General features: G+C 59.8%; 40 protein-coding genes and 1 pseudogene. 26 read left to right on the top strand and 15 right to left on the bottom strand.

Annotation, left to right across the window (positions count from 1 at the left end; translation table 11 throughout):
* Positions 1 to 4,026, bottom strand: a pseudogene (locus tag HCK86_RS22810) (autotransporter outer membrane beta-barrel domain-containing protein); the annotation flags it as partial.
* Between the two features lie 378 nt (positions 4,027 to 4,404).
* A complete protein-coding gene (locus HCK86_RS22805; RefSeq protein WP_176086798.1) occupies positions 4,405 to 5,160 on the bottom strand; it encodes a GntR family transcriptional regulator in 756 nt (251 codons plus the stop codon).
* A 160-nt stretch (positions 5,161 to 5,320) separates the two neighbouring features.
* Between HCK86_RS22805 and HCK86_RS22800 the strand changes: the two genes are divergently transcribed.
* From HCK86_RS22800 to HCK86_RS22770, 7 genes are read left to right on the top strand one after another with little or no spacing between them, the layout of a single operon-like run.
* Positions 5,321 to 6,706, top strand: coding sequence for a 6-phospho-beta-glucosidase (locus tag HCK86_RS22800; RefSeq protein ID WP_176086797.1), 1,386 nt, complete (start codon positions 5,321 to 5,323; stop codon positions 6,704 to 6,706).
* On the top strand, positions 6,706 to 7,641 hold the full coding sequence (locus HCK86_RS22795) for a PfkB family carbohydrate kinase (protein WP_176086796.1): 936 nt from the start codon (positions 6,706 to 6,708) through the stop codon (positions 7,639 to 7,641). Before HCK86_RS22800 ends, HCK86_RS22795 begins: the two co-directional genes overlap by 1 nt.
* A gap of 34 nt (positions 7,642 to 7,675) precedes the next feature.
* A complete protein-coding gene (locus HCK86_RS22790) occupies positions 7,676 to 8,818 on the top strand; it encodes an extracellular solute-binding protein (RefSeq protein WP_176086799.1) in 1,143 nt (380 codons plus the stop codon).
* Positions 8,819 to 8,836: 18 nt separating this feature from the next.
* Positions 8,837 to 9,691, top strand: coding sequence for an ABC transporter permease subunit (locus HCK86_RS22785; RefSeq protein WP_348641117.1), 855 nt, complete (start codon positions 8,837 to 8,839; stop codon positions 9,689 to 9,691).
* Entirely contained in the window at positions 9,688 to 10,497 is an 810-nt protein-coding gene (locus HCK86_RS22780) for an ABC transporter permease subunit (RefSeq protein ID WP_176086795.1), read from the top strand. The genes HCK86_RS22785 and HCK86_RS22780 overlap by 4 nt, the downstream gene beginning before the upstream one ends.
* 36 nt (positions 10,498 to 10,533) lie before the next feature.
* On the top strand, positions 10,534 to 11,589 hold the full coding sequence (locus HCK86_RS22775) for an ABC transporter ATP-binding protein (RefSeq protein ID WP_176086794.1): 1,056 nt from the start codon (positions 10,534 to 10,536) through the stop codon (positions 11,587 to 11,589).
* A complete protein-coding gene (locus HCK86_RS22770) occupies positions 11,586 to 12,416 on the top strand; it encodes a glycerophosphodiester phosphodiesterase family protein (protein WP_176086793.1) in 831 nt (276 codons plus the stop codon). The genes HCK86_RS22775 and HCK86_RS22770 overlap by 4 nt, the downstream gene beginning before the upstream one ends.
* Here HCK86_RS22770 and HCK86_RS22765 read toward each other — a convergent pair.
* Positions 12,397 to 13,194, bottom strand: coding sequence for an inositol monophosphatase family protein (locus HCK86_RS22765; RefSeq protein WP_176086792.1), 798 nt, complete (start codon positions 13,192 to 13,194; stop codon positions 12,397 to 12,399). The genes HCK86_RS22770 and HCK86_RS22765 overlap by 20 nt on opposite strands.
* A gap of 193 nt (positions 13,195 to 13,387) precedes the next feature.
* Here HCK86_RS22765 and HCK86_RS22760 point away from each other — a divergent pair, with 193 nt between their 5' ends.
* The gene (locus HCK86_RS22760) at positions 13,388 to 15,016 is read left to right on the top strand and encodes a Na/Pi cotransporter family protein (protein WP_176086791.1); all 1,629 of its coding nucleotides are present in this window, start codon (positions 13,388 to 13,390) and stop codon (positions 15,014 to 15,016) included.
* 442 nt (positions 15,017 to 15,458) lie between these two features.
* Here the strand turns inward: HCK86_RS22760 and HCK86_RS22755 are convergent, their stop codons facing one another.
* From HCK86_RS22755 to HCK86_RS22745, 3 genes are all read right to left on the bottom strand, one after another.
* Positions 15,459 to 15,812, bottom strand: a complete 354-nt coding sequence (locus HCK86_RS22755; protein ID WP_176086790.1) for an L-rhamnose mutarotase — start codon at positions 15,810 to 15,812, stop codon at positions 15,459 to 15,461.
* 168 nt (positions 15,813 to 15,980) lie between these two features.
* The gene (locus HCK86_RS22750; RefSeq protein WP_176086789.1) at positions 15,981 to 17,276 is read right to left on the bottom strand and encodes an MFS transporter; all 1,296 of its coding nucleotides are present in this window, start codon (positions 17,274 to 17,276) and stop codon (positions 15,981 to 15,983) included.
* 346 nt (positions 17,277 to 17,622) lie between these two features.
* Complete coding sequence (locus HCK86_RS22745; protein ID WP_210260017.1) at positions 17,623 to 18,357, bottom strand: FadR/GntR family transcriptional regulator; 735 nt, start codon at positions 18,355 to 18,357, stop codon at positions 17,623 to 17,625.
* A gap of 366 nt (positions 18,358 to 18,723) precedes the next feature.
* On the opposite strand from HCK86_RS22745, the gene HCK86_RS22740 reads away from it, so the two are divergent.
* The 13 genes from HCK86_RS22740 to HCK86_RS22680 all read left to right on the top strand — a co-directional run bounded on the left by HCK86_RS22740 (position 18,724) and on the right by HCK86_RS22680 (position 31,109).
* Positions 18,724 to 19,869: a mandelate racemase/muconate lactonizing enzyme family protein gene (locus HCK86_RS22740; RefSeq protein WP_176086787.1), complete on the top strand. Its 1,146-nt coding sequence runs from the start codon at positions 18,724 to 18,726 to the stop codon at positions 19,867 to 19,869.
* Positions 19,870 to 20,002: 133 nt separating this feature from the next.
* Positions 20,003 to 20,953, top strand: a complete 951-nt coding sequence (locus tag HCK86_RS22735; protein ID WP_176086786.1) for an aldo/keto reductase — start codon at positions 20,003 to 20,005, stop codon at positions 20,951 to 20,953.
* 12 nt (positions 20,954 to 20,965) lie between these two features.
* Positions 20,966 to 21,841, top strand: coding sequence for an amidohydrolase family protein (locus HCK86_RS22730; protein WP_176086785.1), 876 nt, complete (start codon positions 20,966 to 20,968; stop codon positions 21,839 to 21,841).
* Between the two features lie 21 nt (positions 21,842 to 21,862).
* Positions 21,863 to 23,011 (top strand): lactaldehyde reductase, encoded by a 1,149-nt coding sequence (gene fucO, locus HCK86_RS22725; protein WP_176086784.1) that lies wholly within the window; start codon positions 21,863 to 21,865, stop codon positions 23,009 to 23,011.
* 77 nt (positions 23,012 to 23,088) lie between these two features.
* Positions 23,089 to 24,021: a dihydrodipicolinate synthase family protein gene (locus HCK86_RS22720; protein WP_176086783.1), complete on the top strand. Its 933-nt coding sequence runs from the start codon at positions 23,089 to 23,091 to the stop codon at positions 24,019 to 24,021.
* A 231-nt stretch (positions 24,022 to 24,252) separates the two neighbouring features.
* Complete coding sequence (gene deoC / locus HCK86_RS22715) at positions 24,253 to 24,954, top strand: deoxyribose-phosphate aldolase (protein WP_176086782.1); 702 nt, start codon at positions 24,253 to 24,255, stop codon at positions 24,952 to 24,954.
* A gap of 81 nt (positions 24,955 to 25,035) precedes the next feature.
* A complete protein-coding gene (locus HCK86_RS22710; protein WP_176086781.1) occupies positions 25,036 to 25,953 on the top strand; it encodes a ribokinase in 918 nt (305 codons plus the stop codon).
* 110 nt (positions 25,954 to 26,063) lie between these two features.
* Positions 26,064 to 26,924 (top strand): AraC family transcriptional regulator, encoded by an 861-nt coding sequence (locus tag HCK86_RS22705; RefSeq protein ID WP_176086780.1) that lies wholly within the window; start codon positions 26,064 to 26,066, stop codon positions 26,922 to 26,924.
* 340 nt (positions 26,925 to 27,264) lie between these two features.
* Positions 27,265 to 27,765 carry an RbsD/FucU domain-containing protein gene (locus HCK86_RS22700; RefSeq protein ID WP_176086779.1) on the top strand — a complete coding sequence of 167 codons (501 nt, stop codon included), beginning with the start codon at positions 27,265 to 27,267 and terminating at the stop codon, positions 27,763 to 27,765.
* Positions 27,766 to 27,770: 5 nt separating this feature from the next.
* On the top strand, positions 27,771 to 28,892 hold the full coding sequence (locus HCK86_RS22695) for a Gfo/Idh/MocA family oxidoreductase (RefSeq protein ID WP_176086778.1): 1,122 nt from the start codon (positions 27,771 to 27,773) through the stop codon (positions 28,890 to 28,892).
* 42 nt (positions 28,893 to 28,934) lie between these two features.
* Positions 28,935 to 29,837, top strand: coding sequence for a sugar phosphate isomerase/epimerase (locus HCK86_RS22690; protein ID WP_176086777.1), 903 nt, complete (start codon positions 28,935 to 28,937; stop codon positions 29,835 to 29,837).
* Between the two features lie 100 nt (positions 29,838 to 29,937).
* Entirely contained in the window at positions 29,938 to 30,216 is a 279-nt protein-coding gene (locus HCK86_RS22685) for a hypothetical protein (protein ID WP_176086776.1), read from the top strand.
* A 119-nt stretch (positions 30,217 to 30,335) separates the two neighbouring features.
* On the top strand, positions 30,336 to 31,109 hold the full coding sequence (locus HCK86_RS22680) for a LuxR family transcriptional regulator (protein WP_176086775.1): 774 nt from the start codon (positions 30,336 to 30,338) through the stop codon (positions 31,107 to 31,109).
* A 104-nt stretch (positions 31,110 to 31,213) separates the two neighbouring features.
* On the opposite strand, the gene HCK86_RS22675 is transcribed toward HCK86_RS22680, so the two are convergent.
* Complete coding sequence (locus tag HCK86_RS22675) at positions 31,214 to 31,900, bottom strand: lysozyme inhibitor LprI family protein (RefSeq protein WP_176086774.1); 687 nt, start codon at positions 31,898 to 31,900, stop codon at positions 31,214 to 31,216.
* A 251-nt stretch (positions 31,901 to 32,151) separates the two neighbouring features.
* Here HCK86_RS22675 and HCK86_RS22670 point away from each other — a divergent pair, with 251 nt between their 5' ends.
* From HCK86_RS22670 to HCK86_RS22660, 3 genes are all read left to right on the top strand, one after another.
* Positions 32,152 to 33,270, top strand: a complete 1,119-nt coding sequence (locus HCK86_RS22670) for a hypothetical protein (RefSeq protein WP_176086773.1) — start codon at positions 32,152 to 32,154, stop codon at positions 33,268 to 33,270.
* Positions 33,243 to 34,226, top strand: coding sequence for a hypothetical protein (locus HCK86_RS22665; RefSeq protein WP_176086772.1), 984 nt, complete (start codon positions 33,243 to 33,245; stop codon positions 34,224 to 34,226). The genes HCK86_RS22670 and HCK86_RS22665 overlap by 28 nt, the downstream gene beginning before the upstream one ends.
* 147 nt (positions 34,227 to 34,373) lie before the next feature.
* On the top strand, positions 34,374 to 35,231 hold the full coding sequence (locus HCK86_RS22660) for a hypothetical protein (RefSeq protein ID WP_176086771.1): 858 nt from the start codon (positions 34,374 to 34,376) through the stop codon (positions 35,229 to 35,231).
* Positions 35,232 to 35,372: 141 nt separating this feature from the next.
* On the opposite strand, the gene ugpC is transcribed toward HCK86_RS22660, so the two are convergent.
* The 8 genes from ugpC to HCK86_RS22620 all read right to left on the bottom strand — a co-directional run bounded on the left by ugpC (position 35,373) and on the right by HCK86_RS22620 (position 44,306).
* Positions 35,373 to 36,533: a sn-glycerol-3-phosphate ABC transporter ATP-binding protein UgpC gene (gene ugpC / locus HCK86_RS22655; RefSeq protein WP_176086770.1), complete on the bottom strand. Its 1,161-nt coding sequence runs from the start codon at positions 36,531 to 36,533 to the stop codon at positions 35,373 to 35,375.
* Positions 36,534 to 36,556: 23 nt separating this feature from the next.
* On the bottom strand, positions 36,557 to 37,279 hold the full coding sequence (locus tag HCK86_RS22650) for a helix-turn-helix domain-containing protein (RefSeq protein ID WP_176086769.1): 723 nt from the start codon (positions 37,277 to 37,279) through the stop codon (positions 36,557 to 36,559).
* Entirely contained in the window at positions 37,276 to 38,112 is an 837-nt protein-coding gene (locus tag HCK86_RS22645; RefSeq protein WP_176086768.1) for a carbohydrate ABC transporter permease, read from the bottom strand. Before HCK86_RS22645 ends, HCK86_RS22650 begins: the two co-directional genes overlap by 4 nt.
* A gap of 3 nt (positions 38,113 to 38,115) precedes the next feature.
* A complete protein-coding gene (locus HCK86_RS22640) occupies positions 38,116 to 39,048 on the bottom strand; it encodes a sugar ABC transporter permease (protein WP_176086767.1) in 933 nt (310 codons plus the stop codon).
* 10 nt (positions 39,049 to 39,058) lie between these two features.
* A complete protein-coding gene (locus HCK86_RS22635; RefSeq protein WP_176086766.1) occupies positions 39,059 to 40,324 on the bottom strand; it encodes an extracellular solute-binding protein in 1,266 nt (421 codons plus the stop codon).
* 22 nt (positions 40,325 to 40,346) lie between these two features.
* Entirely contained in the window at positions 40,347 to 42,614 is a 2,268-nt protein-coding gene (locus tag HCK86_RS22630) for an FAD-dependent oxidoreductase (RefSeq protein WP_176086765.1), read from the bottom strand.
* Between the two features lie 208 nt (positions 42,615 to 42,822).
* Entirely contained in the window at positions 42,823 to 43,632 is an 810-nt protein-coding gene (gene ygiD, locus HCK86_RS22625) for a 4,5-DOPA dioxygenase extradiol (RefSeq protein ID WP_176086764.1), read from the bottom strand.
* 89 nt (positions 43,633 to 43,721) lie between these two features.
* The gene (locus HCK86_RS22620; RefSeq protein ID WP_176086763.1) at positions 43,722 to 44,306 is read right to left on the bottom strand and encodes an ester cyclase; all 585 of its coding nucleotides are present in this window, start codon (positions 44,304 to 44,306) and stop codon (positions 43,722 to 43,724) included.
* Between the two features lie 156 nt (positions 44,307 to 44,462).
* Here HCK86_RS22620 and HCK86_RS22615 point away from each other — a divergent pair, with 156 nt between their 5' ends.
* Both HCK86_RS22615 and HCK86_RS22610 read left to right on the top strand, forming a co-directional pair.
* Positions 44,463 to 45,362 (top strand): LysR family transcriptional regulator, encoded by a 900-nt coding sequence (locus HCK86_RS22615; RefSeq protein ID WP_176086762.1) that lies wholly within the window; start codon positions 44,463 to 44,465, stop codon positions 45,360 to 45,362.
* Positions 45,363 to 45,611: 249 nt separating this feature from the next.
* Positions 45,612 to 51,755, top strand: a 6,144-nt coding sequence (locus HCK86_RS22610; RefSeq protein ID WP_176086761.1) for an autotransporter outer membrane beta-barrel domain-containing protein, incomplete at its 3' end; no start/stop codon positions are given.

Here is a 51,755-nt window from a genome sequence, read left to right as displayed (position 1 = left end):
GCTTTCATCCGCGTCCGATTCCGTTGAACCCAGCGTCACGGCAAGCGATGTCGGCGCATAGCCGCTCATCACGCCGATGCCGCCGCCGCCGCCAATCGATTGGGCAATGACGCCGATGGAAGAAAAGCCTGAGGTGTAGATGTTCGAGACATAGGCATAGACGGAACCGCCTGTTCCGCCGGTTTCGGACGATGTTGAGCCAAGGGCAATGGAGGCATCGACCGTTATGCTGTTGACGAGAACATTCTCGGTGGTGGTCTGGTTCGAACTGAGCGATACGGTGCCGCCGCCGGCGCCAATCGACTGGGCAACGACGCCGTGGGAAAGGGCGCCGGACGTCGTGATGCTGCCGTAGGAATAATCGGAGCTGCCCTTGACCCTGGTGCCGAAGACCACCATGCCGCCATTGCCGCCGTCGCCACCGGATGCGGCCGCAGTGCCCGACAGCTTGGTTTCCACCGTCCCGGCATAGACGAGGGAGATGTGGTAGTTCTCGAATTCCTTCAGTTCGGCGTCGATCGAGTTCGCATGGGAAACGGAACTGGTGCCGGAGCCGCCAATACCGCCACCGCCGCCGAGGGACTGGACAACGACACCGCTGGAGGCATCGCCCGAGGTGACAATCTTGCCATTGTTCCAGGCATAGGCCTTGCCGCCGTCGCCGCCGTCGCCACCCGTCGCACCGGCACTGATCGTGACGGTCGTATCGGCCTCGATATCGCCGCCGCCGGCACCGCCAATACCGCCGCCGCCGCCGATCGACTGAACGACGAGTGCATTGGAGTTGTTGCCTTTGGTAACAAGGATGCCTGAATCGGCAACCCCCGCCTTTGCCGTTCCGCCATCGCCGCCAGACCCGGAACCGCCGCCGAGATTGACAGAGATTGCAACGGACGAATCCTCGAAGAAGCCGATTGTGTCGCTTTCGCCACTGCCGCCGGTTCCGCCGCCACCGCCAATCGATTGCACGAGCATGCCGGTGGCGAAATTTCCGCCGGTATAGATGTAGCCCATATTATGGGCGTAGGCGTAGCCGCCGGTTCCGCCATCGCCCCCCGTTCCACCGACCGTGCTGTCGACCTTCAGCGTGAAGGTCTTGTCGGCGGTTGCCTCCTTGATCTCGGCCCAGTCGCCGGAAAGCTCGGCCATGATGCTGGCGATTGTCGCTGTCGCAGAAGAGGCCGTGGCATCGCCACCATTGCCGCCCCCGCCGCCGATGGATTGAACCACCAAGCCGTTCGAACCATCGCCCGTTGTCACGATCGAACCGCTTTTTTCCACCCAGGCCTTGGCGTCACCACCATTACCGCCGTCCCCGGCATAACCACCGATGGAATTCGTGATCGACAGCGAGAAGGCGTGGCCGCTGCTGTCCAGTGGTACGCCGAGCGCGAGCGCGCTTGCCGTTGATGTTCCGCCATCGCCGCCGCCGCCGCCGATCGACTGCACCAGCAGGCCGGTGGCGTCCGTCCCGGATGTCTTGATGGTTCCCGCTGCATAGGCCGTCGCAGTTCCGCCATCACCGCCTTCGCCACCCTGTCCGCCGATTGAAACGGCCATGGTAAAGGCAAGGGCGGAGGTTTCCGATTTTGCCGCACCGCCCGTGCCGCCGCCGCCGCCGATTGACTGCACGATGACCGCCGTCGCGCCATCACCTGATGTCGTGACCGTTCCGCTGCTGCTTTTCTCGTAGATCGCATCGCCGCCATCGCCGCCGGATCCGCCACTTCCGCCGATGGCCAGAGAGCCACCGAAAACAGACCATGCCGTGGCAGAGCCGCCCGTGCCGCCGCCGCCGCCGATCGACTGGATGATGATGCCGGAGGCATAGTCGCCATAGGTGACGATATCAGACTCATTGTAGACTTTTGCCGTGCCGCCATCGCCGCCGGATCCGCCTGTGCCGCCAACGGCATAGAAGAAACCCACGTTGTTGCGGCCGGTGCCGCCGCCGCCGCCAATCGATTGTGCCACGATGCCGTGCGCTTCCGAACCATAGGTCGTCAGCGTGGCATAGTTCTTCACCGTGACGGTTGAACCATCCGAGCCGGTGCCGCCGCCATCGGCGTCGCCCTTGCCGCCGACATAGCCTGAGGCACCCTTGCCGACATTGTTGCCGCCGCCGCCGCCGATCGACTGGGCCAGGATTGCGATGCCGCCACCGATATCGGTGCTGGAATCGGTATCCGTATCCGTCGAGGAATAGCCGCCATGGGTGGTGATCGATCCCTTGTTGATGACAAGGACGGCTGCCGCATCTGCGGATTGCGACGATCCGCCAAGCGTCTGGGCGCTGCTACTGGAGGTCAGGGCGCCATAGCTGTCTGTGGAAAGCGTCGAGGTTGAGGTCAGTATACCGCCGCCGCCGCCGATCGACATGGCGACAATGCCATGGGAATCGACGCCGTAGGTTACAATCGAGGCATAGTTATAGACGCTGACATTGCCGCTGGTATTGGAGCCAAGGCTGTAGCTGCCCCAGTTGAACGCCTCGTAACCGCTCCATTCATAGAGGCCACCGCCCGATCCGGCGGAAATGGCCACGATCCCGTTTGAATAGTTGCCCTTCGTCGTAATGGCGAAATCATTCTTGACGGTGACATTGCCCGCCACACCGCCACTGGATGAGGTGCTTTGGGCTTTGGTCGTTTCCTGCCCGGCGCCGCCCAGCGACATGGCAACGATGCCGCTCGAATGCGCGCCCGCCGTATAGATCGTCCCGCCGCCGGTCAGCGACACGGCCACATTGCCGGCTGTTCCGCCTGCCTTGCCATGTCCATAGCCATAAACGCTGGCACCGCCATAGCTCGCCGCGAAAATGCCGTCGGAATGGTCGCCGGAGGTCTTGAGTGTGGTGGTGGAGGCGCCGTAGATCGTTACATAGACATTTCCGCCGTCTCCTCCATCAAAGACTGTGGCGCTGGCCTGGATCATGTTGCCCCAGCCGCCATAGCTGATTGCGGAAATCGCCGCGCCGCTGGTCCGCCCGGTCTGGGTCCAGATGCTGGCGATCTTGGCGGATGACGTTGTGATGATCGAGCCGCTGAACACGTTGGTACTGGAACCGAGCGTGACGGAAACGTCGCCGGCATTCCCGCCTGTACCACCCTGAATATAGTTCTGGTACAAGTTGCCCCAATATTCATAAACACGCTTTTCGCTCAGATAGAGATTGTTGCCGCCATATGAGGCCGCAAAGATCCCGCCGCCTGCGGATGTAGACGTGATCGTGTCGACGTCGCCGGAAACGGTAATGGTGACCGTGCCGCCGCTGCCGCCGGTTCCACCGGACGAAGCCCCGCCGCGGCTGATTGCCAGGATTGCCGTTCCGGCCGCCGAAACCGATCCGCTATCGGTAATCGTGATGGCGCCGGCGGAGCCGCCATCGGCATTGTTGTAAGGGTAGCCGCCTGAACTGACTGCATAGATGCCGTTGCCGACGGTGCTGGCAATGCTGCCCGTATTGACAATCGTGATCGCGCCTGCGTCTCCGCCGGCGCTGTATTTGTCGTCACCGCCGGAGTGAGTATTGCTGCCGAAAGAGATGACTCGAATGGCATCCGACTGGCTCTTGGAATAGTAATTGGTGCCGTAGGGTGCATCAAAGGCAATCAGCGCCGAGATATCCTGGGTTTCGGTAATGCTGATATCGGCATAATTATACAGCGAAATAGTGAGCCCGCGCTGACCGTGTTCGGGGAACCGATCGTAATCGTTGTAATAGCCATAACTGCCGGAATATTTAGGGGTTGGGGACCGATACCAGGTCATCGCACCGCCATAGGCATATTGCGGCGATGTCACCGTTGTCGATGAGGAAATCGTGCATTTGAAGGTGACGTTGGAAACGTCGTCATCCTTGCTGGCATAGGCGCTTGTCGATGATGGCGTGCAGGTCGCAGCCGCATAGGCCCTTGAATAGAAACCGCGATTGTAAAAGGGCAGGGGAACGCCTGCCAGCGTGCCTGCCAGGGCCGTCGTCTGGAACAGGATGGAAGATGCGATCCACCTTGTTTTGGCCGACAAGTGTCTGTTCTTGCCGGAACGGTTTTTGTCTTGGCGGGGGGCTTTTGCAGATTGCGGATACGTCTCGTCACTGGGCTGACGCATAAAAAATTGCCTTACTATGCGGTATGAGATCTCAATAGATATGAAAATTTTTACATGTCACACTGTATGTATGATGCATTCAGTTGACCAGATTTTTTTCGCTAAATTAGCGGGATAAAAGGTCTTGTCCGCCAAACGACGTGCGGACCTGAAGCTGCGATTTGCACAGCGCATCCAGAAGGCCGGGCTGGCGCTTTCAATCAGATATCAACGGTCGTCAAGCTGATCGCGGTGGGGCAGCGCATGCGCAGCGGTCCGCGCATATCCGCCGCCGCAGCCTTGGGGCAGGATGCGCTATTCGCCCTGCTGGATGCTCAGCGGATAGCGTTGCGGGTGATGGATGGATGTCGAGACGTTGATTGGGTAATTTTCGTCGTCATAGGCGACCTGGTCGAGCGTAAGCACAGCAGAGCGCGGCTCAAGCTGAAGCAGCTGCTCTTCCTCCGCATCCGGGCAGCGCGCGCTGATGGTCGTCTGTCCGCGCATCGGCCTCAGACCGTAGCGCTCGTGGAGTTCCTTGTAGAGCGAGCGGTTGCCGGTGGACCAGTCCAGCGTCACCAGGCCAGGGCAGCGCCCGGGTTCAAGCCAGTCATACTGAATGACGACCGGCGTCCCGTTGAGCGTCCGCAGCCGTTTCAAGAGCACGACGTCCGCCGCCGCCGGCAGATAAAGTGCCCGGGTGATGTCGGCAGGCGCCGGACAGATCTTCGCCTCGATCAGCCGGCTGCCGGGGGTCATGCCCTTGGCAATGGCATTTGAGGTGAAGCTCTTCAGCAGGTGAAGCTCGAAAGGTTCGTGCTTGCCCGTGACGTAGAAGCCCTTGCCTGGCTGGCTTTGCAGAAGTCCTTCCTGCACCAGTTCCATCAGCGCCTGACGAACGGTGATGCGGCTGACGCCATAGAAATTGACAAGCTCGCGCTCCGACATGAGCTTGGCGTGGGGCGCAAGAGAGCCGTCGCGGATCGCCTCGAGAATGCTCGCTTTCACCTGACGGTAAAGCGGCTGCTGGTCGCTACGATCGAGCGGGCGCATTCGGTCCAGCTGATCCATGGTTTCCCTGCTGATGGATGGTGTTCGAGCAGACATCGTTTCCCGCAAAAATTTCCCCGTGTCACTGGTTGCATGAAAATGCGGTTCAAGGCAACAGCCTATCTTGACATATCTGGTTATAACAGGTTCACTCATCGCAGATTATATCTGAGGTGCAAGCGTGAAACTGACTTTGATTGGTGGCGGCGGCGTAAGGTCTCCCCTTTTTGTGGCATCGGCCCTTCGCCGGGCGGAACGCAGCGGGCTGAAGGAGATCTGCCTTCATGATGTCGATGCGAAAAAGCTGGAGATCTTTGGTGGAATAGCTGCGGAGATTACCCGTCGCGTCCAGTCTCCGGTGCGTATCACCACCTCGCTTGACGCCGAGCGGGCGCTTGAGGGGGCCGACTATGTGGTGACCACGGTCAGGCCTGGTGGCGAGGATGGCCGCGTCAAGGATGAGCGTATCGCGCTCTCGCATGGAGTTTTGGGGCAGGAGACGACCGGGCCGGGTGGTTTCGCCATGGCTCTGCGCAGCATTCCCGTCATTACGGAATATGCAAGTCTGCTGAAGCGCGTCAGCCCTGATGCCTGGCTTTTCAACTTCACCAATCCGGCTGGCCTGGTGGCCCAGGCCCTCAGTGATGCCGGCTTTGACCGTGTCGTTGGCATCTGCGATGGCGCCAACGCCGCGCAGGAAGCCGTCGCCCAGAAACTCGATGTCTCCGTGCGCGAGGTTCAGGCGGAGGTGTTCGGGCTTAATCACCTGTCCTATACGCGGGCGGCCTATGTTGATGGCAAGGAGGTCCTGCAGGGGCTTCTTGACGATGACAGTTTTCTGGCCGAAACGCCGCAGCGCATTTTCGATCCGGCGATCATCCGCCGCCATCGCCTGTGGCTGAACGAATATCTCTACTATTTCTACTATGCTGAAAAGGCGCTGGGCGATATTCAGGCCGATACCCGCACGCGTGGCGAAGAGGTGCGTGACCTCAACCGCGATCTGGTCGCGCAGCTCTCGGCGATCGGTGTCGACCGCGATGCCGAAGCAGCGCTTTCAGCCTATTTCGCCTATGAACAGCGGCGCGAAGCGACTTATATGCATTACGCTCGGCCAGAGGCGCCGAGCATGGAGGATGCCGACAAGGCCATCCGTGCGGTCGGCTCGGAAGCGGCTGATGGTGTCGGCGAAGGTTATGCAGGCGTTGCTCTGAACATTATTGACGCGCTGCAGACCGGTGTTGAATGCCATATCGGCCTCAATCTGCGCAATGGCGGCGCTATTGAGGGACTTGCAGACGATGATGTCGTTGAGGTCAGCTGCGTGGTCGATGGCGATGGCATCAGGACGAAGAAGATCGGCGCGATTCCTGACGGTCCCGCCCAGCTGATCCACAACATCAAGCGTTATGAGCGTCTGGCGGTCCGTGCGATTGCCACACGAAGCCGCGATCTGGCGGTCGAGGCTCTTGTCGCCCACCCGCTGGTTCTCTCCTATTCGCGTGCCGAGCCGCTGGTCGACGAATATCTGTCGACCCATGCCGAATTTGCCGGAGAATGGCGCTGATGGAGCTGAAGCTGCCGTCTGATCCGGATCGTCCCCATGAGGTGCTGCTGGTCGGCGAGTATTATTATGACCTGATCTTTTCCGGCCTGCGCAGCCCTCCGACGCTTGGCAGCGATATCTGGTCAGATGGCTTTGAGGCGGTTGCCGGGGCGAATTTCACCACGGCGCGGGCATTCCGGCTCCTCAATATCAAGGCCGGCTGGTGGTGCGAAGCCGGCAGCGACATCTTCAGCCAGCTCATGCTGGCCGAGGCGGCAAGGCTTGGCATCGATACGAGCCTCGTCCAGCGCCGCGCGGAACCGCGTATCCGGGTCAGTGCGGCGTTTTCCATGCCTGAAGACCGCGGCTTCATCAGCCATTTCGCCGGTGAGGAAACATTGCCTTCGCGCCAGCATATCGACAGGCTCCGCCCGCGCGTCCTGCTGGTGCAGGGGCTGACCTGCCGCGATGGACTGGCCGACCTTTTCGCCCATGCCCGCAGCCTTGGTGTGCTGTGTTGCCTCGATTGCCAGCATGTCGATGAGGGGCTTCAGGACAAAGGGCTGACGGAGATCCTGAGCCATCTCGACGTCTTTTTCCTGAACGAGACGGAAGCAGCCCGGCTGACCGGCCTTGCCGATTGCCGCGAGGCGCTTGCAGCTCTGTCCGCTCATGTGCCGGCCGTTATTCTCAAGCGCGGCGCCAAGGGGGCGATCGCGCGGGTCAACGGCGCGGAGATGGAACAGGCTGCCTTGCCCGTCACGGTCGTTGATACCACGGGTGCCGGCGACAGTTTCAATGCCGGCTTTGTCTATGGCCTGCTGAAGGGCTGGAGCCTTTCGAATGTCCTCGGCGCAGCGGTTGCCTGCGGGTCCGCTGCGGTGACGGCTCATGGTGGACACGGTCTGCCCGGGGAGAGCGATCTCCTCAACGCGTTGAATGAAACAAGTGACTGAAGATATCAAATCAACAAAAGATGGGAACATGTCTATGAAACGTCGCGAATTTCTTGCCTCTGCCTCCGCTGCCGCCGCAGCTCTCGTTCTTGCCCCCCGCATTTCCTTCGCAGCTGATGGAACGGTCGAGGTCATTGTTGGTTCTGACCAGAATATTGCCGATTTCTGGTCGAATGTCGTCGTGCCGGCGCTGAAAACCTCGATGCCCGATGTTGATGTCAACGTCACGGTTGCCAATGGCAATTCAGGCATGATGGCGCTTGCCGATCGTGCGCTGGCGGCAATGAAGACCAAGAGCGATCCGCAGATCGACCTGATGGAAGCCTTCAATCCGCGCAATACGGTCGGCGGCATCGAGGCTGGTCTCTGGGTCGACTTTGCCGATGCCAACATGGACAATTATGCCAAGCTCTCCAGCCTGGCGATCGATACCGATTTCGGTCTTCCCTATCGTGGCTCGCAGGTCGTGCTCGCCTATGATGCCGATCGCGTTGAAACGCCGCCGACCACATGGGAAGAGCTCACCGCCTTCATCAAGGGCAATGAGGGCCAGTTCATCTACAACCGTCCCGACAAGGGCGGTGCTGGCGGCAATTTCGTCCGCCGCGCCATTCATGAAGCGAATGGCCGCGACCCTTCGCTGTTTACCGCCGACAATTACACCAAGGAAAAGGGTGAGACGATGCTCACCCCGGCCTGGGATATCCTCAAGGATCTGGGGCCATCCATGTATCAGAACGGTTCCTACACTGCCGGCAACACGGCGTCGCTGCAGCTGCTGGTTTCCGGTGTCGTCTCCATGGTTCCGGCCTGGTCCGACCAGGCACTTACCGGCATGCGATCGGGTGAGCTGCCGCCCAATATCAAGCTTACCCAGCTCAAGGACCTCGCCTTTGTCGGCGGCTATGCCTTCTGCACCATTCCGTCCAATTCGGTGCATCGCGATACTGCGCTGAAACTCGCAGATGTCCTGATCTCGCCGGAGGTTCAGGAGCAGATCGTGCTGCAGATTGCCGGTTTCCCGGCGATCGAATGGAGCTATCTGAGCGAGGAGACCCGCACGGCCAACGCCGACATCATCCCGAGCTCCATTCCGGCTTTCCCGGATGGCGAATGGGAAGCGGCGGTCAATGATGGCTGGTATCGCAACGTCGCTCCCGGCATTTCCCGCGACTGAGCCTGCGGAGCCCGCGTCGTGGAAACCGAGAACGCTCTCAAACGCAATCTGCGCGGGCTGGCTCTTGTCAGCCTGCCGCTCATCGTCATGGTCGGGCTTCTCCTTTATCCCGCCGGCGTGTCGATCATCAAAACCCTTCAGGTGGCGGATGCCGATGGCACCGTCACCTGGACACTGGCGCGCTATCATCGCTTCTTTGCCGATGCCTACAGCATGGCCAATTATTTCAGGACGATCTGGACCACGGCGGTCACGCTGGTGCTGCTAGTCGTCATCTGCCTGCCCATCGCCATGTATCTTCACTTCACCCGCAGCCGGCTTGCCGCAGTGGTTCAGGCGCTGGCGCTCTTCCCGATGTTCGTGCCGGGCATCATCGTCGCCTATGCGCTGATCCGCTATATCGGACCAAACGGTGTGCTGCAGATGCTGCTCGAAACCGTGGGCTTCCACTGGTACCGCTCGCCCTATCTCACGGCCTGGGGGCCGGTGATCGGCCTCATCTGGGATCATCTGCCGCTGACGCTGCTGATCCTGACGGCCGGCATGGCGCGTGTATCACAGGAGGCAATCGAGGCGGCACGGGATGTCGGTGCCGGGCCGGTGACGATCTTTCGCCGCATCATCCTGCCGCTGATCACGGATAGTCTGATGGTGGTTCTGGCGCTCAATGTCATCAGCCTGTTCGGCTCTTTCGTGATCCCCTACATGCTCGGACCGGCCTCGCCGGAGATGATGGGCCCCTATATGCTGCGGACCTTTTCGGATGTGCGGGAACCGGATTTTGCCGCAACCCAGGCCGTCGTCACCTTCATCACCTGCGCCGTCTTCGGCATTCTCTATGTTGTCATGCTGACGAAGAGGGATGACGTATGAAGATCAGTCTCAGCACGATTGTCGGCTCGATCATCTTCGTGGTTCTGTTTGCCTATGTGGTCATGCCGATCGGTACGGTCTTTGTCTGGGCCTTCGCCGAAAAATGGTACTATCCCTCGCTGCTTCCGACGCAATGGGGGCTGCGCTACTGGCATACGACACTGGCGCGGGCCGATGTTCTCTCGGCATTGCGCCTGTCGCTGACACTTTCGGTCACGGTCACCCTGCTTTCGGCGGTGATCTGCCTGCCGGCGGCCTATGCCTTTGCCCGCATGGAATTTGTCGGGCGGCGCACCTTCATGATGTCCTTTCTTGCGATCAACGCCTTTCCGCGTTTCGGACTGATCGTCATGATCGCGACGCTGTTCTTCAGCCTCGGTCTGATCGGCACGTTCTGGGGCATCGTGCTCGTGCAGCTGCTCAACACCATGCTGATCATGATCTGGCTGCCGTCAGCCGCCTTCCGTGGGGTTGACCGGCGGCTTGAAGAGGCGGCCCGGGATGTCGGGGCAGGGCCATTGCGCACCTTCCTCCACGTCACCATCCCGCAGGCGGCTCCGGCCATCGGGGCGGCGATGCTGCTCACATTCGTTTCCACCTTCTACGAAACCGAGGGTGCCTGGCTTGTCGGCGCGCCGAAGCTTCGCACCATGCCGATGGTCATGCTGCAGATGATCAACGGTCAGATTGTCGTGCAATATGGCGCAGTGCTCTCGGTGCTGCTGTGGGTTCCTTCCTTCATTGCGCTTCTGTTTGCGCGCAGGGTTCTGGCCTCGAACCAGTTCGCCAAGGGATTTGGCGCATGAGGCGGAACCACCCCGAACTATCAGGAATGCATTGAAATGGCTAAACTGGAATTGAAGGATATTGCCAAGTCCTACGGACATGCCGTGGCGGTTCAGGATGTGTCACTGGAAATCGCCTCCGGTGAGCTTGTCTGCCTGCTCGGTCCGTCCGGCTCGGGAAAATCCACATTGCTGCGCATCATTGGCGGCTTTGAGCGGCCGAGTGCGGGTCAGGTGCTGATCGATGGCGCTGACGTGACGGCAAGCCCGCCCGAACGCCGGCCGACGGCCATGGTGTTTCAGAGCCATGCGCTCTGGTCGCATATGAGCGTCTATGACAACATCGCCTTCGGGCTGAAGCTCCGGAAACTGCCGCGGGCGGAGATCCGCCGCAAGGTCGAGACGGCCCTGGAACTGGTCGGGCTTGGCGGTTACGCCGACCGCAGCCCGGTGCGGCTTTCCGGCGGTCAGCAGCAGCGTGTCGCGATTGCCCGCTGCATCGTGCTTGAGCCGAAAATCCTGCTGATGGATGAACCCTTTGCCAGCCTTGACCAGCATCTGCGTGAGCGGCTGCGCGAGGAGGTTCGCAATATTCAGCGCGAGCTTGGCATTACCACCGTCTTCGTCACCCACGGACAGGATGAGGCCCTGGCGATCGCCGATCGGATCGTGGTCATGTCTGTCGGCAAGGTTAACCAGATCGGTGCGCCCGCCGATATCTACGCCGATCCGTGCGACACCTTCGTCGCCGGGTTCATCGGGGCGATGAACCTGATCGAAGGGCATGTTTCCGGCGGCAAGGTCCGGGCCGGCGGATTCGATCTGTCCGTACCGTTTTCGGACGGTCCGGCAACGCTTGCGATGCGGCCGGAGCGGCTGGTCCTTTGCGGGGCTGACGCCGCTGCGGCGCGTGTGCGGGTCGACCGGGTGATCCATTTTGGCACCCATCTTATCATCGAAGCGGAAGGCGAGGCCGGCCAGCGGCTGAAGATCCAGTCGGGAACGGATGCAGCGGTCAGGGCCGGCGAGCATATTCATCTGCGTCCGCAGCATTACTCGGTGTTCCGGGACGGCGAAGATGTCTATCGCTCCAATGCGGCATCGGGGCAATGACAGCGCGACTTCCGGTTTTCAAATGGCATCGCCTGCGCCAGCGGCTTGATGACTGCGCCTTCGATCGCAGCGGTCTCTGGGCCGGACTGGCCCATGGCGCTTCGATGGAGGTCGATCTCAGGGCGCTCGGCGACGGCGGCTTCGTCTGCCTGCATGATGCGACCCTTGATCGCGAGACGGACGGCAGCGGTTCAGTCAGAAGCCGGACGACGAAGGATATCGAAACCCTGTCGATGCTTGGCGACAAGGGCGCGCCGACCTGGTCGCCACCCATGACGCTTGGCGAACTCTGCGAGGCGGTGCGGGCGTCGAAACCGGTCTCCCGAACGCGCATCCAGCTCGATTTCAAGGATCGGATCGACAGTCTGGAGCAGGCCCATTTTGACCATTTCCGGGAATGTCTGGCCGGTATCGCCGGATATTTCGTTCTGTCGGGCGATGATGCCATGGGCCTGCAGCGGCTCGGCGGCGGGCTTGAAGGGCTCACGATCGGCTATGATCCCTGTACGGACGATACGCTTGCGGCGCTGAATGCCTCCGGGCGGTTTGCCGAATTTGCCGCAGATGCCGTGGCGGCAGCCCCCTTTGCCGGCTACATCTATCTGGAATATCCGATCATTCTGGCCGGTCTCAAGCGCGGGATCAATCTCGCGCGCCTGTTTCAGGCCGAGGGCAAGACGGTCGATGCCTATACGCTCAACGCTACGCATCCGGAGGCTTCACAAAGCCTGGCGACACTTGTTGCCGTTGGCGTTGACCAGATCACCACCGACGAGCCCGCGGTCATGGCGGCGATGCTGGCGGGTCTCAGCCGGCAAACAGGCTGACCATCCAGCCGTGCAGCGAGGGCACACTGGCAAGAACGGCGCCATTGCCATTCTGCTCCCGGCCCTGAAAGTCCGTGACGATGCCGCCGCATTCACGCAGCAGCAGGGCGGAGGCGAGATAGTCAAGCGTGTCGAGACCATCCTCGAAGCAGGCGTGATGGCGGCCGGCCGCAACATAGGCGACCGACAGGGCTGCCGAGCCGAGACGGCGCGTGACGGCAGCCGTATCTGAAACCTGGCGCACGGCGCCGAAGTAGCGCTCGACATCGACGCCGCGCACCTGGCCGGGGATTGGCAGGCCGACACCGACAATGGCGTGATCCGGAGCGACATCGGCGCAGGACGGAAGCCGTCTGCCATTGAGAAAGGCGCCCTTGCCACGCTCGGCGACGAAGATTTCGTCGCGGACCGGCTCGAGGATGACGCCGATTTCGGCCACGCCGTCGATCAGGCAGGTGATCACCTGGGCAAAGAAGGGAATCCTAAAGGCGAAATTGGATGTGCCGTCGATCGGGTCGATCAGAAAACGCATGGCGCCCGAGCCGGCCTGGTCTCCCGTTCCCTCTTCGCCGGAAATGCCTGCTTGCGGAAAATGGGCTCTCAGAACCGCGATAATGGCGCGTTCCGTGGCGACGTCGGCTGCCAGCTGGTAGTCGCGCGGTGCCTTTTCCACCATCTTGAGCGGCGTGGAACGGTTGAAATAATCCATCGCAACGGCGGCTCCGGCGCGGGCAGCCTTGATCATGATGTCCGTTGTTTCAGAAAGACCGGCTTCCATGCAATGTTCCCTTGCGTTATGAATCTGGTTATAACAGGTTAGTACCATATAATTCCGTGTTTGGAATGGTCTTCCGACAAAGTGTGGCACGACAGCACTCGTTTCGTGCGATTTTCTTGACGGAATGAACAAACCGCGCGAATCTCGGTGATTTACGACTTTCCGTACCATTTTGATTTGAGAGGGATCTGATTTGGGATCGCTTCTGGTCGTATTGCAGATTGCTGGATCAGTCGCCCTGCTGCTGTTCGGGCTTGGCCTCGTGCGTGATGGCGTGACGACCGCCTTTGGCGTGCGCCTGAAGACGGCACTTGGTCTCGGCACGAAAACCGGGTCGCGTGCCTTTGTCTCGGGTCTGGTCGCAACGCTCGGCCTGCAGTCATCGACGGCGACGGCGCTGCTGACATCCTCTTTTGTCGAACGCGAACTGATCAAGGGCCGTATGGCGCAGATCGTGCTGCTTGGCGCCAATGTCGGTACGGCTCTGACGGCCCTCGTGATCTCAACGGGGGTTGCCGCACTCAGTCCGGCGCTGTTGCTGGCGGGCTATATTCTCGGCCGCCGTGAAGGCGCATTGCGCAGCGGCATCGCCCGGGCGCTGATCGGCGTGGGGCTGATGCTGGTCGCCATCACCTTGCTGGAGGCTGCCACCGTGCCGCTGCGCGATGCGCCGGCCATGGCAAGTTTTCTGTCGATGCTCGATCAGGCGCGGCCGGTCGCCCTGATCGCCGCCGCATTGATCGCTGCCGCCTGTTCCTCGTCGCTGGCGGCCGTTCTTCTGGTTCTGTCGCTCGGCCTTCCCGGCGGTCTCTGTGTTGTCATGGTCCTTGGCGCCAATATTGGCGGGGCGATACCGCCGGTGATCGCGACGCTTGGCGGCAAACCCTCGGCGCGTCGCCTGACGACGGGTAACCTTGTCATCCGCATTGCCGGCAGTGCGCTTGCCATGCCCTTTGCCAACCTGATTGCCAGCGGACTGGGGGAACTGCCGCTGACGCTGACCGGGCTTGCGGTAGAGGTACATCTGGTCTTCAACCTGATGCTTGCCGTGCTGGTTTGGCCGGTGGCGGGGCGCCTTTCCGATGGTCTTGAACATGTTCTGCCTGATGCGGATCGCCAGACGCCGCTGGCGGCGAAATGGCTGAACGAGGCGGCTCTCGACATGCCGGCGCTGGCGCTGGCGGGTGCCAGCCGGCAGGCGCTGGCCATCGGCGATGATATCGAGCGGATGCTGGAGCAGACGCGGCTGGCCTTTCGCAAGAATGATCTGCTTCAGCTTTCGGATGTCTCGCTGCTGGAGCAGCGCGTCGACCTCTGCCAGCAGCAGGTCAAGACCTATCTGTCCCGTCTCGGCCGCGAGGCGAGCGAGGAAGAGCGCCGCCGCAGCATCACCATCCTCGATTACGTGATCAATCTGGAGCATATCGGCGACATCATCGAGCGGGGACTGGTCGTGCAGGTGCGCAAGAAGGTCGGGCTCGGTCTGCACTTCTCTGATGAAGGCTATCGTGAGCTCGATGCCATGTTCCTGCTCACCTTCGAGGTGCTGCGCATGGCGCAGACCGTCTTCATGACGCGTGATCGCGATCTCGCTAAGCGGCTGATGGAACTGAAGATCGAGGTGCGCAAGCATGAAAGGCAATCGGCGCAGCGTCACCTGATCCGGCTGCGCGAGGGCAAGCCCGAGAGCCGCGAGACATCCTCGGTCCATCTCGACATATTACGTGACCTGAAGCGGATGAATGCCCATTTCGTGTCGGTTGCCCACCCGATCCTCGACGAGGAAGGTCTTCTCGTCGAAAGCCGGCTGCGCGAGCGCTGATGTCAAATCCGGGATCTGTGATTGCAGGCAAGATTCCGTTTCCCGGGTCGATCGGCCAGCCACATGAATGCGGCCGGACACTGGCGCATGCCTTTTGATACATCTTGCAGCTGTCGGCTGGGTGACGGCGCGGAAGCGATGACAAAGTGTCCGTGTGCAGATCTGCCGCTCACGAGCAGGCACCGCAAACGCCGCTTGAAGGCAAGGCTTGGCGAGGACTGTCAGGTGGCCACAGGCCCGAATGATGTCAGGGCATGGGCTTTGTTCATGACCATCTCCCGTGAGCCTGATCGCTGGGGCTGTGTGAACAAGGTCACGCTGGCCTTGTCGCGGCCTGGTCAGCCGACCGACAATTGCTTCATCAAGGCCATTGCCAGCAAGTGGCATGCCGCAAGCCTGAGCGCGCCGCCCAAGAGGCCTGGCGCGTCTCAAGCCGCCTGGCTCACTGCTCGTCGAGGGAATAGATCCGTTCCATTTCGATCCAGGTTGTCCCTTCCGGAGCGAAGGGCAGGCGCTTCTGATAGGTCGAACGCATCATCTCATCCCATGCTTTCACATCGGGATTGACTGCATCGCGCTTAGCCTTTTCGGCTTCGTTGAAGTCGTCGCCCTGTTCCATGATCATGAACATGCGGTCGCCCACCAGATAGATTTCCAGCACACGGATATCATCGGCACGAATGGAATCCGTCACCGCCTGAGGCGGTCCACCGGGTTTGTGGAATTGCTTGTATTTTTCAATCAGCGCTGGATCGTTGTTGATGTCGACGGCGAAACACTTGCGCACGGTACCCATTTCATCCTCCCGGGAAAAGACTAGCGCATCGGCTCGAAAACCGGAATCGATTTTCGAAAAGAACGATGCGTCAATTCAATAAGATAGGGCGTCCTGGTGCGACCGAAAGGACGCACGGCGCTCTATGTCCTGCCGCCTGTTGCGGCAGGACATGATGTTGGCAGGCGATCACTTGACCGAGCGGATCGGCAGCACGCAGAACGAACCCAGACCGACGAAGATCACTGCGGCGATGAACAGGACCTGGTAATTGTGGTTGAAGGCCGAGAGCAGGATTGCAGCCATCGGCGGCGAGATGATCTGCGGGATGTTGACTGCTGTGGTCAGAACACCGAGATCCTTGCCGTTGTCGCCACGTTCGGTCTTCGGCAGGACCTGGGTCATCAGCGCCAGATCGATCGACATGAAGGCGCCGTAGCCGATACCGATCAGGGCGGCATAGATATACATGCCCTGCATGGTTGGCATGAAGAGCGGCACGACCATTGCTGCTGTCATGAAGATGCTGGCGAGGAAGACGAAGGGCTTGCGACGCTGCAGGTAGTCTGACAGGTAGCCGCCGCCGAGCGAGGCAATGACCACAAAGACGAAGGTAACGGAAGCAAGATTGCCGATCATGATGTTGGCATCGGCATTCGACAGCTTGATGTAGTCCATCAGGATATAGAGCAGATAGGTGGCAATGCCCTGATAGCCCATATAGATGACGAATCGGCCAGCGAAAGCCCAGGCGAAATCGTGACTTTTCAGCGGTTCCCAGAAGCCATGCAGGAATTCGCCGATATGGAATTCTTCCTTCCTGACCTCTTCAAGCGAAGGTTTTTCGCGATTGAAGATGACGAAGGCGATGCAGGTGACGGCAATCGCGGCGGCAAAAACGCCATAGGCGAGCACCATATTGTCTGCAAGTCGTCCGCCGATGAAGGGGCCGGCGGCAACGCCCGCCGTCATGCCCGCGCCAACGAAACCACCGGCAATGCCGCGTGAGGAGATCGAGAAACGGTCCGCCACCACTGTTGTCAGCGCAGGCTGCATGGAGTTCAGTGCGATTGATGCGATCACCCAGATGACCGTGATCGACACGAATGTGGTCATGAAGGACACACCGAAGAGTGCCGCTGCGCCGATCAGAGCGCCGGCAGCGATCCATGGCGTGCGTCGTCCCCAGCGGCTGCGCGTCCGGTCGGAGAACGCGCCGGCAATCGGTGTCGTCAGCGTCGAAAAGACCGAGGTGATGGCAAACAGGATTGCGAGATTGGCCGTCTTGTTGTCCGGATCAAGTGCGGCGATCTGATTGGGCAGCAAGACACCCAGCACTCCGCAATAGAGCGCGAGCAGGACGAAGTTGCTGATCATCAGAGAAAACAGAAGCTTGCTGCGGGCGGCGCCGTGGACATGCGCGCCGTTGGCGGGTTCCTCCACAACGGGTTCGCCCGCCGCATCGGATGCTACTTGAATGGTCATGCTATGCTCCTCCCATGGTGATAGCAAAACTTTATATGAGGTAATACGTAATATGTATTATCTTTAATCGCTCCGGACGCAAGTGTTTTTTGTATTGGCGCGGAAAAACCTGTTGCCTGCCTATGGTTGAAATTCGGATTGGCTGGATTTTGAGTGATCGGCAGGGCTGCTCGCCATGGCCGAGCTTCGGGTGCGACGTCATGACGCTGCCTTGATGGGCCGGGCGGGGGCCATGAGAGCGAAACCAGTCATACAGAAGAGAAAAATCCGCACACGGATAGGTCGTCAGCCGCAATTGGGCGGGAGAGCCGCAGTGCAGCTGGTCGTCAGCCGTGCAGAGGGCTCATCAGTCGGCGATGCGGCGGCGATGCTTCCACGAACCTTCGATATGGTCGTGCATGGCTTGTGAAGCGCCCTTGGCATCATGCCGGGCGATTGCATCCACGATCGCTTCGTGGGCGAGGTGCGTGGCCTTGATATCTGTCGCTGTCGGGTGACCGTGATAGTCGCGGGTTGCCAGTGCCTGCCCCTGAATGCCGTTGATGATGGCTCGGCCCAGCTGATTGCCCGAGACTTCCATAATGAAGTCGTGGAAGTCGAGGTCGGCCTTGCCATAGGCGAGGGGATCGGACGCCAGCGACTTCAGCCGTGCGAGTATGCCGCGAAGCGCAGTGATCTCGTCATCGGTGATCCGCTCGGCAGCCTTCGCGCTCATGGCGCATTCCAGCAAAAGGCGGATTTCAATGAGGCTGTCGAGATAGGTGAGGCCGTCTTCGCGGCGAAACAGGGCGGCAAGCACGGTCGAGTCGAGAAGGTTCCATTTCGACTGTTCCTGGACGATGGTGCCGCGTCCCTGCTGGCTGATGATCAGCCCCTTTTCGGCAAGCGTGGTCGAGACCTCGCGAATAACCGTGCGACTCACCTGATACATGTCACACAGAGCGGTCTCCGTCGGGAGTGACTTGCCGACCGGATAGACGCCGGTGACAATGGCATTGGTCAGGTGTTCGATGACCGCATCGGCGAGGCGACCGCGTTTTGCAAAGGTTGGACTGGCTGTGCCCGTAATACCGTCGCTCACCATGTCATCTCTTTCCCGTTACTCTTCGCGTTTTACAACCGCCGGATCGGCGAAGGCCAGCCTGGCAATTTTCGGAATGCCTGGTCATGGCGGCGCCGTGATCTCGCATGATTGATGTTCTTGCATTTTTCATTCTTTGAGACAATCTCATCGCTGTGTTGCAACCCGCTGGCAAGGCGTCAAATGCCGGGCGTCACCATCACCGAGCGCAGCCTGAATGCCGCTTTCCCGCAGGCGCATTTCCAAAAAATCGGCCCGGTGACCAAAAAGTTCTGGTATGCTCAGAAAATTCATATTACATATTACGTATCATAAATAACGCATGCATGGATATGGTTTGCCTGTCCGTGCCGCATGAGGACTATCATGAAGATCACCGGATACCGCAGTCTGACAACAATCTGCGATTGGGGTCGCCCCGTGGGCGATGTCAATGGTGTCATCGAGAATGGCATCACGGACGTGCCGATCCTGATCATCGAGACGGATGAGGGGGTCAATGGTATTGGCCTTGGCGGACATGCCGATATCGCCCGCGTTTTTCCGGCGCTTGAAGGCGAGGATCCCCGCGCGGTGACGTCGCTTTATGATCGCATGCAGTCCTTTGTGTTCAAGACAGGACATTGCGGCTCTGTCTTCGGCGCCATCGGCGTTGCCGATATGGCCCTTTGGGACATCAAGGCAAAACTTGCTGGTGAACCGTTGTGGCGGCTTCTCGGCGCGCGGGACCGGTTCGTTCCGGGCTATGCGTCCGGGCTGGACTACGGACTCGATGATCAGAGTCTCGTCGCATATTACCGCCAGTGGGCAGATCGTGGTTTCGCTGCCGCGAAGATCAAAGGCGGAAGCGACCCCTTGCGGGATATTGAGAGGCTCAAGGCCGTCCGCGACGTTCTCTCGGTCAATTTGCCGCGCCCTTCGATGATGCTTGATGTCAACGAGAGCTGGTCGCGCAAGCAGGCGGTTCGTTTCCTGAGTGCGATCGAGGATCAGATCGACCTGACCTGGATCGAAGAGCCGGTGCGGCGCTGGGATGCGGACGGTCATGCCGCCCTGACCGGTGCCTGTCGGGCCGCCGTTGCCACGGGCGAAAACCTGACCGGGCTGGAACAGTACCGGCCATTCATCCAGAAAAATGCAGTCGATATCGTTCAGGCAGGAAGTTGCTGGGGGATCAGCCATTTCCTGCGGGTTGCCAACCTTGCCCACGCACATGATCTGCCGGTCAGTCCGGTCGGCTACAACGCAAATCCCGTGGCGCATGCGGCGGCGGCCGTCCCAAATCATATCGGCTGTGAAATCCAGCATATCGCGCCGCCATACGGGATCGCCGTCGATCAGGAAATCGCCGATGGCGGTATTGTCCTCGGAGACAAGCCCGGCTTCGGCTTCGAGGTCGATGAGGTCGCCATTTCCCGGCATCAGCTGAATGGCTGCTGGGCCAACAAGGCCGGCCCGCATGTGCGTCCGGAAAGGGCAGGGCTTCAGCTCGGAGCCCCGGCAAAAGCATGAACATCCCGGTCAGCGATGTTCGCTGACCGGCAAGAAGGTCAAACCATGCAGTTTTCTCCGCGGCGCGGGAGCCGCCGTCGTTGAAGCTGCCTAACTGGAGGAAGCCATGTCTTATCATGGGAGGAATTTCAACATGAAGTATCATCCGCTTGGACGGACCGGCATTGATGTGCCCGAACTGGCCTTTGGTGCCGCGTCGCTGGGCAGCATCTATTTCAAGGTCTCCCAGGACGAGGCCAGTGAGGCCGTTGCGGTGGCACTGGATAATGGGATCAACTATTTCGACGTTGCGCCCTATTACGGCATGACGACCGCCGAGACCGCGCTTGGCAAGGCGCTGGAGGCAAAGGACCGCAGCACATTCCATATCGCCACCAAGATCGGGCGTTATGGCGACAAGGACTGGGATTTCTCAGCGGATGCGACCAAGCGTTCGATCGAGGCCAGCCTCAAGCGGCTTGGAACGGATTATATCGACGTCATTCAGTGCCATGACATTGAATGCGGCGATCTGCAGCAACTGGTCGATGAGGCCCTGCCGACGCTGCGCGCGCTCAAGGAGCAGGGCATTGTCAAAAACATTGGCATAACCGGCTATCTGCTGGACGTCATGGAACGTATCGCCATCGAGCAGCAGGTTGATACCGTTATGACCTACTGCACATACACATTGCAGGATCGCCGCCTCGGGCCGGTGGCCAGGCGCCTGTCCGAAGCCGGGATCGGCGTGTTGAATGCCTCGCCGCTTGGCATGGGGCTGCTGACCGAAAGGGGCGCGCCAGACTGGCATCCGGGCAATGAAAAGGTCATCGAACTTGCCAATGCAGCCGCGCGCTACTGCAAGGCGATGGGCAGCGATATTTCCGAGCTGGCGATCAAGTTTGCCCTTTCCACCGCGGGCGAATTCGATATTGCCACGACAGTGGTTGGCACTGCCCGCGCTGAGAATGTCATGCGCAATATTCGCTGGGCCGGCGAAGAGATCGATCCGCAATTGCTGAAGGCTGTGGAGGCCATACTGGAGCCCGTTATCGGCGCCGGTTGGGATGTTTTGCCGGGCAATGGCGGCAAGGCTGGCAAGTGACAGGGCCACGTCATGCTGGAGATCATCGATTCTCACATTCACCTGTGGTCGCCCGACACGGTCACGCCGCCGTGGCTGATCGATGCGCCGGCGCTGAACCGAACATTCGGGCTTGAGGAATGGCGGGCGGCAGCGGGGGAGGGGGATGAATTCCACCTTGCCGCTGCGGTCTACGTCGAGATCGACGCTGCACCGGAGGATCTGGCCACGGAAAACCGGATCGTGTTTTCCATGACCGCTGACCCGGCCAACCCTGTGAAGGGCGCCGTCATTGCGGCCCGCCTTTCGCAGGGCGATATTGAAGCGCAGCTCGCGCCATGGCTTTCGGACAAGGGACTGAAGGGCGCGCGGCAGGTGTTGCACATGCCGACAGCTGCGCCCGGTCTCTGCCTCGAGCCGCTATTCATCGCCAATCTGAAGAAGCTCGGTCGCCTGAGGCTGGCTTTCGATGCCTGCATGCGCCCGGATGAACTCAGTGACCTCGCGCAGGCCGCCGAAGCTGCACCGGAAACGACGATCATTCTCGATCACGCAGGAAATCCAGGTGACGCCTTCTTTGCAGGCGGCATGGATCAGCCGACGCTCGCCTTGTGGCGGCAAGGACTTCGACAGCTGGCGGCGTTGGACAATGTTTACTGCAAGATTTCCGGGCTCACACTGCCAAACGACGCAGGAATTAGGAAAGCGCAAGGCGCACTTGATGCACTTGTGGATAGTTTTGGTGAAGACCGGGTGATGTTCGCCTCGAACTTTCCGGTCAACCGGCTGGGGACGGCGTCGCGCCCCTGGATCGATTTTCTGATCTCGGCCACCGCCCGGCGAGGCACGGCGTGGCAGGCAAAGTTTTTCGGTGAAAACGCCGCCAGGGCCTATCGGCTCGACGACTGACGCCCAAGGGAAGGAAACAGCATGAACCGCATGATTTTGAACGAAACATCCTATTTCGGGGCGGGTGCGCGCTTTGAGCTTGTCGGTGAAGTCGAGCGCCGGGGCTATAAAAAGGCGCTGATCGTGACTGACGGGCCGTTGGTCAAGGCTGGTGTCGTCGGCAAGGTGACTGCCATGCTGGATGAGGCGGGGCTTGCCTATGCCATTTATGACAAGGTCATGCCCAATCCCACGATCGCAGCGGTCACGGCCGGGATCGAGGCCTTCAAGGCTGCTGACGCCGATTACCTGATCGCCATTGGCGGTGGCTCGCCGCAGGATACCTGCAAGGCCATCGGCATCGTCATCGCCAACCCGGAATATGCCGATATCCGCTCGCTCGAAGGCGTCGCTCCGACGAAAAAGCCGTCCGTGCCGATCATTGCGCTGGCAACAACGGCTGGCACGGCAGCTGAAGTGACAATCAACTACGTGATTACCGATGAGGAAAAGCGCCGCAAATTCGTTTGCGTCGATCCTCACGATATTCCGCAGGTCGCAATCATCGACAGCGATCTGATGGGCTCGATGCCGAAGTCGCTGAAGGCTGCCACCGGCATGGACGCACTGACCCATGCCATCGAAGGCTATATTACCAAGGGGGCATGGGAGCTCACCGACGCGCTGCACCTCAAGGCGATCGAGATCATCGCCCGATCTCTGCGTGCGTCTTGTGCCGGAGATCAAAAAGGGGTCGAGGACATGGCGCTTGGCCAGTATGTGGCAGGCATGGGCTTTTCCAATGTCGGCCTTGGTCTTGTCCATGGCATGGCCCATCCGCTCGGCGCTTTCTACGATACGCCGCATGGCGTTGCCAACGCCATCCTTCTGCCGACGCTGATGGCTTACAACGCCGATTACACCGGCGAGAAATACCGCGACATCGCCATTGCGATGAAGGTTGAGGGTGCCGCTGAAATGAGCCTCGAAGAGGTCAGAAAGGCTGCCGTTGCTGCGGTCCAGCAGCTTTCCATCGACGTCGCGATCCCGACCAAGCTCTCCGATGTGGGCGTGAGGGCGGAAGATGTCGATGCGCTCTCCGAAGCCGCGATGGCCGATGTCTGCACCGGCGGCAATCCGCGCGACGCGAACATTGACGACGTCAAGTCGCTCTACCGCGCGCTGCTCTGAAACACTGAAACCAACCGGCCGGTCCTGGCAGATCTTTCAACGTCAGTTGTGACCGGCCTGATCCGAATGGATTTCCAATGCCTAAATTTCATGGTGTCATCCCGCCCGTTTCCACCCTCTTTACCCCGGACCTTGCATTTGACCGGGAAAGCCAGGCCAGCCTGATCGATCATATGATCGAAGGTGGCGTGCACGGGCTCTTCTTTCTCGGCAGCAATGGCGAATCCCAGCACATGCCGATCGAGATGCGGCTCGAAATCGCCGAATTCTGCATCGCCCATGTTGCCGGTCGCGTGCCGGTGCTGATCGGTATCGGCCTGCCGAGCACGACGGAATCGATCAAGCTCGGCCAGCATGCCGCAGCACACGGCGCCGATGCCGTCGTCGCCATCAACCCATTCTACGCCAGGCTTTCCGAGGACAATCTCTACCGCTATTTCCGCGAGATTGCCGACAATGTCGATCTGCCGCTGATGATCTATAACTTCCCGGTCGTCACCGGCCAGGACATGAGCCCGGAGCTTGTCCTGAAGCTTGCGCTCGACTGCAAGAACATCATCGGTCTCAAGGACACGGTCGATACGCTGAGCCACATCCGTCGCGCCATTCACGTCATCAAGGCACAGCGCCCGGATTTTCTGGTGTTCGCCGGCTTTGACGAATATCTTCATGGCACGCTGATCATGGGCGGCGATGGCGTCGTGCCGGCCTCAGCCAATTTCGCGCCGCAGCTGACGGTCGAGCTCTATGAAGCCTATCGGCGTGGTGATCACGCTGCAGCGGTCGCCTGGCAGCAGAAGCTTGTGCACCTGTCCTACATGACCGCGCTCGAGGCCCCGTTCTATTCCGTCGTCAAGGAAGGCATCAAAATGGTCGGCTTTGCCGATGCGACCGCCGTCCTGCCGCCTGCCGCACCGGCATCACCCGCCAGCATTCAAAGTCTGCATGACATGCTCGTTGCAGCCGGTGTGCTGAGCCAACCGCCGGCGGTTCAGAAGCTTTCTGCCTGACGCGATTGCGCGTCGCTGAGGTTCACTGGCATGCAGGTCCGGCTTTTGCGCCGGACCTGCTTTTGTTTGTCACGGCGGAGCGGTTTCTATCTGTAAAACAACGCCTTTTCGCAACCACGAAGAATTCGTCCGAATGAGAGCTTTGTCCATGTTTTTGAGAAATCATGCCATCCAGCCGCAGACGGAAGGCCGCTAAAATCCGGTCATCGTCACCCTGAGGAGTTAAGAACGATGATTGATTTCAGTAACCGGGAGCAGGTCGCAAAGGCGATCCAGTACACCAACGTCAATCCCGACCTGACGAAGGAAGGGCTGCTGGCTCATGTGAAGGTCTGTGCCGAATATGGTTTCGACGCCGCCATGGTGCCGCCGTGCTGGGTGAAGCTCTCCAAGGAAGCGCTGGCTGGCACGGGTGTGAAAGTGGCCTCGACGGTCAATTTTCCGATGGCCAACGATACGCTGGAAATGAAGCTCGCCGTCGTGCGGCTGCTGGCCAAGGAAGGCGCCGACCAGTTCGATTTCCCGCCGAACCCCGGCCTGATCCTCGGTGGCGATGAAGCCGCCTATGCAAAGGAATTGCAGGAAGTGACCCGCGTTGCCCATGAAGAGGGCATGCAGATCAAGGCGATGCTGGAATTCGGCTACATCACCGACAATGCGATGAAGGCCCGCGTCGCGCAGCTCGCTTGCGAAGCAGGTATCGACTGGGTGAAACAGTCGAGTGGCTGGGGCAAGGGCGGATGCGCCGCCACCGAGGAGGATGTGAAGATCCTGGCCGCCAACATCAAGGCGCCCTGCCGCGTCAAGGTGTCCGGCAAGGTCAACACACGCGAGAAGATGCAGTCGCTGTTTGAAGCGGGTGCCGAACTGGTTGGCACGAGCTCCGGCCCGGCCATCGTTGATGGTATCGCAGGCGATCCGAACGACTACTGACGCCTGTGTGATATGGGGCAGGGGGCAGGGTTTCCGGCCCCCCAGCCTGATGTGAATGGAAGGACGAAGGGAGGAAAGATCATGTCGGTTCTTGTGTTGGGAAGCTATGCCAAGGCGCTCGTGATGACCGCTGACAGAATTCCGCTGGCGGGGGAAACCCTGCTCGGTCGCGATTTCCGCCAGACATTCGGCGGCAAGGGATCGGATATGGCGGTTCAGGTCGCAAGGCTCGGCTGCCCGGTGGAATTTGCCGGGGTGATCGGCGATGACGTCTTTGGTCATGAATTCGTGGCGCTGATGAAGGAGGAGCGTATCGGAATTTCGGGGCTCCGGGTCACGGATGAAAAGCCCACCGGCGCCGGTCTCATCATCAAGGACAATGCGGCGCGCAATGTCATCGTCGTCGATATGGGCGCCAACGAGCTGTTCTCGCCGGCCGATGTCGATCACGCGCTTGAAATAACACAACCGGCAGATATTGCGCTTGCCCAGCTGGAGATCCCACTCGACACCGCGCTTTATGGGTTGAAGAAAGCCGCAGCCGGTGGTGCGCGGACCATCCTTAATCCAGCTCCGGCGCAAAATCTTGTCGGCAAGGACCTGTCGATGGTCGATTTCCTGACGCCGAATGAGACGGAAGCCCGCGTCGTGCTGGGCCTCGCGCCGGATGATCCGACGCCCAACGAAGAAATCGCGCGTCGGCTGATGCAAACCGGTTGCCGGGCCGTGGTGATGACGCTCGGCGAAGACGGCGTGTTCGGCGCGACGGCTGCGGGGACCTTTACCATCCCGGCCTTCAGGGTCGATCACGTCGACAGCAATGGCGCCGGGGACAGTTTCAATGCCGCCCTTGCCGTTGGGCTTTCCGAAGGTAAGCCGTTGCAGGAGGCGGCCCGCTTTGCCGCCGCCGTTGCCGCCCTTTGCTGCACGCGCTGGGAAACCGTGCCATCCTACCATCGGCGTGACGAGGTCGAGGCCTTCATGAAGCGGGCTGCGTGAGCGGCTTCCAGACGCGCGCATTTGCCTCCGTCAGGCGGTTTCGAAATCTGACGACGGACGGTAACTCTGTGATAAGTCTTGTCAAAGACAAACCGGAGACCGCCCGCGCCATGGCGCCTGCATCTGTGCCCCAGACCCGCATTCTTCGCTCCTACTTCCCTGTTCATGAGGGATGGCTGGGGCTCTTTGCCTATCAGGTGCTGCGCGCCGGGCATATCCAGGCCGGACCCGATCACCGGATCGAGCGACAGGATGTGCCGGGTCATGAATTCCTGTTCTGTGTCCGGGGCGAAGGCGTGGTGACCGTCAGGGGCAGGTCACATGCCGTGCGGGCAGGCGAAATGGCATGGCTGCCGGTCCGCGAGGCCCACGCCCACCGGCCGGTGCGGGAAAATCCCTGGGAAATCCTGTGGCTGCGCGTCGACAGTGCCAATCTTTCGCGGCTGATGGCCGTCCTGACCGTGCATGATGATCCCGTTTTTCATTTCGCCCAGCCTGAGGATGTCGAAGCGCTGCTCATCGAGCTGCTCGATCAGCTCGACCGCTCTTCCCTGGCGATTCAGGCGGCCTGCGACCGGCATGTCTCGGCGCTTGTCGAGGCGCTGGTGGCGGCCCGCGAGAACCGTCTTCTGGAACCGGAGGCCGCCACGCATAAGGGGCTTGGCGATCTGATGGCGCAGATTCACGCGCACTACAACGAGCACTGGGATATCGACAAGCTCGCCAATGCATGCCGGGTCAGCAAGGCGCAGCTGTTCCGCCTGTTCCAGACCGCCTTCGGCAAGGCGCCGCTTGCCTGGCTGCGCGACTATCGCATGGCGCAGGCCAAGCGCCTTCTGGTCGAAACCGATGATCCTGTCTCATCCATCGCCATGGCCGTCGGCTATCCTGATCCGCTTTATTTCTCCCGTGAATTCAAGAAGCATGCGGGGCTGTCGCCACGCGCCTTCAGGGCGAGCGAGAGCTGGTAACGTGAAGCTTTTCCTTCCGCAGCGGATGAGAATTTTGTCCATGTTTTTGAGAGATGCCGCCATCGGCAGCTCAGGGCCTCCCTGCTAAATTCGGAACCGTGGTCATGATCGGAGATGGAGGTTCTCTCGTCACGGCCCGGCACAAAAGATTTCGGGAGGAAACCATGTCTTTTGCCGTTTTCAAAAGCATTGCCGAACAGAGCCCGGCTGAGCCTTGCGCTGGCCCGTACGCTCAGTGCGCCTTTCGGTTCTTTCCCTGATCTCGCCGATCAACCGCTGCCGGGCTGTCCCTGTCTGCAGTGGCTTTTCGCGACCCGTTTCAAACCATAAGGAGGAGAAAATGATCCCCAACCATATCCTGCATCCCGGTCTCGCTCAGGCCATGGCCACCGTCGGTCATGGCGACATCGTACTGGTCACCGATGCCGGCTTTCCGATTCCGAAAGATGCAAACCGTATCGATCTCGGCTTTTACGAAGGTCTTCCGGATGTCATCGACATCCTGAAGGTGCTGCGCAAGGAAATGTTCGTCGAGGCCGTCCATTTCGACAAGGCGGTGCGCGATCGCCATCCCGATCTCTACAAGACCTTTCAGGAGATCTACACCGGCGCTGGCGCACCCTTTCTTGCCACGCCGCACGAGGAACTGGTCGAGGTCGTCGCGCCGAAGGCCAAGGTCATCATCCGCTCCGGCTCTTTCAATGCCTGGGCCAATGTGGCGCTCACCGCCGCGACCGATCCCTTCGCCTGGTTCAACGAGCCCGATATCGACATCCTGCCGGCCTATGTCGAGCGCCGTCGGATGATGCGCGAAAATGTTGTTCCCGAATTGAAGGACTGAGGATCATGTCCCAGCAATCTCTTCTGCCATTCGATCTTGACATCATGCCGGAACTTCCCGCCCGCAAGGATTTCCGCATTGGCTGCATTGGTGCGGGCTTCATCATGCGTGATTGCCACCTCGTCGCCTATGCCGAGGCCGGTTTCACGCCGTACACGATCACCTCACTGGAGCGCAGCAACAGTGAAGAAGTGGCCGCGCTTCGCGGCATTCCGAATGTCCATGACAGCTGGCAGGACGTGGTGCACGACCCGGCCGTCGAAATTCTCGATATTGCCGTGCCGCCGGACCAGCAGCTCGGCATCATCCGCGAGGCGGTGAAGCAGAAGAGCCATATCAAGGGCATTTTATGCCAGAAGCCGATCGCGATGAACCTTGCCGAAGCGCGCGAGATCGTCAGGCTTTGTGAAGAGGCGGGCATACCGCTCGGTGTCAATTCCAACATGCGCTACGACCCGTCGATCCGGGCGCTGAAGACGCTTCTGAACAGGGGGCTGCTCGGCGAGCGGGTGCTGGCGACGATCGAGATGCGGGCGATCCCCGACTGGCAGGGATTCCTGCGGAAATATGATCGTATCGAGATCCTCAATATGGGCATCCACCACATCGACAGCTTCCGCTATCTGTTCGGCGATCCGGAAAAGATCACCACGGTTGTCCGCCAGGATCCGCGCACGACCTTCCCGCACCGCGACGGCATATCGCAATACACCTTCAAATATGACGACGATTTCATGGCGACGAGCCTCGACGATGTCTGGGTCGGTCCCGGCGGCGACTGCGAGGACGATCCCTACATCAAGTGGCGTGTCGTCGGCACGGAAGGGCTCGCCGAGGGCACGATCAGCTGGTTCCAGTATCCGGTTCTGGTGCCCTCGACACTCAGGTTCACCACCGCGCAGATGCCGAAGGGCTGGATTGCCCCGACACTTGGTCGCGTCTGGTTTCCCGATGCCTTTGCCGGAACCATGGCCCAGCTTCTGCGCGCCGTCGAGACCGGCGGCGAACCGGAGATTTCGGGCCGAGACAACCTCAAGACACTGGCCTGCGTGGAAGCCTGCTACCGCTCCATCGAGGAGGAGCGGACGGTAAAGCTGGCTGAAATTGAAGCGGAGTTTCTGGCCTGAGGGCCGGATGTGAGTTCAATCAGAAAAAGGGAGTGAAACATCATGATTCCTGTCGGTATCTTTACCGGGTATTTCCCCTATGACCTCAACACGGTGATCGCGAAGACGAAGGCCAATGGCTTTTCGACGGTGCAGCTTGACCTGTCCTTCAAGGATATGGATTTTTCCGCCGGCAATATCACCAGGGAAAAATGCAGCACGGTGCGCAACGCCTTCCGTGATGCCAACCTGCCGATCTGCGCGATCTCGGGCTATACAAACATCATCCATCCGGACAAGAACGAACGCGCCCGTCGGGTCGGCTATCTGAAGGAGATCATCCGCCACGCTCGCGATTGCGGCACGCCCTATGTGATCTCCGAAACCGGCACCTACAATGTCGAGAGCGACTGGGTGCACGATCCGCGCAACAAGACCGAGGAAGGTTACGAGGAGGCGCTGAAGGTCATCGCCGAACTGGCGCAGGAAGCCTATGACCACGGCGCAGTGTTCCTTGTCGAAAACTACGTCAACAATGTCATTGGCTCGGTCGATGAGGTGCTGCGGCTGTTTGCGGACCTGCGCCACCCCGGTCTCGGCATGCTGATGGACCCGACGAACTATTTCGACGAAACCACGATCAACGACGTCGACGGCACCATCAACAGGATGTTCAACGCGATCGGCGACAAGATCAAGATTGCCCATGCGAAGGACTGCAAGGTTGCCGAGGATCAGGGCGAAAAGCACGTCGCGATTGACGGGCCGGAGGCCAATACCTTCCGCGGTGCCGGTGCGGTCGAGCTGCCTGGTGCCGGTCTCGGTGTTCTCAACTACCCGCTCTATATCGAGCGCCTGCACGAACTGAACCCGAACATCCCGCTGATCATCGAGCATATTGACGAGGATGATGTGCCGCGCGCCAAGAAGTATGTCGACGACACGCTGCGCAAGGTTGGTGCGTGAGGGTTTGATCGGCGGATCTGACCCATTTGATGGGGCGGGTTTTCATCGCGGCGTTTGATGCCGGCGTTGATATCGCCGTCCAGTTCCGGGATCGTCCGATGTGCCACGCAGCCGCCGCCGGCGCGTGGCGCGGCGGATGCCCTCGAGCGTCTTCCCGGCGGAGGATCTTTCCCGCCGGGATTTCTGTCTCATCGTCGCTTGCCTTGAGTGCGCGGCGATGAGCCGAAATACCTCTCCCCCCGGGCAAGTTGAATATTACAGTTTTGTCATTTTCTGGTATTTTCAGTTTCATGCCGATGCCGGGAACCGGCGTCTGGTTCAAATGACTTTTCTATTGTTTGCGTATGCGCTTAATTTTGCTGAATTCGGTCTGAAATGACGGAAATTCGTATGCTTGCGATGACGGATTTGTCTGACTGAAACCATTCATCCTGATGATCAAAGAATTTATTGGAAGTGCAGCATTCGGAAAAACTGACAAAATTGAGAGGGTGAGCGTTGAGCAGACTGGAAGCCGCGGCCGAAGCCATCATGCACGCCCGTTCCCAAGAAGAGGCGTTCAGGCATTATTGTGCTTTTGTGGCACATCATGGATATGACAAGGCTGTCTTTTCGCTGATGACAGATCATCCGTCGATCGGCGAAACGGCACTGCACGGAATGCTGACAGTCTACCCGGAAGATTGGATGAAATATTACCGGGAACGGGATTGCCATGAGGTTGACCCGGTGTTCCAGCTGATTATCAGCCGGCCCGGTGCCTTTTTCTGGTCTCACGCGATTGAGAAGCTGAGCCTCATGCCGCGCTTTCAGGGCAAGGCCGATGCCAGCTGGGCCCGCCTGATGAAAGAGGCGGCCGAGGCCGGGTTGCATGATGGCATCAGCGTCTCGATCGTCAACGCTTCGGGAGAAATCGCGGGCTTCGGCATTTCGCGGCCGCAGGCTGAGGATGACCATAACATCAACGCTCTCGCCGACATCTTTCTGTTGTCTTCGATGTTCTATGACAGCTATCTCGGTTCATATCGGTCAGGTCAGGCACCGCATCTCACCCAGCGGGAAAAGGACGTCCTGTCATGGTCAGCCGCGGGAAAGACCGACTGGGAGATTGCCGAGATTACCGGCATCTCGACGGCAACGGTCCGCTTTCACTGGAACAATATTTTCAAGAAGATGGGAAGCAACAACAAAATGGCCGCAACCGTCACGGCTGTCCGCCGGAAGCTGATTATTCCGGATACGCTTCGCTCCATCAATCAGAAGCAGGGCTGACGCTAGCGCATCGGCTCGAAAATCGGAATCGATTTTCGAAAAGAACGATGCGTAGATTCAATGAGCTAGAGCGTCCTGGCGCGTCCAAGAGAACGCATGGCGCTCTAGCAGCCGCCCGATTCTTCGGCGGTCATCCAGTCGGCCTCCAACGGATGCTTTGCATTCAGGTTGAAGGAACGTTCGCCGAATCTGGCGCGGGCACCGCAGAAATCGGCGCAGGCTGGTTCACCGCCTGCTGTGAATACGAGACTTCCACCAGAGACAACGATTCGGAAGGAGCATCCACTCTCCTTTGCGGTAAAGGCGTTGCCATTCCTGACGGCATGAATGCGGCCGGTACCGCAGCTAAAGCCGCGTTGAAAGCTTGAAATGCTGAAGTCGAGTGCATTTCCATAATCTTCAATCAGTATCTTGTCGCTAAAGCCATTGGCGCAATAAGAACCGGTCAGTTTCCCGCGCGCTGTTGCCGAGGCTGGCGCCGCACTGAGCTGCCTCGCCCGCTGGCTCATGGTGATGTCGAGACAGGCGCTGTCAGCACCGCACTGATCGCGCATGCCAAGCCAGTTCATCTGTTCGCTGCGAATCCTGTTTCGTGTCTGTTCGGACTTTCCTGACCGGGCTTTGGCGTAGGCCTCCGCGATCTGCTGGTCGAGTGCCGAAAGCACCTGAGACCGACAGATCGCGATTTCCGTCGGTGTCGTCGCCTGCTTGCAGTTGAAGCTCGGCTGAGCCCCGGCCGCCGACGGGACCTGAAACAATGCCAGCACGAGAAGCAGGATTCCAAATCGCATGTTTGCGTCTCCGAAACACAGAAGAAGTGCGGAGTGAGCAGCCTCCTCTGCAGTGAGAAAGCTGCCCGCAGGTCCGCCAGACCATCCCGATATCGAGGGTGGCAGATCTATTTCCGTTTCGAAACCTGACAGTGTTGTCAGGTTGTCCAGGGGGCAGCGGGCAAATATTGTTTCTGCAGCGGCGCGGTTGACCTGAGATCGGCCACAGTTGGCGCGGGACTGTCGCCCGCCAGGTTGAGAAGGCGGAACCGATGCGTAGAATCTTTAGGGCAGCTTACCTGGCAATATTCGCGATAGTCTGCGGCGTTACCGAAGTTGCAGCGGCCGACAAGGGCTCACCGCCCTACTTTGATGCCACCCTTAACCTGAACCCCGGCTTTGTTGATCTGTTTCGTTTTCCAGAGCCGAAAGGCGGAAACTATGAATGGGCGGAGGCGCTGCTGACTGCTGAGGATGACCCTGACTCTTCTTCCAAGGGTGACAGGATCCTGGTGCGCTGGGCGGAACCTGAATCGCTCGCTGGCAAGACGCTTAAGGTCGTGGCTTACCTCGGAGGCGAGGCGAAACCCGCGCTGGAGGAGCGCCCGGCACTGGCTACGCTTGTCTTCAGCAAGCAGAAAATCACGATCACCACGAGCGAGCGGAAGAGAGATGTTCCCTATTATGACAGCGCGCGCGGTATTCCCTGCTTTCAGGCCGAGAAAACATTCATCAAGAAAAGTTACGGCAATGGCTGCTACGCCATTGTCTGGTCGAAGTCGCATGAGCGACCGATGATCGCGAAGGTCGTCAGCAAGTTCAAAGAGGGGTCCGCGACGCCGGTGGCCTATCTGGTCGCTTTCGCCTTCGCGCTTCAGCCGGACTTGCAGTTCAGGGTCGATCCGGAAGCCGAGAACCAGGTGGCAATGCTTGATCCTTCCAAGCGGTGGTTCGTCGATATCGCCACAGCAAGGCCGAAAGAGATTGATCCGGCAATGATCAATGATGGCTATGTTCGGCTTCAGCGTCTCATCTATGCGACGGATCCGGCGGTGACGTTCCACGTGTTGCCGGATGGTGGTTTCATCACGGATCGCGCGGTCGATGCAGACATGGGCGTCCAGATGTTGCAGCAAAGCGACATCGACCCGGACCAGATTGCCTGCTTCGAGGCTGCGCCCCTGATGCGCTGCATCTTCGCCGTCAAATGGCGCAAATATAGCGGCCGGGCACAGGAACCTTACGACAGCAGAGCAGGCAAGCTGGACGGTGTCGAATATCGCTTAGCACAGAGAGACATCGTGTTTGAACAACGGCCAGATGGCCAGCTTGATGCGAGGTGCATCTACCGGGAGGACGGGGCTTGCTCAGAGGTTCAGGCGTCAAGATAGTCGCATTTCTTTTATGGGCGAGCCTCTGCGGTACCGGTGAAGCTCGCGCCCAGGGCGAGGTGACCGAGCTGGAGATCGTGAAGGCCCTGAACCCGTCGAGCCTCAGCCCTTTCAAGGGGGTTCTTCCCGATGGGCGCTTCCGTTTCGCAGTGAAGGTCGATCCGGATCACGCGAATGACGGAAATCTGCCCCCCGGAGTGATCGTAACCTTTGCCCACTTCATCAGCGCCGACAAAGGACGGATCATAAGGACCGAGGGGCCAGCACAGATTATCGAGCTTCTGACACATCTGTCAGAAGGCGACGTGATTTCCGTGGTTACCGTTGATCCGGCGAGCAAGAAGCAAAAGGAATACAAGCTGAAGGTCGTGTCGCGGGAAAGAGCGGAACTGGTTGCCGCTCTTGGCGCGAGCGGAGACGTCTTCGGAAGCTCTCTCTGGGGTGTGCGCATGCGCATGTTTTCGAAAGGACAGTTCGGCGCACTGAATGAGCTGCTGAAGCAGGATGCGCGCGTAGGTATAGGTGAACTGGGGCCGTTGGCCCCGCTTGTCCGAGAATTCATGCCAGGGCTCGAAAAGCAGCTGATTGAAGCCAGATATGCAGGATTGCTGTCCATGTATGGCATCACTCGCCTGTCCGTGTTGGGAGACTGCGGCGAGCCGACGGACACACTGAACAACGCCACGATCAGCTGGACAGAATACCGCAACGGATTGGGCCAGTTCCAGGGAAGCACGACCCCGGTAAAGACGCCCAAGGGAACGATCGAGGTTCCGTACGGATTTGCGCCCATTCTGGAGAAGACCAACGATTCCGACGTTTCGCGGCAGGCCGCGAACACGATCGGTGCAATCCTGATCGATCTGGGATGTGAGAGCGATACACGCCGGATGATGGAACGGAACATGCTCGCATTCTGGTGGCGGAAATCACCCGTCTTCGTAAGTAAAGACTAGATATACCTGATTTTTGTTTTGGCTGTTTTGGCAATATCTAGCCAAGATCTGAATATGTTCATCGATAGATCCAGTCTTGTTCTGCAATCATGGGATTTTTTCTGTCGACCTGTGAGGGGTGTTAAGGTGAATAACACAAAGACATTCATGTATTTTCTGGTTTTGTTGACGGTAATCCTGTTCGGGCTGCAGAACCAGGCTTCGGCGCAGGGTTGGGTGGATTGCGAACGGGTCAAAGGGTCAGAGGGTGAGATCCAGATGGTCGTCATCATTCTTTATCTTGATGGTCAGCGGTGCACCGCAGGAAGAGAGGATTTCTTCAGCAAGAATGAATCCGGCGAGATGCGGATGACGATCAACAGTAGAACCGGGACACTCCATGTGAATGAGCTTAGTGAGAGTTTCGTGGAGCTCGGCGTTGGCAGAACGCCTGTTCTGGGGCTCCAGCCGGTGGTTCGTCCGAATACCTGGGCGGTTCCGGTTGCACCGACCGAGATATACGGAGATCCAGAGATCATCTCTTCGGAAAGGGTCGCTGACGGTGTCAGGGTTGTCTCGAGAATGCGTGTCTCGCTTTTCATGGTGCCATTCGTCATTGAGGCTACGGCAGTGGTTGCCGATGGCGAGCTGCGAAAAGGCTATTCCGTGAAGTATCAACGACTTCCTTTTGCGCCTGAAGTGGACGGGCCGAATGCAAAACTGAGCGTGATATTGTTGAATTCGTCGGGCTTTTGTAATCCGAACGATAAGGACTTCTTCGGCAAGTGCGTGCTGCTCGCACGGATTGTCGAAAACAGAAGGAGCCTGAACTGCCTGAGAAAGAAGGAGGCCGCCGCGACAGGGCGCAATACGCCCAGACCGTCCACCGCCGATTTTAGCAGTGGTCTGGATGTCATTCTTGGTCTGGCGAAGCCGAAGCTGGCAGCGCCGGCTGTCGAGACGAAATGTGAAAAATTCGTCCGGATAGAACCCATCAGCTGCGACAAGACCTGTCCACGGCAATAGGCATCCGCCCGTCGTGATGGCGTATCCCGCGTCTGGTTCGCATCGGGGCGGATCGAAAGGCCGGATTGTTTCATACCGCAGGACCAAGGCTTCTCGACTTGAGCTGCTCCGCTGAAATGGCCTCAGGGATGCGCCACGCGTTCAGCGCGTGCTCATGATGTGATCGGCGGCGGCATCATTGGCCAGGCGTTTTCCAGCCGGTGCGTGATCGGTGCCGCGCTGCAGCATGACCGCTTTGCCATCGCCGTCAAAGAGATGCAGGCGGCTCCGTTCGAAGCTGAAGAGGCTGTCCCTGCCGCGGGCAATCTGCATGTCGCCATCACCTTCGACGATCACCTGACAGCCGCCATATTCGCCATAGACATAGGTGGTGCCGCCAAGTTCCTCGACGACGTCGCAATGCAGCATGACCTCGAAATCGCCGCCCTTGCCGACGATGAAATGCTCCGGTCGAATGCCCAGTTCCAGCATTGCGCCGGGTGGGGGAAGAGGCCCGGACGCCGACAAGGTGATCTCCTGACTGTCCGGCAGGGTGATCGTGACGCTGTTCCCGGCGACTGCCTCCACGCGGACGGGCAGGAAATTCATCTTGGGCGAGCCGATAAAACCGGCAACAAAACGGTTTTCCGGCCGGTGATAGAGGGCAAGCGGGGTCCCGACCTGCTCCACCGCACCATCGCGCAGAACCACGATCTTGTCGGCCATGGTCATGGCCTCGACCTGGTCGTGGGTCACGTAGATCATCGTGTTGCCAAGCCGCTCATGCAGCCTGGTGATCTCGATGCGCATCTGGACGCGAAGCTCGGCATCGAGATTGGAGAGCGGTTCGTCAAACAGGAACACCTTGGGCTGGCGCACGATGGTGCGGCCAATGGCGACGCGCTGGCGCTGGCCGCCCGAAAGCTGGCGCGGCTTGCGGTCAAGCAGCTCACCGAGTTTGAGGATTTCAGCCGCTTCGCCGACGCGCGCCTCAATCACATCCTTCGGCTCGCCGGCGACTTCGAGGCCGAAGCTTATATTCTCGCGGACCGTCATGTGCGGATAAAGCGCATAGGACTGGAACACCATGCCGATGCCACGGGCGCTCGCCTTCGCCTCGGTCACGCATTTGCCGCCAATATAGACATCACCTTCGGTGACCTCTTCAAGTCCCGCGATCATGCGCAGGAGCGTCGATTTCCCGCAGCCCGACGGACCGACAAAGACGACGAAGGATCCGCTTTCAATATCGAGATCGACGCCATGGATGGTCTCCAGCTCTCCGAAGCGCTTGACCACCCGATCGAGTTTCACATCGGCCATGATTTTCCTCCCGGTTCCGCCCGTCAGGCGTAGCTTTCAATTTCGCGGATCAGTGTCTTCAGCTCGCCGACATAGTTTTCAAGCGCGCCATCCTCGATGGCGATGTCGGTGAAGGCGATGCCCGCCCTGGCGCCGCCAACCGAAAATGTGGCCGCGATATTGTTGATGCGGCCCGCCGCATCGCGCTGGCAGGCATAGCCGTTGCGCCGGATGGCTGCGATGGTATCCGCAAGGCCCGCCCGCGCTTCTTCCGACCAGTCAGTGATGCACAGCGTCAGCGTCTCATCATCCATCTCCGCCAGAAGCGCCTTGCCGATCGATGATTGCGAGGCGTGATAGAGATGGTACCCGCCAAGCCCTTCGGCCGGATTCTGATGGGCGAGCGCGTGGTACATGTAGACGACCGCATCCTTCCACAGAATGCCGATTGCGAGCGTCCGGTCGTCATAGGCATGGCTGATGGCCACATGGGTGGCGGCCCGGAACAGGGCAGAGGAATGGAAACTCTGCGCGGCCAGAACATGCACCACCGGGCCGGGCAGATATTTCTTCTGCTGGTTCTGCTCGGCCATGCCGATCGCCTTCAGCGTCCTGAGCAGCCGGTTCACCTTGATCATGTTGATGCCGAGCCGTTCGGCGAGTTCCTTGGTGCCGAGCGGATGGTCGCTGGTCGTCAGCTCCTGAAAGCAGCGGATGCCATCGACAAGGCTCTGATTGGGCTGGGATGTCTGGGGTTTGTCGCTCACTTCACCGCTCCCGATGTCACACCACCGATGAATTGCTTCTGCAGCACGGAAAAGACAAGGATAATCGGCGCCGCGACGATGAAGGAGGCTGCCATGGCCCCGCCCCAATCGGCATTGTTTTCGTTGATATAGCGTAGCAGAAGGCCGGGGCCGACCGTGCGTTTGTCGTCAGAGGTAATCAGCGTCATCGAATAGAGCAGATCGTTCCACGACCACATGAAGGCATAGAGCGCGACGGTGATGAAGGCCGGCAGCGAGATCGGCATGACGATACGGCGGAAGATCTTCATATTGCTGGCGCCATCGACTTTCGCGGCTTCGATCAGCTCGTTCGGCACCTGCTTGAAATAGCTGTACATCATATAGGTCGAAACCGGCAGCGCGAAGACGATATAGGATATCGTCAGCCCGATCCGGGTGTCGAGCAGGCCGACCGATTGCAGCATCGGATAGATGCTGATCAGCAGGACGCCGAAGGGAAACATCTGCGCCGACAGGATCAGCAGCATCAGCGGCCGTTTGACCGGATAGTCGAACTTGGCGAAGGAATAGCCGGCAAGGGCGGCCAGAACCGCATTCAGAAGCGCCGACGCGGTGGAGGTTATGAGGCTGTTGCCGAGCTGCAGGATCAGCGGGCCCTGCGTGATGGCATTGATGAAATGGCCGAGATAGGGCCGGTGTGGCACGAAAGTCGGGTTCGACAGGTAGAGCTCGGCATTGGCCTTGAAGGCGCTCGACAGCGCCCAGTAGACCGGGAAGAACAGAAAGAAGGCGATGACGGCGAGAATGACGACAAAGCCGGTCTTTTCCCGCCAGCTGCGCAGCTCAAGCATGGCTCAATCCTCCCTGAACAGGCTTCTGAGATAGAAGATGACGATCGGCATCAGCGTGAAGACCCAGAGCACGCCGATGGCCGACGCCATGCCGAGATTCCAGTTCTGGAACGCCTGTTTGTAGACCTCGATCGACAGGACCGATGTTGCCCGGACCGGACCGCCGCCGGTCAGCGCGAAAATGATATCGAACTGCTGCAGATTGCCGATCATGCCGAGCGCGCCGGTGACAAGGAAGACCGGTTTGAGATGCGGCAGGATCAGGCGCCGCACGATCTTCAGATTACCGGCGCCATCGATGCGCGCCGCCTCGATCTGCTGGAAGTCCATGCTCTGCAGGCCAGCAAGGAAGAAGGACATGAACAGCGGGATCGAAATCCAGGTCCGCGTCAGGATCACCGCCATCATCGCCCCGACATCATTGGAGAGAAACTGGACGGGGGAACTGACCGCCCCGATATCCATCAGCAGCACGTTGACGATGCCGTAGCGCCCGTTCAGCATCCAGGCCCAGATGAAGGCGCTCACCGTCGACGGCAGGATCCAGGGCAGCAGCGTCATGGTGCGGAAGACGGCGCGCCCGCGAAAATCCTGATACATGAGCAGCGCCCAGGACAGGCCGAGAAACATCGTCAGCAGTGTCGTTCCGGCGACGAAGATCGCCGTCGTCACCCAGGAGCCGAGTACATAAGGATCGGTCAGGATGGTCTTGAAATTCTCGAAGCCGATGAAGATCGGCTCCGTGTCGTAGATCGTGTACTGGTAGAAGGCCATGGACATGGCATCCACGAAGGGCCAGGCCACCATGACCAGAAACGCAAACATCGCCGGGGCGAGGATCAGATAGGCAAAGCGCCTGTCTGAACGTTTCAGATAGCCGGGTTTGCGCCGGGCCGGGCTTGTCGCCCCCATCTGGCGCGTGGTCGCCATGTCCATCTCACCGTCCTCAGTTCATCAGTTTCTCGATGCGGGCCTGCATATCGGCCGCGGCCGTTGCCGCATCCTTCTTGCCCAGCACGGCGGACTGCACTTCCTCTGAAACAATGCCGACATAATTGGCGCTGTCCTTGAGAGACGCGAGTTCGTTGAGCTTCGGCATGCCGAGCGAGGCGTTCCAGTCGACAATATACTGGTCGGAGGTGACGATGTCGCTCATCCGCGCCGAGTTGGTGACCGGTATCGCGCCCAGCTTCTGGAAATATTCAAGCTGGATCTGGTCATTCATGGTGAGGCCCGAAATCAGCTTTGCCGAGGGGCTTTCGGCTGAAAGGGTGCCGTCCACCATGCCTTCGTCCGTCTTGCGCATCACCAGAAGGTGACCCCATTCCATCGAATGCGGTGTCATGCCGGCCTCAGCCACGGGCATCGGGATCGGGTAGATATATTTGATGAAGGCTTCGCCTTCACCGGAAAAATCCTCGGCAAAGCCCTTGGCAACCGGCGCATCGAAATAATAGGCGCTTTCTCCCTGGCCGAACATGCGCCGCGCCGCGCCGCGATCGACATCCAGGGCAGCGAGACCGCGATCGACCAGATCCTTCATGAAGTCCAGTGTTGCAACCGTTGCTTCAGAATTGACGACGGGCTTGCCGTTATCATCGAAGATCGAGCCGCCAAAAGCCCAGAGCCAGAGCTGAAAATCACTCGATACCAGATCATCACCCTTGGTCATCATGGCATAAGGCGTGCTGTTCGGGTTTGCCGCCTTGACTTTTTCAAGGTCGGTAACGAAGTCGGCGATCGTCGCCGGTGGTTCGCTCACGCCTGCCGGCTCCAGCACCTTGCGGTTGGAGACAAGGCTGATTGAGCCGATATTCCATGGCATGCCAACCTGTCTGCCCTGAACCTGGCCTGCGGCCAGCACTTCCGGCGGGAACATCGCCGCGAGCTTTTCCTCGCCGTAAAGCTCGTTGAAATCGACCACATCCGGCATCTGGGCGAAGGTCGGCAGCCAGCGTTCCTGCGCCTGGTAGACATCAAGCGGCTGCTTGGTCCTGATCCTCAGAAACACCGTCTTCTGCATATCTCCCCAGGCGCTCGAAAGCACATCCACCGGCACGCCGGTCTCTTCGATCAGCTGATCCATCACCGGCGCATTGCTGGGCTCGGCCGTGATCCAGTTCAGGAATGTCACCTTGCCATCGGCGGCATGGGCGGCAAACGCGCTTGCCGAAAGCGCCAGCGCCGCAACGCCCGCTTTGAACATCATCATCATCTCTCCTCCACGTATCGGTTTATTCTACACGCACTCCAAGCAGTGACACGGCGTGGCCCTGTCTGTTGGCCATCCGCAGGCTCAGGCTGCCGATCAGGCTTTCCTCCGAAAGATCGACAGCAAGGACGGGATTGCGATTGTCGAGGATCTCGGCAACGACGCGGCCATTGGCACTGACCGTGACGTCATGGACAAGAAGCGGCATCACCCGGTCGTGGTGGCGGTACTGCACGCTTTCCAGCGGATGATCGTAATCGCAATCAAGATAGAGAATGAGTTTTGCGGCGCGGACCGGCGTCTCGAAATCGAGCGTCACCTCGGGGGCCGGGTCGGCGCGATCGGCCATCCAGGCATTCGGACCGAAAGTCGGTCTGAGCGGCCCGGAAACAAGATTGGCAGTATCGAACAGATGCAGCGGATGGTCGGCAACAAGGGCAATGTTTGCGCCTTCGGGGCGCCGTTCCGGCACCCAGAAATCGAAACTGTCAACGCCGAGCGAAAAGGGGGCTTCCTGCCGGGCCGTGGTCGAGACCTTGTCAAGGCCGCCTTTCTTGACCGCGACGAGGCCGGTGATGCATTCGCTCGAAAGCCCGATTTCGACATCCGGATTTTCCAGAAAGCAGACAAACACATATTGCGCGCGGGCAAGGGCCGGCAGCGGGATGGTGATCGTCTGTTCGCCGGCTTCAAGCGGCAGCGAGAGCGCGCTGACCAGAATGTCCGGCGTATGGTTTTCAGGCTTCTCGGCAATCTTCAGCTCAACTGTGAGCTCCGTCTGCCGCCCGGCGCGCAGCGGCACATGGATCACATTGGCGATGTCGCTGCGGCCCGGCAAAAGCTGGGCGTAGCTCGTTTTCAGCCGCCTATAGCCGTGATCATGGGCAAGGCTGGTGAGCGAGAAGGTCGAGGATGCGGTGATTTTTGCGCGACATGCCAGATTACCGTCTGCCAGAGCATCGTAATGGGGCACGTAGTGGCCGGCCCGTGACAAGGCGTGTTTGAAGGCGGGAAGAACGTCCGGCGTCGCCACATCGCGCGGCAGAATGCCCTTTTTGACGCAAAGGGCCGCCGCCGTGCCGATCGCCTGCCCCACGGTCGATGATGTCGCCATCACCCGGGTTGATCCGAAGGCGACATGGGAGGCGGACAGAAGCCTGCCATTGGTGAAGAGATTTTCGATGTTGCGGCTGTACATGCAGCGGAAGGGAATGCCATAGACGCCTTTGGCGTGATACTGGTTGCAGCCATCGGCATCGCCATAGACGCCATCAGCGGGATGCAGGTCGATCGACCAGCCGCCATGGCAGACGTCGTCTTCGTGGACGACCTGGCGGACTATATCCTTCTGCCTCAGAATATAGTCGCCTTCCGCGCGGCGGCTTTCGCGTTTTCCCGGAATGGTGCCGACCCATTCGAGCGCCAGATTGGCGGCTTCGGGAAACGCGCCGGAATTCTTGATGTAGTTCCAGACGCCATAGACGATCTTCTGCAATTCGCCCTTGATCTCTTCCGACTGATGGATCGTATCAAGCCTGCCGCCCCATTCGATCCACCACAGCGAACAGCCCTGTTCGCTGGTGCGGAAGCGGCGATAACGCGGGATCAGTTGCGGCACGTCCTTCAATGCGAAATCGGGTGCCACATAATCCACCTGATGGCCGACATCCTTGGTGTAGAAATACATCGAATGGCCAAGCAGCTCGCCGTAATTATTGCCCGGCGCCATCGGCTCATCGAACTCCTCGGCCCGTTCCGCCCCCATGCGATAGGCCGCCCCGGACAGGTGAACGAGAATGCCGTCACCGCTGGAATCGGCGAAAAAGGGGCCGGAAAGCCGGTACATGGTGCTGTTCTGGGAATTGAAGGCATGGATCTCGCGGACGCGGTTGTCTGTTGTAACCGCATGGAAGACCTGGGTGTTGACGAGCACGGTCAGGTTCTGCTCCCGGCCCACCCAGTCCTGAACAATGCTGTCGAAGATCACCGGATTGCCGCCCGGATTGCGGAACTGATTTTCCAGCAGCAGCTCGTTGATGATCCCGCCTTCGCGGGCAAAGCGGTTGTTGTTGCCGCCATGGGAGGTCGCGCCCAGTATCCACAGCCGGACCTCGCTTGAGGCGTTGCCGCCCAGAACCGGCCGGTCCTGCACCAATGTGACTTTGAGCCCTTCCCGCGCGGCCGCGATTGCGGCGCAGACGCCGGAAAGACCGCCGCCCACCACCACCAGATCCGCCTCGATAGCGAGGGTTCTGAGGTCACGCGGGGCGCTGGCTCCCTCAACGATCATGCCATCCTCCCATTTCAATAATAGAAATATCTATAATTGAAATCGTTATGTCAAGACACAAATGCTGCCCGCGCGGAACCAGTCATGGTTCCGCGATCCTGTCTTGCGATGCTGGGAGGGTGCGAAAGGCCGGGCCGCGGTGAGCGAGCGGCTGCGTCGATTCAATAAGATAGGGCGTCCTGGTGCGTCCAAAAGGACGCACGGCGCTTTAGGACAGAATGAAGGAGCGCATCGACAGGGAGGCCATGTCGAAGGATGTATTGAAGAAGGAGAGGTCGTCCTTTGGATCGGCGACGCCGATCGAATAGAGCGAGGGCAGGAAATGTTCGGGGGTCGGATTGGCAAGCTGCGCCACACGCCCGAGCGACAGCGCATCGGTAACCGAGAGGAAATCGCGCTGTTCAAGCGACTTTGCCACATGCGCATCAAAGATCTGCGCCCAGTCGTAGGGCGCTGCACCGGGCCGCAAGGCGCGGAGATTATGCACGAGGTTGCCGCTGCCGATGATCAGAACGCCGCGTTCGCGAAGAACTTTCAGCTCCTGTGCCAGCTCAAAATGCGCGCGGGCGGATTTGCGCAGGTCGAGCGACAGCTGGAATACGGGGATATTCGCCTTCGGGAACATCCGGATCAGCACGGACCAGGCGCCGTGGTCGAGGCCCCATTCGGTGTCGGCTTCCAGGTGGGATGACCGGACAAGGTCTATGGTTGCCTGTGCAAGTTCGGGCGCGCCCGGTGCCGGATATTGCTGTGCGAAAAGTTCCGGCGGAAAGCCGCCGAAGTCATGGATCGTTGCGGGCTGCTGGCCGACATGAACCAGTGTCGTTCCCGATGTCATCCAATGGGCCGAGACGCACAGGATAGCTGCCGGCACGGGGAGGTTCTCGCCGACCTCATGCCAGGATCGGCTATAGGCGTTGTCCTCGATGGCGTTCATCGGATTGCCATGACCGATGAAGAGTGCGGGCATCCGCGGCGTTGGCGGCAGATTGGCGAAGGCCGTGTTCAGATCGGACATGGGGTAGTTTCCTGTGGTCATTCATCGCGCAAGGGCCGGGGGTCAGCTCAATGTGACCACCGGCCGGATATTGATATCTGGTAGCGCGTTTACTGCGCGAGGCCAATCTGCTTCATGAAATCGAGATTGTCCCAGAAAAGATATTCTTCATCCATGACACCGTCGCTGTTCCAGTGGCCAAGCGTCGCCATGGTGAGCTTGAACGGCTTGCCCGTCGGATCCAGTGTCTTGCCGTCACCGACTGGCATGGGCTCGGTAAAGGTGCCTTCCAGAACGCCGATGACGCCGGTCCACTCGCCATCGCCAAATTTCACCGGATGGGACTCGATACGGGTGTCGGGTGCGAAGACGAACATCGGCTTCAGGGCTTCGATATGGGCGTCGAGGCCTTTGGTCGTGGTGCCATCAGGATAGTGAACCAGAATATCCTGGGCGTGGCTTTCGTGAAGCCGGTCCCATTTCTGATGCGTGTAGACATCGAAATCGAGGGTGTCGAAGGTCTCAAGGTTCTTTTTCGTCGTCTCCTCGGCGCTCTGATACTTCGAAAGTTCTGTCATCAGGGCGGGAATGGCTGCATTCGCATCCTGGGGCGTCGTTGTCTGCTGGGCAGAGGCGGCGGTGGCGAGCGGCAGGCTGATCGCGGCAGCGGCCAGAAGTGATGTGAGTTTACGCATGATTGTCGTCCTTTCGTTGGATTGGCCGAGCCTGGCGAGGGCTTCCTATGCCGGCCTGATCGCGTTTCGATGCGGTGAAACTAGATCGAAGGAATCGATGGAAAAAGCGGCCCAGCCGTGTAAGACTGTTACGCAAAACGTAACAATGGCATTCTCATGGATCTTTTTCGTGCAGTTCAGGTCTTCGTAACCGTCGTCGACAGCGGCAGTTTCGTTGCAGCGGCCGCGTTGCTTGATACGTCCAATGCCGCCATTTCCCGTCAGGTCGCGGCACTGGAAAGCCATTTTGGCGTTCGTCTGCTGCACCGGACCACACGCCGGCTATCGCTCTCCGAACCTGGCCAGGCGCTCTATCAGCGCGGCCAACAGATCTTGCATGATGTGGCGGAAATGGAGGCCGTCGTCGGGCAGCATACGGCCATGCCCAGCGGCGTTCTGCGGATCAGTGCGCCGCTGTCCTTCGGCATTCACACGCTGTCCCGGCTGCTGCCTGAATTTCATGCGCGTTATCCGAAGCTGCGACTGGATATCGACCTCACTGACCGCGTCGTCGATCTGGCCCATGACGGCCTTGATATTGCGCTGCGCATTGCGCGGGCGCCAAGCCAGAACCTGATTGCCCGCAAGATCGCCCCCATCCAGATGATTATCTGTGCTTCGCCATCCTATCTGGTCAAGCACGGAGAACCGGCAACGCCTCAGGCGCTATCGGACCATGAGGTGCTGAGCTATTCCTACCTCTCTTCCGGCGATAACTGGGTGCTCCTGAATGCTGCGGGAGCGGAGACAACGGTGCGGGTCAGTCCCAGCATTCATGCGACCAATGGTGACTTGTTGCGGGAGCTTGCTCTGGCGGGTGGCGGGATCATCGTCCAGCCGGACTTCATTCTCGCCGATGATATTGCCAGTGGCATGCTGGTGCCATTGCTGCAGGACTGGCGGATGGGCGATTTCAGCCTCTATGCTGTCTATCTCAGCCGGAAGTTTCTTTCGGTGAAGGTTCGGGTCTTTATCGACTATCTGACCGAAACCATCGGGCGATCGTCCGGCAGCTGATCTTCGACCGCAGCGCCGGTTCCGTCTCGGATGCTGTCGGTATCCTCGTCCCTTCGGCCAGCCTCAGATCGATTTCCACGGCATTGAGTGTCAGGAATGCAACTCTGGGCGATTGTTAAACCGCAATTCCCAGAAAAGGTCCGCTGAATGATTTTGTCTTTTGGGAAGTCATGACCTAATAGCGTTAGTCAGATCTAACTTTTGGGGGTGATGGTTCTCCTGATCTGAATCGAGAAAAAGGAATTGCATGTGACTGCCAAGGACGCTGAAAGGAACAGGACGTCTCTTGCGAAGGCTTCGGCGTCCAGCCGCAAGGCCCGTGCACGATGGGTTGCATCATCATTGCTGTTTCAGTCGACCGCGCTTGCCGGAACGCTCGCCGGCGTGCCGATGCCGTTTTATGCGCGGGGATATTCAAGGGCCTATGCCGCCGCCAGCTGCGACCCGTCCTCGACAAGCGGCATGGTCAATGATGCCAGCACCGTGCAGTCGACCACCTTCACCTGCACAATCACGTCGTCCAGCACGATTACAACACCGCAATATGCCTATGGCGGGGCCTATATGGCCTATGATGCCGCGACCCTGCCAATCCCCGAGGCAAAGGTGATGGCCAAGAACGGGCAGCCCGGCCTGAACATCACCATCAACAATTCTGCGGCGATTACGGTTTCAGCCGCCGCATCATCATCGTCGATAATCGAAACTTCCGTCAGTTCCGTCTACATGCAGCGCGCGCTGTCGACGCAGAGTGCGGCCATTTCGGTGGTATCGCATGCATCGGACAATTTTCAGTATGCGAGCTTCGTCACCTCCGGCGGGCTGGGCGGCGCAATTTCGATCACCAATAGCGCCACGCTCACCAGCACTGTCGGCGGCGGGATCTACGCCATCTCGCTCGGCGGTGATACGACCTACGGCGCTGGCGGCGATGGCGGCGATGTCTATGTGAAATCGACAGGCACGGTCACCGGATCGACCTTTGGCATTGTTGCCATCAGCTCCGGCGGTCACGCCAACACATTGATGGAGCCGACGGGCAAAACCGCCAGCGAGACAGTTGCGGGTTCTGCCGGAACGGTTGGCATCTATGTGAGCGGTTCGGTCTATGCCACGACCAGCGGCCCAGCCGTTCTCGCTGCGTCCTATGGCGGCAGCCAGGGGACCGGAACGGGTAACTTCCTGACGGATCAATATCTGGGCGAAGCCTATGGTGGCGATGCCAGCGCGGTCACGGTCACGATCGGATCATCGTCAACGGCGTTTTCGGGCACCATTTCCACGAAGTCATCAGGCACGGTCGGCAATGGCGTCATAAAGCAGAATGGCGAGCCAAAGATCGCGCTTGGTTCGACGATCGGCAGTCTGGCGCAGCGTGTCTCAGGGGCGGCGATTGCTGCCAAGAGCATTGGCGGCTATGGCTTCAACAATGGTGGCGATGTCGGCGGTGGCGGGGATGGCGACACTGTCACCGTATCGCTTTATGGCACCTCCAAGACCCTTGTCACAACCAGTGGCGACGATTCTGCCGGTATCCTTGCTGTCAGCGCTGGCGGCATGGGCTATTCCACCTCGTGGAGCGGCAGCTACAAGCCCGGCGGCAATGGTGCGGCTGTCAGCGTCACCGTATCCGGCGGCGGGACGATCAAGACAAGCGGTGCCTATTCGTCCGGAATCGTGGCGCAGTCCCTTGGCGGCAGCGGCGGAGCCAAGGGCAAGAATTATACCTATGCCGGCAATGCCGGAAAGGTCACGGTCATCAGTGATTTCTATATTTCCACGGCAGGCGCTTATTCTCACGGCATTGTCGCCCAGTCGGCAGCGGCCGCCTATTCCGGTGCCAATTTCCGCTATTCCGGCGATGGCGACATCACCCTTGGCGATACCAATGATTCGTCTCAGGGCAGTTCGGATGTTTATGTTCTCAATACCGGCAAGATCGTAACCAACGGTATTTCGGCCCATGGCATCATCGCCCAGTCAATTGGCGGCGGCGGCGGGATCTTGACGGCAACGGCGACGCTCTCCACGGATAGCTACGGGGCTGTCAATTCGTCGACGTCACAGACGGTCGGAACCGGGGCCAGCAACGCTGATGGTGCGAAGGTGACCGTCATCAACGACGGCACGATCATCACCAAATATGCCGGCACGTCCTATTCCAGCGGAACAAAGGTTGCGAATACGGTTGTTACCGGTGGCATTGGTATTCTGGCGCAATCGATTGGCGGCGGCGGCGGCATCGTGGTCGGCCAGGGCACCTCCAGCAATCTCGGAGGCTCGGGTGACAACAACAAGGACGGCTCGAATGGCGGTGAGGTCTATGTCACCAATTCCGGCACGATTGTCACCTATGGTGCGGAAGCGCATGGCATTGTCGCGCAATCGATTGGCGGTGGCGGCGGCACCGGCACAAACGGATTCGGCATTTTCGCCACGATCGGCGGTACGGGCGGCAATGGCGGTGATGGCGGCGATGTCGATATTTCCAATGTCGGCTCGATCACGACCTATGGCGACTATGCAAGCGCGATTATCGCGCAATCCGTCGGCGGCGGCGGCGGTACCGGCGGCAAGGCATCGTCGTTCGGCATCGGCATCTCGCTTGCGGTCGGTGGCAGTGGCGGCGGCGGCGGCGACGGCGGAACGGTTACGCTGGAGCGCAACAACAAGAGTGTCATTTCCACCAGCGGCTATCATGCGACGGCCATTCTGCTGCAATCGATCGGCGGCGGCGGCGGCAGCGGCGGCGCTGCCAAATCGATCAGCGACAGCGGCGTCGTCAGCCTGTCCGTCGCGACCGGCGGCAATGGCGGCGACGGTGGTGATGGCGGGGAGGTCAACGGCCATATCGGCGGAACCGTCACGACGACAGGCACGGATTCTGTTGCCGTCCTCGTCCAGTCGATTGGCGGCGGCGGCGGCGATGGCGGCGGATCGACGGCCAAGGCGATCGCTGCGGGCGTACCTACCGAGTGGGGCGGCGACAGCGCTTCGCTCTCGGTCTCGATCTCCCATGGCGGCTCGGGCGCGACCGGCGGCGATGGCGGGAGCGCAAATGCCTGGGTGGAAGACGGCGCCAAGATCACCACAACCGGCGATGGCTCTTCCGGGCTGGTCGTGCAATCGATCGGCGGCGGCGGCGGCAATGGCGGCGATTCGACGGCTGCGTCAGGGTCCGCATCGCTGCAAAGCCTGCTCGCAAAGGAAACGGATGGCGTTGTCGGACTGCAGGGCAAGTCGCTCTCCCTGACAACCAATGTGTCCATTGGTGGCTCTGGAGGCGATGGCGGCAAGGGCGGCGAAGCCTATGCGCATAATCTCGGCACCATCTCGACAGAAGGCGAGTTTGCCTATGGCATGCTGGTGCAATCGATCGGCGGCGGCGGCGGCAATGGTGGAACCGGCGAAAGCGATTCGCTCAACGCCTTTGGCGAAAGCACGGTTGCCCTGACGCTTTTGCTTGGCGGAAGTGCCGGCTCTGGTGGTGAAGGTGGCCTCGCCAAGGGGGGCGTTTCGGATACCGGTTCGATCAAGACCAGTGGCAGCAACGCCGGTGCGCTTGTTGTCCAGTCGATCGGCGGCGGCGGCGGTACGGGCGGCAGCGGAACCGGTGACGCGGATGCTTCCAATACTGTCACGCTCGGGCTCGGCACCACAGGCGGCTCGGGGGGCGATGGCGGCTCGGCCTATGCCTGGAATGCCGGAACCATCGTTACGACCGGCGATGCCGCCAATGGCGTCACGGTCCAGTCGATTGGCGGCGGCGGCGGTATCGGCGGCTCCGGCACCAGTTCTGTGTCGCACAGTATAGAGATTGAAAAGGAACTGACCAGCGACGAGAAGACCAAGATCGAGTTGAAGGCGAGCGCCGATATTAAAACGACGCTGACAGCGACCGCAGGATCGTCCGGCGGCGCATCGGGCGATGGCGGCACGGTTATTTTCGGGCTTCCGGAAGAAGGCAAAGATGACTTTTCCCACGGCTCCATCAAGACCTATGGTCCGACCTCCCATGGCGTGGTTGCCCAGTCCATCGGTCAGGGTGGCGGAACCGTTTCGCTGTCATCCAACCAGAGCAGTGTTGCGCTCAAGGCGGCCATAGACGGGTTGAACAGTGTCAGCGTGACGGCAGCACTCACGCTCGGCGGATCGGGCGAAGGCGCGCTTGGCAATGGCGGCAAGGTCAGCGTCTATGCCTCGGATGTCTATACGGCCGGGTTTTCCTCCATCGGCGTGATCGCCCAGTCGATCGGCGGCGGCGGTGGCATCGGCACTTTCAGCGGCTACGCGCCCGATTCCATTGCCATCACGCTCGGGGCCAAGCTTGAAAGCAATTCCTTCGAAGACAGTCTCGAAAGCGGCAGTGTCTATGTCGAGCTGCTGAGCAAGGAGGCGATCACGACGAAGGGCGACAATTCGAGTGCTGTCGTCGCCCAGTCGATCGCCGGCGGTGGCGGCATCGCCATCATGGCATTCGGCACGAGTTCGCTTGTCAATGATGACACGATCTCCGATGTCATGACGGTGCAGCTTGGCAGCTATGGTTCGGGGAAGGCAAACCCGAATATCCAGAGCGGAACGGTTACGGTTACCAACAAGGGCACGATCACGACATCGGGAACGCGCGCCTTCGGCATTGTCGCGCAGTCCATCGGCGCGGGCGGCGGCCTGGTCAATGCATCGAGCGCCTCCTTCTCCTCCGTGACCTTTGCCGAAAAGGCCTATGCCGGCGGGGCGGATGATGTCACGGTATCGCTGACGGGCGGTTCGATCGTCACCTCCGGCGATGGCGCTGCCGGCGTCGTTGCCCAGTCGATCGCTGGCGGCGGCGGTCTGGCGGCGGATCTTTCCGCCGGCAAGATCAATGCCTATTACGTTTCGAGCAAGGATGCCAAATACAGCTATTACTCGACGGCCTATCTTCAGGGCTACGCCAATTCCGGCACGGTCACTGTCACCGTTGATGAAGATTCATCCATCACGACGACCGGTGACTACGCCCATGGCATCATCGCGCAGTCAATTTCCGGCTCGGGCGGCATCTTCGAGCGGAACGGCAAGGTCTATGCCGGGTCGCTGAACCGCTATTTGGACAGCGGATTTACCAGTAGTTCAGGTGACGTCAACGTGACGGTCGACGGATCGGTCTCGGTCACGGGGGAAGGCTCCTGGGGCGTCTGGGCGCAGACGCAGGACAGCACCATCACCGTGACTGTGGGCTCTTCCGGCTCCATCAGCGCCTCGGCCAGTTCCGATGAGAATGGCGGTGCCATCTACGCCGCCTACAGCAAGAATGGCAAATTCAAGCTGGAAAACAGCGGCAGCATCACCGGCAACGTCGTGGTTTCCAAGGCCGGATCCGTCACTACCGTCAAGGATTACAGTTCCTCGGTTTCCGCGAATGCAGATGGTGTGGTCAGCCTGGCGACGGAGGCCAGTGAAGGCAAGACCCTGCTGCTCAATCACGGCAGTTTCACAAGTGGTGTGATTGCCGGCCTCGACACGGTGCTGAATTCGGGCACCATCAATCTCGGCGGTGAAGGCCATGTGATCCAGACGGTGTTCTCCGGTGATCTGGTCGGGATCGGCTCGTCCGATTACGGCAGCACCTATGATGCCGAGACGCTCGGCCTTGATGCCGCCTTTACCGCCTTCACCTATTACAGCCGCTCGACGGTGAAAAACTGGAGCACAGCGACTTCCAGCAGTGGCGGCCTTATCACTGGCCTTGATGTCGATATGGAGAGCGGCACCGGTGACACGCTGGTGGTTGAAGGCGATTTCGCCGGCAGCTGGGGCGTGGATGTCAATGCAACGTCGCTGCTTCCGAACACCCGCACCGACTTCCTCAAGGTCGAGGGCACGGATCTTGCCGATATCACCGTGCTGTCATCGCTGATCTATGACTTCACCGATGTGACGACGGGTAGCGATGGCTGGGAAGGCTTCTCGGTCGACAGCGCCCATTTCACCGATACCGGGCTGTCGCTCGGCAAGAATGCCTCGGAGGTTTCCCGCGGGCTGCAGGAGGTCTGGGACCGCCTTTCGGCGGGCGAGACGGCTTCAGCCACCGCATCCGACGAGATCACCATCGGCCAGATCTTCGGTTCGTTCCAGCAATCGACCACCAGCTCTCTCTCCGACGATCTGCAGAAGCTCGCCTCGCAGACGGCAGCCGCCGGCGTGGCGCTGTCGCCCGCTTCCGCCATTGCCGCGGCCAACAGCGTGCTGTCCTGCCCCGCCTTCGAGGGCGACGGGATCATGCTGACGGATGGCTCCTGTGTCTGGGCCAAGGGGCTTGGCGGCAGCACCATCCAGCAGCCGACCGGCGATCAGTACGGCTTCACCCGCTCCATGGGCGGGGTTGCAACCGGCGGGCAGAAGGCGCTG

Origin of the sequence: Martelella sp. HB161492, assembly GCF_013184775.1 — a bacterium.
GTDB lineage: Bacteria > Pseudomonadota > Alphaproteobacteria > Rhizobiales > Rhizobiaceae > Martelella.
This window is presented reverse-complemented; position numbering and strand designations above follow the sequence as displayed.

Excerpts from the sequence above, each read along its gene's own strand:
- HCK86_RS22615 (WP_176086762.1), top strand. The coding sequence starts at position 44,463 with ATGGATCTTTTTCGTGCAGTTCAGGTCTTCGTAACCGTCGTCGACAGC.
- HCK86_RS22755 (WP_176086790.1), bottom strand. The coding sequence starts at position 15,812 with ATGGGTACCGTGCGCAAGTGTTTCGCCGTCGACATCAACAACGATCCA.
- HCK86_RS22635 (WP_176086766.1), bottom strand. The coding sequence starts at position 40,324 with ATGATGATGTTCAAAGCGGGCGTTGCGGCGCTGGCGCTTTCGGCAAGC.
- HCK86_RS22735 (WP_176086786.1), top strand. The coding sequence starts at position 20,003 with ATGAAGTATCATCCGCTTGGACGGACCGGCATTGATGTGCCCGAACTG.
- ygiD (WP_176086764.1), bottom strand. The coding sequence starts at position 43,632 with ATGTCCGATCTGAACACGGCCTTCGCCAATCTGCCGCCAACGCCGCGG.
- HCK86_RS22720 (WP_176086783.1), top strand. The coding sequence starts at position 23,089 with ATGCCTAAATTTCATGGTGTCATCCCGCCCGTTTCCACCCTCTTTACC.
- HCK86_RS22620 (WP_176086763.1), bottom strand. The coding sequence starts at position 44,306 with ATGCGTAAACTCACATCACTTCTGGCCGCTGCCGCGATCAGCCTGCCG.
- HCK86_RS22780 (WP_176086795.1), top strand. The coding sequence starts at position 9,688 with ATGAAGATCAGTCTCAGCACGATTGTCGGCTCGATCATCTTCGTGGTT.
- HCK86_RS22765 (WP_176086792.1), bottom strand. The coding sequence starts at position 13,194 with ATGGAAGCCGGTCTTTCTGAAACAACGGACATCATGATCAAGGCTGCC.
- HCK86_RS22700 (WP_176086779.1), top strand. The coding sequence starts at position 27,265 with ATGATCCCCAACCATATCCTGCATCCCGGTCTCGCTCAGGCCATGGCC.
- ugpC (WP_176086770.1), bottom strand. The coding sequence starts at position 36,533 with ATGGCCGATGTGAAACTCGATCGGGTGGTCAAGCGCTTCGGAGAGCTG.
- HCK86_RS22695 (WP_176086778.1), top strand. The coding sequence starts at position 27,771 with ATGTCCCAGCAATCTCTTCTGCCATTCGATCTTGACATCATGCCGGAA.
- HCK86_RS22660 (WP_176086771.1), top strand. The coding sequence starts at position 34,374 with ATGTATTTTCTGGTTTTGTTGACGGTAATCCTGTTCGGGCTGCAGAAC.
- HCK86_RS22805 (WP_176086798.1), bottom strand. The coding sequence starts at position 5,160 with ATGGATCAGCTGGACCGAATGCGCCCGCTCGATCGTAGCGACCAGCAG.
- HCK86_RS22730 (WP_176086785.1), top strand. The coding sequence starts at position 20,966 with ATGCTGGAGATCATCGATTCTCACATTCACCTGTGGTCGCCCGACACG.
- HCK86_RS22690 (WP_176086777.1), top strand. The coding sequence starts at position 28,935 with ATGATTCCTGTCGGTATCTTTACCGGGTATTTCCCCTATGACCTCAAC.
- HCK86_RS22710 (WP_176086781.1), top strand. The coding sequence starts at position 25,036 with ATGTCGGTTCTTGTGTTGGGAAGCTATGCCAAGGCGCTCGTGATGACC.
- HCK86_RS22790 (WP_176086799.1), top strand. The coding sequence starts at position 7,676 with ATGAAACGTCGCGAATTTCTTGCCTCTGCCTCCGCTGCCGCCGCAGCT.
- HCK86_RS22775 (WP_176086794.1), top strand. The coding sequence starts at position 10,534 with ATGGCTAAACTGGAATTGAAGGATATTGCCAAGTCCTACGGACATGCC.
- fucO (WP_176086784.1), top strand. The coding sequence starts at position 21,863 with ATGAACCGCATGATTTTGAACGAAACATCCTATTTCGGGGCGGGTGCG.
- HCK86_RS22795 (WP_176086796.1), top strand. The coding sequence starts at position 6,706 with ATGGAGCTGAAGCTGCCGTCTGATCCGGATCGTCCCCATGAGGTGCTG.
- HCK86_RS22705 (WP_176086780.1), top strand. The coding sequence starts at position 26,064 with ATGGCGCCTGCATCTGTGCCCCAGACCCGCATTCTTCGCTCCTACTTC.
- HCK86_RS22675 (WP_176086774.1), bottom strand. The coding sequence starts at position 31,900 with ATGCGATTTGGAATCCTGCTTCTCGTGCTGGCATTGTTTCAGGTCCCG.
- HCK86_RS22740 (WP_176086787.1), top strand. The coding sequence starts at position 18,724 with ATGAAGATCACCGGATACCGCAGTCTGACAACAATCTGCGATTGGGGT.
- HCK86_RS22630 (WP_176086765.1), bottom strand. The coding sequence starts at position 42,614 with ATGATCGTTGAGGGAGCCAGCGCCCCGCGTGACCTCAGAACCCTCGCT.
- deoC (WP_176086782.1), top strand. The coding sequence starts at position 24,253 with ATGATTGATTTCAGTAACCGGGAGCAGGTCGCAAAGGCGATCCAGTAC.
- HCK86_RS22770 (WP_176086793.1), top strand. The coding sequence starts at position 11,586 with ATGACAGCGCGACTTCCGGTTTTCAAATGGCATCGCCTGCGCCAGCGG.
- HCK86_RS22640 (WP_176086767.1), bottom strand. The coding sequence starts at position 39,048 with ATGGACATGGCGACCACGCGCCAGATGGGGGCGACAAGCCCGGCCCGG.
- HCK86_RS22645 (WP_176086768.1), bottom strand. The coding sequence starts at position 38,112 with ATGCTTGAGCTGCGCAGCTGGCGGGAAAAGACCGGCTTTGTCGTCATT.
- HCK86_RS22670 (WP_176086773.1), top strand. The coding sequence starts at position 32,152 with ATGCGTAGAATCTTTAGGGCAGCTTACCTGGCAATATTCGCGATAGTC.
- HCK86_RS22750 (WP_176086789.1), bottom strand. The coding sequence starts at position 17,276 with ATGACCATTCAAGTAGCATCCGATGCGGCGGGCGAACCCGTTGTGGAG.